Origin of the sequence: Microbacterium sp. VKM Ac-2870 (assembly GCF_015350795.1) — a bacterium.
Lineage (GTDB): Bacteria > Actinomycetota > Actinomycetes > Actinomycetales > Microbacteriaceae > Microbacterium.
Genome location: NZ_JADKSH010000004.1, coordinates 230687 through 287501, shown reverse-complemented (window position 1 = coordinate 287501; position 56815 = coordinate 230687). Strand labels below are relative to the sequence as shown.

The following is a 56815-nucleotide window of genomic DNA, read 5'->3' as shown; positions in this document are numbered from 1 at the left end:
GCTCCGTCTGTCCCCCACGCAACCCACCCGCCAACAGATCGCGCTCACTGATGCCACGGGTCAGTGTTGGCAGGTCTCGAAGGTGGGAGAGGCCTAGATGTATCCGGGGAATCGGGGATCCTGAATCGCCACATCTTCGCTTTCGTAACCAAGGAGACGGGAGAGCTCGGCGCTGGCGATCCCGCTGCCTGATCGAGTGACATTCGAAGCATCCTTTACTCCCGCTTTCGCGAGCTCTGGACCTCTCGCGAAGATGGAGGGCGGCTCAATGCCTTCTGGAAGGACGCGTACGTGGATCTGAGCGCAGCCATCTGAGGTCCAGAATGTCGATGCGCCCCAGGGATACCAGCGTTCGTTCGACGGTTCGGCCGAGTCCAGAAGAACTAGGAGTGAATCCTCCCGAGATGCGAGCCGCTGCTGGAGTAGCCCCCCTTGGACAAGCTCATCCTCAAGCCTCGACAGGGTCGCCATCTCCTGCCGAATGTCCTCCTCCAAGACGTTCGCGTCCAGACGTATTGGAACGCGCGGCAGATGCCGGTTGAACTTTCGGCCTTGTTCGATCAGGTTGTCGATCGTTTCGGTAGCAGCGCCGGTCTGGTTACGAGTTTCTGTGTGGATAGTCCAGCGCACGAGTCGCTCCTCCGCCGAGATCAGGCCCTGCGCGCGCAAGCGAAGCTCGATGAGGGGGTCATCTAGGAGGGACACTTCGGAAACCACCGCAGCGGTCACCGTCGGGGCCGCGCGGGCAGTCTCAATCTCGAAGACAGCGGCGCTTTTTGGCTCCCCCCGAATGTCCAGAATGAAACGGCGCCCTCGATCTAGTCCGAGTGCTGCCGCTTCGTAGTCGTCCAGCGACGATGCCAGCACTTCGGTTGCGACTGAGCGCTTGTATAAGAGGTCGGCTAGTTCGCTTTGGCTGTGGATCGGGACGGTCATTCGCTCGAGCTGGTGGTCCTCCATGAGTTGTTTGTAGCGGCCATACCGAACTCGGGACGCAGGTAGGTCGTCGATCCGTTCGAGCTGGAAGTGATTTCGTGCAGGCGAGGACTGGAAACCGTCCGTGAGTGAAGCGCGCGCAGCGATTCGATCTGCCGAGTCTTCAAACAGAGCAGTTACGGAGACGGGCTGGTCGTCGATTGTGAGCGTGATGCCTAGGCCGCAGACTGACCGACGTCGGTCGGCGGTCCCGTTCGTGGCGGTTTCATCTCGAAAGGTCGCGGAGTGATCCGCGAGCGTTCCTCTTTGGAGAGAGATCCTCGCGCGGTCGAACCGTCCGAGCAAAGGTTTGATGAACGCCTCAAACGATCGCAGCGCGCGGCCTGGGATCAGCTGTAGTCCGAAACGATGTTGAGCTTCACCGATCAGAGCGGCGTACGCAAAGTTGCTTGGGATCACCGGCGCGGCCACGGAGGCGTACCTATTCGAAGCGAGCGCGACCATACCGCGCTCTTCCAAAGCCTCGAGCGCGGCAATTGGGTCCCCAGAGAACGAGAATCTCCTTGAGGCGTAGGCGGCGATCTCGCGCGTGGATGCGGTCTGATTCTGTCCCGGTTCCATGAGTTCAATCATCGAAGCTAGAAGGGCCAGTTGATCGGTAGGAGTCTGGACGACTCGGGAAACGTCGGGGTCCAAGTCATTGACGTCAGCCTCTGCAAGGATCGCAGGTGAACTAACGGCGAGCCACGCTTCAATGACGGGCTTCTGCTCCAACCGCCGTCGAAATGATTCAAGGACCGCAGTCGCCACAGCCTGTCGATGCTTGGTAGTGAGCCTCGTGTTCCACAGATAGGCACGCCGCCGGTCATGGAACCAGTTGACGCCATCTGGTCGTCGAATGAAGACGCCCTCATCAAGGAGTTTTTGCTCAAATATCAACAGCTCGAACTCCGAAAGACCGAGGTATTCCGCCAGATAGTCATCCGGGGGCGGGTCCGCAAACGCTGCAATCTGACTGATGCGTGACTGCATGCCTGCATCTAAGCGGCGAAATGAATGCTCGAAAACGGACTGGAAGCTCGTGGGCGTTTCAATCGTCGAGAGCGAAAGGCCTGACTGCGCCAGACGGATCGCGTCGTTTACGAATAGTGGGTATCCGTCAGCGATGCGGATGATCTGAAACCACTGGTTTCTCGCGACTCCTTCGGCGAGCAACCAATCCTCGACATCGTGGTGAGACAGCGGGCCGAGCTCGTGAGGTTTCGAATTCCGGCCTTCGAGCAGTCGTTGGAGTTCCTGCCCTTCGGCCTGATGATTATTTGCGGTGACTATCAGGCGGACGTGAGGACCGAGTTCGGTGGAGAGCTCGACGAGCAGGTCGCGGTCATCCCTCCCCAGTCGTTCCGCGGCATCCATTGGAAACACCAGCGTCTGTTCGGTCGCCAGCGCCACATCTCGTACAAGCCGCCCTATCTCTGCTGCCGCGTCAGGGACGGTGAACGCTGTGAGTTGTTCCTCAAACCGGGCTCTTGGCGGGAGCAGGACTTCATCGACCACACCACGAATCAGCGTTGTAGCCTCTTTGCCGATCTTGGCCTCAACGACTTCGGTGGCTCGTGTAATGAGCATGCGGCCCAGTTCCTTCTGAGCAGCCGTAGCGGCACGAAGCACAGAACTCTTCACTCGCTCCCAGACGAGGCGCTGGCGCGTCTCGTCTTGCGCGCTCTGGAGCAGACAGTCCCCGAGAGCTGTCGCGATCGCGTTCCGCAAGGCGCCGTTCGTACTTCGGAGAACTTGCACGTCCGCAACCAGATCGCCCGACGACTGGGACGTGTTGAGGATTCCGAGGAAAGCCGTCTTACCAATTCCGGAGTCGCCTGTGACGAGAACAACCCCAGTCCGAGACGCCACAGCATCCCGATCTGACTGCCGGCCGTAAAGCTGAGCGGGGGTCATATTCAAGTCCTTTGCGAGAGTCTGCTGCAACTCAAGTTGCGGAATAGTGCCGATCTGCGGAGCGAGATCGTCCGCGGACCGCCCCTGGCAGCGTGCAAAGAGTGCGCGTGAGCCGGTAGCCGCCGCGCGCACTCGCGGTCCTGGTCAACGACCTGAGCCCCGCTGAGGGTGGATACGCGAGACGACAAGCCACCTGCCTATCCCACCCGAGTCGACGGCATATCGCCACCCTAGCGAGCAACTCAACCCGGAGCAGAGGTGGGCCCGTCTACGGTGGGCATTTCACCCACGTGAGATTCTGTGGGCAAACCGTGGGCACGGAGGATTTCGACGCACTCGACGACCCCTCTCGGCTCGGTTCGAAGCGGTTCGCTCAAGTCCGACTCGCCAAACCACGCGTCGAAGAACACCCCTGACCACGCCGTGCCCACAACCGAACCGCAACCAACAAAAACGAGCCCCGTCCCAGCTGATCGAAATCAGCCGAAACGGGGCTCAAAGTGGCGGTGACGGTGGGATTTGAACCCACGGTAGGGGGTTACCCTACACAACTTTTCGAGAGTTGCACCTTCGGCCGCTCGGACACGTCACCGCCGACTAGCTTACGACACTCCCCGAGCTGCCGCGAACCAGCACAGCAGCCGGCATGTGCGTGGCCCTGTCCACCCCCTTCACGGCGTCGGCGCCGGGCCTTAGCGTGAGCCCATGACCGAGCGGATGCCATGACAGACAAGATGACTCCGCAGCAGCGCCTCGTGCTGGTGATCGCGATCCTCGGAACGTTCGTCGCCTTCCTCGACGGCACGATCGTCAACGTCGCGCTGCCGGCCATCGCACGCGACCTCGGCGGCGGCCTGTCCACGCAGCAGTGGACCGTCGACGCCTACCTCGTCACCCTCGGCGCGCTCATCCTCGTGGCGGGGGCCGTCAGTGACGCCTTCGGGCGCGTACTCGTGCTGCGCATCGGTCTCATCGGCTTCGGCATCGCTTCGGTCGCCGTCGCCCTGTCGCCCAACCCGGAACTGCTCATCGCGGCCCGCGCGGTCCAGGGCGCAGCGGGCGCCTTCCTCGTGCCGAGCTCGCTCGCGCTCATCAGCGCCACCATGCGCGAGCCGCTGCGCTCGCGCGCGATCGGCATCTGGACGGCATCCACGACCGGCGCGATGATCATCGGTCCACTCATCGGCGGCCTGATCGTCGACCACTCGTCGTGGCGATGGGCGTTCGGCATCAACATCTTCCCGATCGCGATCGCCCTCTGGATGCTCACCCGGCTCGAGCACCGCGACGAGCGCCGCGAGGGGGCGCGCGTCGATGTGCTCGGCGCGGTCATGTGCACGTTCGGCCTCGGCGCGGCCGTGTTCGCCCTCATCGAGCAGCCCAACCTCGGCTGGTCGTCACCGGCGATCTGGATGCCGGGACTGGCGGGCCTGCTGCTGCTCGCCGGGTTCGTCTGGCGTCAACGACGCGTGAGCGACCCGATCCTGCCGCTCGACCTGTTCCGCAGCCGCAACTTCTCGGCCGGCAACCTGTCGACCCTCTTCATCTACGCCGCACTCTCACTCAACGGGTTCGTGCTCGCCGTCTACCTGCAGCAGGGCGCCGGGCTCAGCGCGACGTTGGCCGGTCTCGCGAGCCTGCCGACGACCCTGCTGATGATCTCGCTGAGCTCCCGCATCGGCACCCTCGCCGGGCGCTGGGGGCCACGGCTGTTCATGACTGCGGGACCTCTGATCATGGCGGCCGGCGCCCTCCTGCTGCTGCTCGTCGCCGACGACTTCGCCTACTGGTGGCAAGTGCTCCCCGGCATGATCGTGTTCGGGCTGGGTCTCGCCCTCACCGTCTCGCCTCTCACGTCGACGATCCTCGGCGCCGCCGACTCCGCGCGTTCGGGGATCGCGTCGGCGGTCAACAACGCGGTGGCCCGCGTCGCCGGGTTGATCCCGATCGCGGCGCTCGCGACCATCACGGGAGGCGCACTCGACCTGGCCGGCTTCCACCGCACCGCACTGACGACCGCCGCCCTCCTCATCGTCGGCGGTCTGGTCTCGCTGATCGGCATCCGCAATCCGGCGCGCAGCGCGGCTGCTCAGCCGGCCGCAGACCCGCCCGGTCCGTAAAAGGCTGCGCGACCTCTCCGGGCGCGGTGGCCTCGGCATCCCCCGCCTGTCAGACTGGGGCCCATGAGCGTGATCGAGAACTCGAAACTCACCGTCGTGGGCGCCGGCGCCGTCGGATCGTCCGTGGCCTATGCCGCCCTCATCCGCGGATCTGCGCGCCACGTCGCGCTCTACGACATCGCCGCGGAGAAGACCGAAGCCGAGGTGCTCGACCTTTCGCACGGCGCGCAGTTCACCGGCTCGAGCGACATCATCGGCGGCGCCGACATCTCGGTCGCCAAGGGATCGCACGTAGTCGTGATCACCGCGGGCGCCAAGCAGAAGCCCGGCCAGACCCGCATCGAGCTCGCCGGCGTCAACGCCGCCATCCTCAAGTCGATGATGCCGCAGCTGCTCGACGTCGCCCCCGACGCGACCTTCGTCATCGTCACGAACCCGTGCGACGTGCTCACCGTGCTCGCCCAGGAGACCACCGGCTTGCCCTACGAGCGCATCTTCGCGTCGGGCACGGTGCTCGACACGTCGCGACTGCGCGTGAAGATCGCGCAGCGCGCCGGCGTCTCCATCGCCAGCGTGCACGCCTACATCGTCGGCGAGCACGGCGACACCGAGTTCCCGCTGTGGTCGCACGCGACCATCGGCACGGTGCCGATCCTCGAATGGCAGCCCCTCGACGGGCAGCCGAAGTTCACCGTCGAAGAGCTCGACCAGATCGCCGTGGACGTCCGCGACGCGGCCTACAAAGTCATCCAGGGCAAGGGCGCGACCAACTACGCGATCGGACTGTCGAGCGCGCGGATCGTCGAGGCGATCCTCGACGACGAGCACGCCGTCATGCCCGTCTCGGCGGTGCTCGACGACTTCCACGGTGTCAGCGGCGTCGCCTTGTCGGTTCCCGCCGTCGTGTCGGCCGCGGGTGCGGTGCCGATTCGCGAGACGTCGTTCTCCGACCAGGAGCTCGGTCTGTTCCGCCGCTCCGCAGACGCCTTGCGCGAGGTCGCCGACTCGCTGCGCTGAGCCGCGCCTGCACTGTCGGATGCCGCGACTAGCCTGAACGCATGGCATCCAAACGCACGGCGACCACCAGCGCCTACCGCTGTGCCGAGTGCGGGTGGACGAGCGCGAAATGGGTCGGCCGCTGCGGTGAATGCCAGCAGTGGGGAACCGTCGTCGAGGCGGTGGCGACGACGCCGGTGCATGCCGTCGCTCCTCTCGCGCCGATCCGTTCCGCGCGTCCCATCACCTCGATCGACACCCGCGAGACGCCCCGACGCACGACCGGTGTCGGAGAGTTCGACCGGGTCCTCGGCGGGGGGCTCGTGCCGGGCGCGGCGATCCTGCTGTCGGGCGAGCCCGGTGTCGGCAAGTCGACGCTGCTGCTCGAAGTCGCGGCGCAGACGGCTCGTGCCGGGCGCCGTGTGCTCTACGTCAGCGCCGAGGAGTCGCTCGGTCAGGTGCGTCTGCGCGCCGAGCGCACCGGGGCGCTGCACGACGAGCTCTATCTGGCCAGCGAGACAGACCTCGCCACCGTCCTCGGGCACGTCGATGAAACCCGCCCCGATCTGCTCATCGTCGACTCCGTACAGACCGTCGCCTCGAGCCTCGTCGACGGCTCTCCCGGCCATCCCAGCCAGGTGCGCGAGGTGGCGTCGACCCTCATCCGCATCGCGAAAGAGCGCGACCTGCCGGTGATCATCGTCGGCCACGTCACGAAGGACGGACAGGTCGCGGGCCCGCGCGTGCTGGAGCATCTCGTCGACGTCGTGTGTCACTTCGAGGGCGATCGTCAGACCTCGCTGCGCTTCGTGCGTGCGCTGAAGAACCGCTTCGGCGCGACCGATGAGGTGGGATGCTTCGAGCAGACCAGTCAGGGCATCGCCGAGGTGCCCGATCCCAGCGCCCTGTTCCTCGGACACGGATCACGCGAGCCCGGCACCTGCGTCACGATCGCGATGGAGGGCCGTCGAGCCCTGCCCGTCGAGGTGCAAGCCCTCACACTGCCGGGGTCGGGCCCCAATCCCCGCCGGATCGTGAGCGGCGTCGACGCCGCCCGGGTGGCCATGGTGCTCGCCGTGCTCGAGAAGCGCGCGGGCCTCAAGGTGTCAGACCAAGACGTCTACGTGTCGACGGTCGGCGGGGTGCGCCTCGTCGAGCCCGCGGCCGATCTGGCCATCGCGCTGGCGGTGGCGAGCGCGGTGACCGGGAGAGCGACACCGCGGGGTCTCGCCGCGATCGGCGAACTGAGCCTCGCGGGCGAAGTCCGCGCCGTCACGGCTCACGAACAGCGGCGCAATGAAGCCAACCGCGTGGGCTACCGCTCGATCATCGATACCGCGTCGCGCGACCTGCGCGGGGCGCTGCGTGATCTCACTCAGCGCCACCCGGTCGAGTCGGGGGATCGACCCGACTTCTGAGCGCGGTTCCGCGTTTCGCGTCAGGCGTCGAGCGCGAGCGCCCCGAGCAGGTCGTCGGGTGCGGCCTGCATCGGATACGGTCCGGCGATGTCGAAGAAAACCGTCGTGATCTCGGCGCGGTGCGCCTCGAGAAACGCACGCAACCACGCCGGCGACTGCAGAGCCACCGCCGGTGGCAGTGCCTCGGGCTGGTTCTTCGCGTCACTGAACAGCAACAGCGCCACATCGCCCGTGTTCGGGTCGCGGTATGTCCACACCTCGCCGGCGTCGCGCGGATCGTCACGTTGCACCGGCCGCATCAGCGGCACCACCGTCGGCCCGTGCCGCAGCGCGAAGGCGAGCGCGGCCATGTCCTGGGTCTGCAACGCATCCGCCAGCTGAGTGTTGCGGAACTCCATCGGAGGCTTCGCGCGCTTCTTCCGAGCCATCCGTCCAGCATAGGAGCCGGCGCACGCCCGCACGCCGAAAAGAAAGGGCCCTCTCGATCCCCACAGTGGGGGCTGGGAGAATCGAGAGGGCCTGTACTCATCGGGCGTACTGCCGAAGCTGCCAGTCATTGGGGGTGACGTGGCAACCGTCGTGGGGGCGACGGTGGCTCGCACCGAGAGCTGCCCCCAGCGTAGACCCGACCGCCTGAACATAGGGAGTGAGGTCCGTGAGAAAACTCTCAGAATCGAAGTTACGAGAAAAACGAGGAATCGACCGGTGGCGTCAGCGTAGTTCGAACATCTTCGTGTCGGCCGCCTGGATGCCGCCGATCGACACCGAGAGGTGGTAAAAACCGGCCGACGCCTGGGGCCTCGAGGAGCTGCACGTGTCCACCGATGATCGCGTGCGATCCCACTGCAGGGGACTCACACTCGACACCGTCTGACCGCCCGCCAACTGCACGACCTGATCGCTCGACTCCGACTGGCAATCGGTCGAACGCCACCAGGTATCGCTTCCACTCGTGATGACGAATTGCTGGGTCGCCGTGCCGACGTTGATCAGGCACGGGCTCGTCGAGGTGTTCGAGAGGGTGATGGAGAGCTTGGGCATCTCACCGGCGGCGTAGACGTCCTGATCGGTGACGGCCTGCACGGTGATCACAGCCGTCGAGCACGCAGCGACCACCGGAGCCGTTCCCGATGCATCGGGAGTGGGCGCCGCGGCAGCCGGAGGAGCAGCGGTTTCGGCCGGGGTCGCCGGTGCGGCCGGCGCGGCAGCGACCGGCGATGTGAGAAGGCTGCTCGGGGTGGGCGCCGGCGATGCAGCCGGGACGGCGGCCCCACGCCACGGTTGCCACACCGCGAGCACGACTGCGGCGATGACCGCGAGCACGAGGAGCACGGCGACGAGCCTCCGCCGCCGATACACGGCAGGACTCGGGCGGCGCCGACGGCGCGTCGTGGTGCTCACCCCTCCAGGCTAGGCCGCGGCATCCTGGGGCACCGCCGTGGCGCGCGGGGCTCAGAGGTTCTTCAGCATGCGGGTGTTGCCGAGGGTGTTCGGCTTCACGTGGGCAAGATCGAGGAACTCCGCGACGCCCTCGTCGGGGCTGCGCAGCATCTGCGAGTACACGTCGGGGTCGACGACCTGCTCGCCGATCGGAGCGAATCCGCGGCGGGTGAAGAATTCGACCTCGAACGTGAGACAGAACAGACGAGTGAGCCCCAAGTCGCGGGCGCGCTCCTCCAACTGGCCGACGATGGCTCCGCCGACGCCGTGGTGCAGCCAGTTCTCGGCGACGATCAGGGTGCGGATCTCGCCCAGGTCCTCCCACATGACGTGCAGGGCGCCGCATCCGATGAGCTCGCCGTCGACCTCGGCGACGACGAACTCCTGCACCGACTCGAACAGCGTCACCATCTCTTTGCCGAGGAGGATGCGCTGCTGCACCCAGGGCTCGAGAAGGGCGAGGATGCCGCGGACATCCGACGTCCGCGCGGGCCGGACGACCGGGCGGGGCGCGCTGTCGGCGTCGGAGGGGGCGGGAAGGGTCACCGACCCACTGTATTGCCCCCTACGCTGGAGCCGGGAAGGGACTTCGGCGTGAGTGTGTTGCGTGACTATGCCGCGACGGTGTCGCAACCGACACTGCCCCTGTCGGCATCGCCGGAGACGGTGCGCTACGACGAGTTCGTGGATGCCGAGGGGGCGCTGCGCCCCGCCTGGAAAGCCCTGGCTGCCCACGCGCTGAGCCTCACCGGCGACGACCTGCAACGCGTCGACGGCGAGATCGTGCGGTTCCTCGCCGATGACGGCGTCTCGTACCTGCGGGGCGAGTCGGGGCCTCAGCCGTGGCAGCTCGACCCGGTGCCGTTCGTGTTCGATCCTGCGGGGTGGTCGCCGCTCGAAGTGGGACTCGCCCAGCGCGCCGAACTCCTCAACGCTGTGCTGGTCGACCTCTACGGCGATCAGACGCTGCTGCGCGAGCGCATCGTGCCCTCGGCGGTGGTGTTCGGCCACTCCGGGTTCCTCCGCCCGCTCGCCCGTCCCAGCGCCGTCGACCCGCATCCGCTTCTTCTTGCCGCCACCGATCTCGGGCGCGACGCCCACGGCGACTGGCACGTCCTGGCCGACCGCGTGCAGGCGCCGTCGGGGCTGGGCTTCGCGGCCGAGAATCGTCGGGTCATCTCCCAGGTGCTGCCGGGACTCTTCCAGGAAGAGAACCTGCACCGCATCGACCCCTACTTCTCGGCGCTGCGGGCGGCGTTGCTGTCGTCGGTGGGCGATGAGATCGATGACCCTCGCGTCGTGATCCTCTCGCCCGGAACCCTCAGCGAAACCGCTTTCGATCAGGCCTTCCTCGCCAGCGCGCTGGGCTTTCCGCTCGTGCAGGGAAGCGACCTCGTCGTGCGCGACGGCTTTGTGTGGATGAAACCGGCCGGCTGGCCGCGCACGCGTCCCACCGATCGCATCGACGTCATCATTCGACGGGTGGATGCCGCGTGGTGCGACCCCCTCGAACTGCGGGGCGACTCACGGCTCGGCGTGGCCGGGCTCACCGAGGCCGTCCGCCGCGGCCGGGTGCGCCTGGTCAACGGTCTGGGTGCAGGAGTGCTCGAGAACCCGGGCCTTCTCCCCTACCTTCCGGCGGCATGTGAGCACCTCCTCGGCGAGCAGTTGCGTATCCCGTCGGTCCCGACGCTCTGGTGCGGTGAGCCCGCGGCCCGCGATCAGGTGCTCGAACGCCTGCGTGCGGGCGACCGCGACCTGATCGTCCGCACGATCGACGAGCCGCGCAAGGCGTTCAGCGAGCTGTCCAGCGCCGAGCTCGGGGCCCGCGTGGCCGCCGCTCCGCACCGCTTCGTCGGGCAGGATCTGCTGCCGCTGTCGCAGACGCCGGTGTGGACAGCGGCGGACGACAGCCGGGGAGCCGGCGTCGACGCGCTGCCGCTCACGCTCCGGGCCTTCGCGCTGCGCTACGGCTCGGCCTACCGCCCCCTCGTCGGCGGTCTCGCGACGGTGCGCGAGAGCCCGGATGCCGCCCCGCGCACGAAGGACGTCTGGGTTCTCAAGGCCGCCGAAGACGATCCCGATCAGAATCTGACCGAGATCGCTCCGGGTCCGACGGCACGCAGCATCCCGCCGCTCGCTCCCCGCGCCCACGCCGACATGTTCTGGACCGGTCGCTACGCCGAGCGCACCGAAGACCTCCTGCGCCTGCTGCTGACCGCTCAGACCGAACTCGACCAGCCGGGCGCCTACACATCCGGCACGATCGCCGAGAGCCCGCGGGTGCTGCTCGACGTGCTGGGGCGCCTCGCCGGCATGCGCGCGCTCGACCCCGAAGCGGAATTCCGCTCGCTGCTACTCGATGCTCGCCGCCCCGGCTCGGCGGCCCACTCCATCGCCCATCTGCGTGAGGCCATGGAGGGCGTACGTGACCAGCTGTCGGGCGACACCTGGCGCGTGTTCGCGACGATCGACCGAGCCACACGAGCCCTTCGCGGCTCGGCACACCCCCACCGCACGGCGGAGTCGGGCGGGCGCATGCTGTCGGCGATGCTGTCTCTCTACGGCATCACGGCGAACATGATCCGCGACACCGGCTGGCACATGATCGAGGCCGGACGCTTCCTCGAGCGCGGACTGCAGCTGTCGGAGCTGCTGTCGACCGGGCTCGCCGACCGTCACGGCCCGCGCGCGGCGCGCAGCGTGCTCGAGGGCGTGCTGCTGGCCTCCGAGAGCGTCGTCACCCACCGTCGCCGCTATCGCGGGTCGATGCGCGCCGCCGATGTGCTCGATCTCCTGCTGCTCGACCACAGCAACCCCCGGTCACTCGCATTCGCTCTGGCTCGGCTGCGCGAACATCTGGCCGCCATGCCGGCATCCACCGGATCGACGCGCGCCGAACGCCTGCTCGACCACCTCGAGACCGAGCTTGCTGCCGCCGACGTCGCGACGCTCGGTGCGGTGGAGGGCGGTCGGCGCGAGGTGCTCGTCGAGTTCCTCGCGGGCGTCACGGCGCAGCTCGAACAGCTGTCGGATGCCGTCACACACCTGCATTTCGAGAGCGGACCGCCTGCCGTCGCGATGACCGACCTGTCGCTCGTCGAGCTGATGGAGGCCCGCGCATGATGCAGTACCGCGTGTGGCACCGCACGTCGTACACGTACGGCAAGCCGGTGCAGGACAGCGTCGGCCAGTTCCATCTCGCGCCCCGCGAGCTGCCCTGGCAGCACGTGTCTGCGGCGAGCGTTGACGTCGACCCGGCGCCCGGCGACATCTCCCCCGACACCGATTCCTTCGGCAACTCGGCGACGTACTTCCACCTCACCGACCCGCACGAGGCGCTGACCATCACCGCGTCGAGTGACGTGACCGTCGACGCGCCCGCCTACGACGCCGAAGCGCTCGCCCGGCCGTGGGAGGACGCCCGGCCGCTCGTGCACCCAGAGCTTCCCGAGGCCTGGCGTGCGGTCGAGTATGCCCTCGAATCGCCGCGCGTGCGGCACGAGCCCGATGCGGCGGCCTACGGTGCCGAGTCGCTCACGCCGGGCCGCCCGATCGGCGAAGCGGCGACCGACCTCATGCAGCGGATCTACCGCGACTTCGACTACGACAAGACGGCGACCACGGTCACGAGCACGGTCGGTGACGCCATGCGGGCCCGCGCCGGGGTCTGTCAAGACTTCGCGCACGTGGCCCTCGCGTGCCTGCGCTCGCACGGCGTCGCAGCCCGCTACGTCTCCGGCTACCTCGCCACGCAGCCGCCTCCCGGCAAGGAGCGCGTGTTCGGCGCCGACGCCTCGCACGCGTGGCTCGCGGTATGGCTGCCCGGCACCGACCAGTGGCTGGCGATCGACCCCACGAACGACCAGTGGGCGAACGACCGCTACGTGACGGTCGCATGGGGACGCGACTACGGCGACGTCTCACCCGTCCGGGGCATCATCTTCACGAAGGCGAAAGACTCCACACTGCGCGTCTCGGTCGATGTGGCACCGCTGTCGCTCGTGCCCGCGGCGGACGGCTCCTCGTGAGCGCCACGCGACCCGTCGTCGGGTTGACGACCTACCTCGAACGCGCACAGCAGGGCGTGTGGGATGTGCGCGCCCTGTTCCTGCCACACGTGTACGTCGACGCGGTCACCGCCAGCGGCGGCACCGCCGTGCTGCTTCCACCGCAGGTCGAGCCGGAGGCCGCCGCAGAAGCCGTGCTCGCCGGTCTCGACGCTCTGGTCCTCACCGGAGGCCTGGACGTCGATCCCGCTCGCTACGGCGCCGAGCCGCACCCCGAGACCGACGAGCCGCGCATCGACCGCGACGCGTGGGAGCTGGCGCTGCTCGCCGGCGCGCGCCGCCGCGGCATCCCGGTGTTCGGCATCTGTCGCGGTCTGCAGCTGGCCAACGTCGCCTTCGGGGGAACGCTGCACCAGCATCTGCCCGATGTCGTGGGGAGCAACCGCTATCAACTCGGCGGCGGCGTCTTCGCGACCAATACGGCGACGGTGCTGGCCCCGTCGCGGCTGGCAGAAATCGTCGGCGAGGGCGACCTGCCGGTGCGCAGCTACCACCACCAGGGCATCGACCGCGTCGGCGAGGGGCTGGTCGTCACGGCGCGCAGCGACGACGGCCTGCCCCAGGCGATCGAGACGACACACGGGCCCTGGTTCGTGGCCGTGCAGTGGCATCCCGAGGAGGATGCCGCCGACCGCCGCCTCTTCGCCGCACTGATCGACGAAGCGCGCCGCTTCCGCGCCTCGCGCGCCGCCTCCGGTCGTTGAGCGAGGCCAAAGGCCGAGTCGAGACGCCCCCCGCACACGCCGAAGGGGCGGATGCCGCAGCATCCGCCCCTTCGTGTGGTTCTCGAACCGGTCAGCTTCCCGCGACGATGTCGGGGGTGGCCTCGATGGCGCCGGCGGCGTTGACGCCGACCGCGACCTTCTCGCCCCGCGGACCGTGCTCGAAGACGAACTTCCCGTTCTCGGCATCCACCTTCACGTGGTCGCCGGGGTTGAGCTCGCCGTGCAGGATCCGCTCCGACAGCTGATCCTCGACCTCGCGCTGCATCGCACGACGCAGCGGGCGGGCGCCGAGCGTCGGGTCGAACCCGATCTCGATGAGCTTGTCCTTGGCGGCATCCGAGAGTTCGACGGTCATGTCGCGATCGAGCAGACGCTCGCTCAGACGCTTGGTGAACAGGCCGACGATCTGGCGCAGCTCGGGCTTGCTCAGCTGCGGGAAGACGATGACGTCATCGACGCGGTTGAGGAACTCGGGCTTGAAGTGACGCTTCAGCTCCTCGTCGACCTTGCCCTTCATCCGCTCGTAGGTGGTCTGCGCGTTGCCCTCGACCTGGAACCCGACCGGGCCGCCGGCGATGGCCGACGAACCGAGGTTGGTGGTCATGATGATGACCGTGTTCTTGAAGTCGACGACGCGTCCCTGACCGTCGGTCAGGCGACCCTCTTCGAGGATCTGCAGCAACGAGTTGAAGATGTCGGGGTGGGCCTTCTCGATCTCGTCGAACAGCACGACGGAGAACGGCTTGCGACGCACCTTCTCGGTGAGCTGTCCGCCCTCTTCGAAGCCGACGAATCCGGGAGGGGCACCGAACAGACGCGACACGGTGTGCTTCTCACCGAACTCGCTCATGTCGAGCGAGATCAGCGCACCCTCGTCGTCGAACAGGAACTCGGCGAGCGCCTTGGCAAGCTCGGTCTTTCCGACGCCCGTGGGACCGGCGAAGATGAACGAGCCGCTGGGACGCTTCGGGTCCTTGAGCCCGGCGCGCTGGCGACGGATCGTGCGGCTGAGCGCGGCGATCGCCTCCTCCTGGCCGATGACGCGCTGGTGCAGCGCCTTCTCCATGAAGACGAGACGGCTGGTCTCCTCCTCGGTGAGCTTGAAGACGGGGATGCCGGTGGCCTGCGCCAGCACCTCGGCGATGAGCCCCTCGTCGACGACGGCGTGGCTGGCCACGTCACCGCTGCGCCACTGCTTCTCGAGACGGAGACGCTCGGCGAGCAGGGACTTCTCCTCGTCGCGCAGCGACGCGGCCTTCTCGAAGTCCTGCTCCTCGCTGGCGGTCTCCTTGTCTTCGCGGACCTTGGCGATCTTCTCGTCGAATTCGCGCAGCTCCGGCGGGCTCGAGAGGATCGACAGGCGCAGGCGTGCGCCAGCCTCGTCGATCAGGTCGATGGCCTTGTCGGGCAGGAACCGGTCGCTGATGTAGCGGTCGGCGAGGTTCGCCGCGGCGACGATGGCGCCGTCGGTGATCTGCACCTTGTGGTGCGCCTCGTAGCGGTCGCGCAGCCCCTTCAGGATGTTGATCGCGTGGGGCAGGCTCGGCTCGGCGACCTGGATCGGCTGGAAGCGGCGCTCGAGTGCGGCATCCTTCTCGAAGTGCTTGCGGTACTCATCGAGCGTCGTCGCACCGATCGTCTGCAGCTCGCCGCGGGCGAGCAGCGGCTTCAGGATCGAGGCGGCGTCGATCGCACCCTCGGCGGCGCCAGCACCCACGAGGGTGTGGATCTCGTCGATGAAGACGATGATGTCGCCGCGCGTGCGGATCTCCTTGGTGACCTTCTTCAGGCGCTCCTCGAAGTCACCGCGGTAGCGGGAACCGGCGATGAGCGAGCCGAGGTCGAGCGAGTAGACCTGCTTGTCCTTCAGGGTCTCGGGCACGTCGTTCTTCACGATCGCCTGCGCAAGGCCCTCGACGACGGCGGTCTTGCCGACGCCGGGCTCACCGATCAGCACCGGGTTGTTCTTGGAGCGGCGCGAGAGGATCTGCATGACCCGCTCGATCTCCTTCTCGCGTCCGATCACCGGGTCGAGCTTGTTGTCGCGCGCGGCCTGGGTGAGGTTGCGGCCGAACTGGTCGAGCACCGCCGAGCCGCCCTGGGCGGCCTGCTGGCTCTGCTCGCCGGCGCCGGCAGCGACACCCGCGGTCTCCTTGCCCTGGTAGCCGCTGAGCAGCTGGATGACCTGCTGGCGCACCTTGTTGAGGTCGGCGCCCAGCTTGACGAGCACCTGAGCCGCGACGCCCTCGCCCTCGCGGATGAGCCCGAGCAGGATGTGCTCGGTGCCGATGTAGTTGTGGCCGAGCTGCAGCGCTTCGCGCAGGCTCAGCTCGAGTACCTTCTTCGCACGCGGCGTGAAGGGGATGTGGCCGGTGGGCTGCTGCTGACCCTGACCGATGATGTCCTGGACCTGCTCGCGGACGGCGTCCAGCGAGATACCCAGGCTTTCGAGCGCCTTGGCGGCGACGCCCTCGCCCTCATGGATGAGCCCGAGCAGGATGTGCTCGGTACCGATGTAGTTGTGGTTGAGCATCTTCGCCTCTTCTTGGGCGAGGACAACCACACGACGGGCACGGTCCGTGAATCTCTCGAACATTCGTCGACACTCCTCCGGCGCACAGTCTTCTGGTGCGCTTACGTCGAGGGTAACGACCGGCGAATGCCGGTATGCCCGTGTTCGCCGTCGGCGCACCGCCGCGGCATCCGCATGCCGCCCGCCTTACTGCAGGGCGGAGGTCAGGCGCGCGAGATTGTCGAGCACCGTCGAGCGCAGGGGCTGCTGCATCCACTCGTCGAGGGTGAGTTCACGGCTGAGCGCGCGGTACTCGTCTTCGACCGAGCGCAGCTGCGACACGAAGTCTTCTCCGCGCACGAGCAGCGAGATCTCGAGGTTGAGTCCGAAGCTGCGCATATCCATGTTGCTCGAGCCGATCACCGCGACCTCGTCGTCGATCGACATCGACTTGGAGTGCAGGATGAACGGCCGCTCGTACATCCAGATCTTCACGCCGCCCCGCAGCAGCGCCTCGTAGTAGCTGCGCTGGGCGTGGTAGACCATGGCCTGGTCGCCCTCTTCCGAGACGAAGAGCTCGACGTGCACCCCGCGCTGGCAGGCGGTCTGGATGGCGATCAGCAGTCCCTCGTCGGGAACGAAGTACGGCGAGACGATGATGATCTTCTCGCGCGCCGAGAACAGCAGCGTCATGAACAGCTTGAGGTTGTTCTGGAATTCGAACCCCGGCCCCGACGGAATGACCTGACAGTCGAGGTCGCCGCTTCCGGTGCGCACGTCGAACAGCTCGATGCCCTCGACGACCTCATCGGTCTCGCTGTACCAGTCGCTCAGGAAGACGGCGTTGACGGATGCCACGACGGGCCCGTCCAGGCGGGTCATCATGTCGACCCAGTGCAGCCCTCGCTTGATGTTCTTCTGCAGGTTGTACGTCGAGTCGGTGACGTTCTGCGACCCCATGAAGGCGACGTGCCCGTCGACGACGAGGAGCTTGCGGTGGTTGCGGAGATCGGGGCGCTGGTACTTGCCGCGCAGCGGCTGCACGGGAAGCATGAGCTTCCAGTCGGCGCCCATCGCGTCGAGCCGGCGACAGGTCTCCGCGTAGAACGGCTTGCCGCGGTTGGCCCAGTGATCCAGCAGCACGCGGACGACGACACCGCGCTTGACGGCATCCTCGAGGGCGTCGAAGAACCCGGCGGTGGTCTTGTCGCACTGCAGGATGTAGAACTCGGCGTGCACGTAGCTCTTCGCCTGCCGGATGGCCGCGGCCATCTCGTCGATGCTCTCCTGGTAGCCCGAGATGAGCGTCGCGTCGTTCTCACCCGAGAGCGGCATCGCGCCCAGATTGCGGTTGAGGCGCACGAGCTGCGCGAACCACAGGGGCGGGTCGGGGCGGAGCGTACCGAGATCGAGCCCGTGGCTGGTGGTGCGGATGTACTCGTTGATCTGCTGCTGTTTCTTGCGTCGCTTACGCGGCAGGCGCGGATTGCCGATCAGGAGGAACAGCAGCACCCCGATGATCGGGATGAAGTAGATCGCCAGCAACCACGCCATCGCCGCCGTCGGACGGCGATTGCGTGGAACGATGATGATCGCGAGGATGCGGACGGTGACGTCGGTGACGAAGACCAGGATCACCCAGGCGAGCGCCCATCCGGTCTGATCCACGTCGCTCTCCCCGCTGTCGGACTCCGCCCAGCGTAGCGACTATCTCCGACTCAGGTCGTTCGGGGGGCCTCGGCGCTCGTGGCCGCGTCGGCGAGCGGCGCACCGGCCTCGCCGACCGGGGGCAGACCGCGCTTGGCCCGCTCCTCGTTCTCGACCTTGGCGTACACGCGACGCTCGCTGCGATCCATCCGCAGGATCGCCCGCAGGACGAACACGAACAGACCCAGCACGACGACGGTCGGCAAGAGTGACCAGGCGACGGCGGTCCAGTACGGGTCCATGCGCTCCATGGTACGCGCGCCGGCGCCGTCTCCTCCCCAGTCGCGCATCGGACGGAGCTCTCCACCGGCAGCATCGCCGTCCGTCCACGCGCCGCCGACGCCCCGCAGACTCGCCGCATGTCCACGATCGTCCGAGCCGCCGACGCGGCACACTTCCTGTCCGTCCTCCCGCACCTGCTGGGATGCACGCCGCGGCAGAGCGTCGTGCTCGTGCCGATGGCGCAGGGACGCACGCTCGGCGCGATGCGCGTCGACCTCCCGCCCGACGCGGCAGCCTCGACGGCCGCGGCCAGCATCGTCGGCATGGTCTGTCGCGTGGTCGATGTCGAGGCGGTGATGGTCGTCGTCTACACGGATGCCGAGGCGGGGCACGACCTGCCGCACCGCGGCGTCGCGAGTGCGCTGTTGACCCGGGCGCGGGAGTGCGGACTCCCGGTGACGGATGCGCTGGCGGTCGCGGGAAACGGATGGGGGTCGTACCTCGATGATGCGGTGCCGTCCGGAGGCCACAGCCTCGAGAGCATCGCCGCCCGTGACGATCTACCGGTCGACGCGACACCGTGGGGTGCGGTGGCGAGCGACCAGTCTGCCGGGGCGCGGCTGCCCGTCCCCGCCGCTGCGCGACGGCGCGCCGTCGCGCAGGCGCTCCGGTCGCTGGAGGCGGCCCTCGAGGCGATCTGCGGCATCCCTCGCGTCGCCGGCGACGACGACCCGCGCGTCGATCCCGCGGCGCTGCAGGCGGCGTGCGAGCTCGACGACCTGCCGGAGCTGTTCGAGCGGGCGCTGGCCTGGGAGTCGGCGGCTCTCGCTCCGATGCAGGCTGCGATGATCGGGTGGTGCCTGGCCAGGCCCCCGCTGCGCGATGTCGCCCTGGTGCAGTGGGCGAGCGATGTCGCCGGGGGTGACGCCGCGATGGAAGCCCAACGGCGTTGGGAAGACGGCGCGGAGTATCCGAGTGACCTTGCCTCGGTGATGTGGGGCGAAGGCTCCCGGCCGGACGCCGCACGTCTGCAGGCCGCGCTCGACCTGGCCCGTCAGGTGGCGGCGGTCATGCCGAAGAGGCGCCGGGCCGGTGCACTGGCGGTGTGCGGATGGCTCGCGTGGGCTCTCGGTCGTTCGACCCACGCCGATCACTACGCCACGGAGGCGCTGCACTGCGAGCCCGCGCACGGGCTGGCAGAGATCGTGCGGTCGTTCGTCGCCGCCGCCCACCTGCCCGACTGGGCGTTCCGTGCGCGGTGATGCCCCTCGCGACCGAGGCGAACGACAGCGAGCCGCTCAGGCTGACGGGAGCTCGCCGAAACCGTCGGCGACGAGTTTCCTGACCGCCTCGACGGCCTGGTCAGCCTCGCGGCCGACCGCGGAGATCTCCAGGCGGTGGCCCTCTGCGGCGCCGAGCGCCAGGAGGCCGATCATGCTGGCCGCCGATGCCGGCGCCGACCCGGTCGTCGCGTTCGACACGGTGACGCGCGCATCGAACGGCGCGACCGCTTTCACGACGAGCGCGGCGGGGCGCGAGTGCAGTCCCATCGGGTTGCGGAGCGTCGCTTCGACGGTGGCGTCGGCATCCGGCGCTTCGCCGGGCGGCGAGGCGCCTGCTGAGGCGGCGGCGGCAGAGGTGGCTGCGGGCGGGGCGGGCATCGGGCCGCGCGCCTCGGAGGCGCGCGGCTGCTTCGCGGTCAGAGCCGCATCGGTCTCCGACACCACCTCATCGAGCGAGCCTCCGGTCGCGGCGCGCACGATCCCCGCCGTCAGGCCCTCGACGAAAGGACCGTCACTGATGCGCACCGGCACATCGCTCGCCCGCAGCTCGAGGGCGAGCTCCGCGCTGAGCACCGCCGAGCCGAGGTCGGTGACGATGACGATGCCCTCGGCGCCGCCTTCCGCGACCTCGTCGATCGCGTCGGCGATCGCGGCGGCATCCGTGCCGAACCCGCCGTCGGCGCCCGCGGCCAGCCGCACCGGCGGTCGATCACCGTGCACCATTTGCATCGCCAGCTCGACGGCGGCCTCGGCCAGCGCCGCACTGTGCGAAACGGCGACGACGCCGATCACGCGGCCGTCCCGGCGGCGACGTCGGCGAAGGTGCGGAGCAGGATGGCGGTCGATGCGGACCCCGGATCGACATGCCCCGCGCTGCGCTCACCGAGGTACGACGCCCGCCCCTTCCTTGCGATGAGCGGCTCGGTGTCGGCGCTTCCCCGCTCGGCGGCATCGGCTGCGGCCGCGGCCGCAGCCACCAGGCTCTCGCCGCCGTCGAGCGCTCGGCCGAGGGCGTCGAGGGCGGGGGTGAACGCGTCGATCATCGTCTTGTCGCCGGGCTCCGCGTGGCCGCGGCTGACGACACCGCTCACGCCGGCCGTGAGCACGTCGCGCCACTGCGCCGCCGTCAGTTCGGTCGGCTCGGCACAGGCACGCCCCATGTCGAGGAACAGGGTGCCGTACAGAGAACCGCTCGCGCCACCGACTTTGCTGACGAGAGTCATGCCGACCGTCTTGAAGAACTCGGGCAGCGACGCCGGCGGCGCGGTGTCGAGCTTGGAGACGATCGCCGTGAAGCCCCGACGCATGTTGGTGCCGTGGTCGGCGTCACCGATCGCCGAATCGAGCGCGGTCAGCTCATCGGCCGCAGCGTCGAGCCGGACGGCGCTTTCGCGTATCCACCGCTCCAGCAGGTCGAGGGTGACCGCGACGGCCATCTCAGTATCCCCATCGCAGAGCGCTGGTGTTGACGGGCGCGTCCCACAGGCGCAGCAGCTCCTCGTCGGCGCGCAGCAGCGTCAACGAACATCCGGCCATATCGAGGCTCGTCACGTAGTCGCCCACCAGGCTGCGCGCCACCGTGATGCCGCGCTCGGCGAGAGCATCGGCGATGTCGGCGTAGATCACGTAGAGCTCGATCAGAGGCGTGCCGCCGAGCCCGGTGAGCAGAGCGACCACCGGCGCGTCGGAGAAGTCGAGATCGGATGTGATGGCGTCGACCAACTCGCGCGCGATATCGCGCGCAGGAGCGAACGGCACGCGGGTGCGTCCGGGTTCGCCGTGGATGCCGACACCCATCTCCATCTCGTCGTCGGGCAGATCGAAGCTCGGGTGACCGACCGCAGGCACCGTGCAGCTGGTCAGCGCGACACCCATCGATCGACCGCTGTCGGCGACCCGCTGGGCGACAGCGGCAACCTCGGCCAGGCTCTTGCCTTCCGCTGCCGCCGCGCCGGCGATCTTCTCGACGAGCACCGTCGTGCCGACGCCACGGCGACCGGCGGTCCACGTCGAGTCCTTGACGGCGACGTCGTCGGCGACGATGACCGACTCCGACGCGATGCCTTCCTCGGAGGCGAGCTCTGCGGCCATCTCGAAGTTGAGGACGTCGCCCGTGTAGTTCTTGACGATGAAGAGCACGCCGGCGCCGGCGTTGACAGCCTGCGCGGCGGCGAGCATCTGGTCGGGCGTCGGCGAGGTGAACACCTCTCCGGCGCACGCGGCATCCAGCATCCCCGCCCCGACGAAGCCGCTGTGCAAGGGCTCATGACCCGAGCCGCCGCCCGAGATCAGAGCGACCCGACCCTCACGTGGAGCATTGCTGATCACGAGCCGATTCTCGTGATCGACAGTGAGCTCCGGGTGCGCGGCAGCGACGCCGCGAAGGGCGTCGGCGAGCACGGTCTCGGCGGAGTTGATGAGCTTCTTCATGCGCGGGTCTCCTCGTCAATGAGTGCCTATGGGCTCGACTTTAGGCGCGCTGAGCGGCGGCGTCCATCGACGGCGTGGATGCCGCGCTTCGACGGGTCGCTGCCCTCCGCACCAGCCCGGTCGTCAATCGAGCGCAGCGAGTCGAAACGCCCCAGCCCACCCCGTCCTGCGGGTTACTTCACCAGCGGGAAGAGGATCGTCTCGCGGATGCCGAGGCCCGTGATCGCCATGAGCAGACGGTCGATTCCCATGCCCATGCCACCGGTCGGCGGCATGCCGTGCTCGAGTGCACGCAGGAACTCCTCGTCCACGCGCATCGCCTCGTCGTCACCGCGGGCGGCGAGCTTCGCCTGCTCGACGAAACGCTCCCGCTGGATGACGGGGTCGACGAGCTCGGAGTATCCGGTGGCCAGCTCGAAGCCGCGCACGTACAGGTCCCACTTCTCCACGACCCCGCGGATGCTGCGATGCTCGCGCACGAGCGGCGAGGTGTCGAGCGGGAAGTCCATCACGAAGGTCGGCCGCTCGAGGCCACCCTTCACGAAGTGCTCCCACAGCTCCTCGACGTACTTGCCGTGGGTCGCGACCTTCTCGGGGACCTCGACGCCCGCCGACGCGGCGAGCGCCTTCAGCTCGTCGAGGGGTGTTTCGGGAGTGATGGGGGTGCCCACGGCATCCGAGAGAGAGTCGTACATCGAAATGCGATCCCACTGGCCGCCGAGGTCGAACGCGGTGCCGTCGGCCCACGTCACGGTGGTCGAGCCGGCCACGGCGATCGCGGCGTTCTGGATGAGCTGCTGGGTGAGATCGGCGATGCCGTTGTAGTCGCTGTACGACTGGTAGGCCTCGAGCATCGCGAACTCGGGGCTGTGGGTCGAGTCGGCACCCTCGTTGCGGAAGTTGCGATTGATCTCGAAGACGCGATCGATGCCGCCGACCACGGCGCGCTTGAGGAAGAGCTCCGGCGCGATGCGCAGGTACAGCTCGGCGTCGAACGCGTTGGAGTGGGTGACGAACGGACGGGCAGCCGCTCCACCGTGCTGCACCTGCAGCATGGGCGTCTCGACCTCGAGGAAGCCGTGATCCGTGAAGGTCTGACGCAGCGACGCGTTCACCTTGGCGCGGGCGATCACCGTCTCGCGGGCTTGGTCGCGGGCGATGAGGTCGAGGTAACGCGAACGCACCCGGCTCTCCTCGCTCAGCTCGCTGTACAGATTCGGCAGAGGCAGCAGCGCCTTCGCGGCGATGACCCAGTCGGTCACCATGATCGACAACTCGCCGCGGCGGCTGGAGATGACCTGGCCTGTCACCGAGACGTGGTCGCCCAGATCGACGAGGTCCTTCCACGCCTGCAGCGACTCCTCGCCCACTTCCGCGAGCGACACCATGGCCTGGATGCGGCTGCCGTCGCCCGACTGCAGCGAAGCGAAGCACAGCTTGCCGGTGTTGCGGCTGAACACGACGCGTCCGGCCACGGATGCCACGACACCCGTCTCGGCCCCGGCCTCGAGGTCGGCGTAACGCTCGCGCAGAGCGGCGATGCTGTCGGTCACCGGTACCGCCACCGGGTACGCGCCGCCGGCGGCGTCGGTGCGCTCGGAGAGCAGCCGCTCACGCTTGGCGAGGCGCACGGCCTTCTGCTCGTGCACGTCGACGAGGTCGGGCTCGTCCGCGACGGACGCGGCCGGGTCGGGCGTGGACGCAGCGTTCGGCGTCTGAGTCATGGTGCGGGGCTCCTCGAAGTAGACGTTCCAGTCTATCGAGGCGTCACCGCACGCCTTCCGGGTGTCGGATGCCGCGGCACACGCCGACCCGACCCTCAGGAGTCGATGATCGGGAAGTCCGCGGCCGGCGAATCGACCAGCGGCGATCCGTCCTGCAGAGCCCGGTCGACGGCGGAGTGCACCAGGGCAGACAGGTAGCGTCCGGGTTCGTCGATGCCCGCCGCGCGCAGCAGCGACGTCGACTGACGAACGATGGATGCCGAGAACTCCGTCGCCGTGGTGATTGCTTCGCCGTACGCGGCGCGGTCGGCTTCGGCCACGACCACCGGCTCGCAGCCGAGCTCGACAGCGAGCGCTTGCGCGATCGGCAGCACGGCCGCGGGGGCCGTGACGGCCGCGAACGCGTCGTGCAGCTGGCGGAGGTCCATCGAGGTGCCGGTGAAGGTCACCGCGGGGTGCACCGCAAGCGGGATCGCGCCGCGGCGGGCAGCCGGTGCGAGCACGTCGGTTCCCCAGGCGGGATCGGTGTGCAGCACGAGCTGACCGACCTGCCAGCGGTCGAGATCGGCAAGGCCCGAGACGAGCGCGGGCAGCTCATCGTGCGGCACCGCGATCACGACCAGCTCGCTGCGGCGGACGATCTCGTCGGCGTCGAGCACCGGAACGCCGGGCAGAATCGCCTCGACCCGATCGCGGTCGGATCCGGCGGTGATGCCGACGAGTGCGTGGCCAGCACCGGCGAGAGCCGCCCCGATGACGGGCCCGACCCGTCCCGCCCCGATGATGCCCACGCCGAGCCTGCTGGCGCCTGTCATACGCTCCTGATCCCTTCGTCCATGGTCGAGGTGCGCTCCGCGTCCCACCGGTGCGAGCGGTCGCTGGCGGCGGCGGTGATGGTCGCACCGGCGATCTGCTGCCACAGCGAGACGGCGTCGTCGCGGTCGAGAACGCCGATGCCGCCCGGCACCTGCCCCGCGACCGTGTGACCGGTGAGCGTCGCGACGCGGCACGCGCGATCGACCGGTCCCTGTGCGAGCGCCGTCGACTGCAAACGCGCGAGCGGGAGGATGATCAGCGAACGCCAGATCATGCCACGGCGCAGCAGCGCGGCATCCTCCGTGACGAGCACGCCGTTGCGCCGCCACGACAGCGGTCGCAGCCACCACGCGCGGCGCGGGGTCGTCACATAGGGATCCCCGTTGTCGTGAGGTCCGAGCAGGCCGTGCACGACCAGCTCCTGCCATTGTGCGGCCGAGATTCCCGGGAGAAACAGCCGCAGGACGCGCTCGACGTCATCGCGGGTGCCGACGGGAAGCACCTCCGCGAACTGCTGCGACTGGGCGTCGTTGGCCGAACGTCCCGACAGGCGGTTGACGCGGATGGACCACCAGCCCGACGCGCGCCACAGCAGCGGCTGGCGGATCTCGAACGCGTGCACACGCCCCGGCGGCAGCGTCTCGGTGATCGTCGTGAACAGGCCGAAAGTGATGCGCACCCCCGAGGGTGTCGGTGCGATCGAGTAGCGCAGCGCGCGCGTGATCGTACGGAACCAGTACGCCCCGAATCCGAGCACCGCCGGCACGAGCGTGAAGAGCACCCACGGCGTTCCGACGATCGATCCGATGATGATCGCGGCGCCGAGCGCCAGCAGCCAGATGGTCGAGCCCGACAGCAGCCGCGAGGCGATGAGGCGCCCGGGCGGGATGTGAACCACGGATGCCGGTTCGGCGACGGGCTGCTCGGCGCCGTCGATCAGCCCGGTCAGCCCGGCGCTGACGGCTGCGACGGCAGCGCGGCTGCGCGCGTGAGCGGAACCCGCGCCACCCGCCTCATCGCGGGCCGCTGCGCGTGCGAGCTGGCGGCCCGAGGCGAGGCGCAGGATGTCGGCCCGCACGGCCTCGGCGTTCGCGGTCGACAGGTACTCGAGCTTCACGTTCGCGTCGAGTCCCGCGCCGACGACCTCGAGCTTGGCCGCACCGAGCAGACGCGCGACCATCGGGCGGGTGAGGTTGACGCCCTGCACACGGTCGAGCGGTGCACGGCGGTGGGTGCGGAACAGGATGCCGCTGCGCACCTCGACGTCGTCGCCGGTGATGCGGAACGTGTGGAAGCGCCATGACAGCCAGAACCCGCCGAGCAGGAGCAGCAGTACACCCAGCACCGCGAGCAGGGCGAGAAGGATGAGGTTGTTGCTGACGACGTAGTCGACCGGGTCGGCCTGGTACTTCTCCCAGTCCGCCAGCCCGGGCACGAGCCAGCCGATGATGCGGTCGCGCAGGTTGGTGATGACGATGCCGACGACGACCACCAGGAACAGGCCACCCCGCAGCACCGGGGTCAGCGGGTGCAGGCGGTGCCAGTCGCCGTCGCTGAGCGGCGAACGCACCGCGGCGACGGTGGCAGGATCTGTCACAGCCCGGTCCGTCGCGTTTCGGCCACCGCGATGAGCGTGTCGCGCAGCCGCTCCGCCGCCGATTGGCTGAGCCCGGGGATGACGACGCCGGTCGAGGCCGCGGCGGTGACCAGCTTGAGCTGGGCGATGGTGAAGAGGCGGTCGAGCGGGCCGTGGGTGATGTCGACGAGTTGCATGCGCCCGTACGGCACCGACACGAGGCGCTGCCAGAGGATGCCGCGACGGAACACGAGGTCGTCGTCGCGCAGCTGATACCCGTAGGCGCGCGCCTGCCGCGGCAGGATGACGAGCGTCCAGACGGTCGCGACGACGACGACGCCCGCGGGGATCCACACCCAGCCCAGGTGCAGGACGAGCCCGCCGACGAGGGCCGCCGCGACGACCAGCGCGAGGAACGCGAGCGTGGAGATCAGCCGGACCCACACATAGTTGCGCGAGAGCTGGTGCCACGTGCCGTCGCCCAGCGGCAGACGGTTCTCGCTACGCGGTTCGAGGATGTGCGCATACGTCCCCGCGTCGAGCACCGCTTGCCCCGCCGCACCCTCAGTCGTGGTGGGAGAGGCCGAGGCCGGGCTCGGGAGGTCCGGGGTGTTCGTCATCGTCGTCCTTCCGGATGGTGCAGAGGTGCTCGGCGACGAGGCCGGCCGCGACCAGGACAAGGCCTCCGACGACCGATGCGATCACCGCTCCTGTCGAGCCTAACGAGGGTGCGACGGGGCGGGTGAGCACGAAGGCCAGCAAGCCGGCGGCGACACCGGCGACACCGGCGCCGACCAGGGTCGATGCCTTCGCCAGCATCGCGACGCGAACGGCACGGAACGGGTCGATGGGCGTCTGCGTCGGCCCGGCGATCGCCCGCCGGATCGGCAGGGCGAACGCGACGAGCGCAGCCCCGAGCAGCACGAGCAGGATCGGCAGCAGGAACGAGGGGGTGAAGGTCGGCCTCCCGGTCGCGGTCAGCACCTGGTCGATCGCGAATCCGAGCATCACGCCGATGGCCACAGCCGCGACGATGACGCCCGCACCGGTGCGCTTCACTCCGCACCTCCACGGGTCTCGTCGTCGCTGGCATCGGCGCCGGATGCCGCGGCATCCTCGAGCCGCGCGAGCACCTCGTCGACGCGACCCGCGCCGGGAAGCACCGCGTCGGGGTCGATCTGCAGCCACGGGGCGAGCACGAAGGTGCGCTCTGCGGCTCGCGGATGCGGGAGGGCGAGCGCAGGATCGTCGGACCGCACGTCGCCGTAGGCGATGAGGTCGAGGTCGAGGGTGCGGTCCTGCCAGCGGAGGTCGTCCACACGGCGAGGAGGGCGGCCGTGCGCCTCTTCGATCGCGTGCAGGTAGCCGAGCAGCACCGACGGAGCCAGGCGGGTCGTCACGAGGGCGACGGAGTTGAGGTAGGCGGGAGCCTCGGCATCCGGACCGTCGAGGGTCAGGGCAACCGTCTCGACGGGCGTCGCCGCGACGACACGGGTCGTCAGCGGAAGCCGCACGAGGTCTTCGAGAGCGGCGCGCAGGGTGGCCTCGCGGTCGCCGAGATTGGCTCCGATCGCGACCACCGCCACGGTTTCGGGGTGATCGCCTTGCGACGGCTCACCCGGGTAGCCCTGCGCGAGGCGGCGGTTCATGCGGGGGCTCCTTCACGGACGCGGCGGATGGTGACGCTCACGTCGTCGAACGGCACCGTGATCGGTGCCTGCGGCTTGTGGATCGTGACCGTGACGGCATCCACGCGGGTGTAGGCGAGCGCACGGTCGGCGATGCGCTGGGCGACCGTCTCGAGCAGATCGGCGGGATCGCCTGACAGCACGGCGGCGACGTGATCGGCGAGCTCGCCGTAATGCACGGTGTCGGCGACGTCGTCGGTGCGGGCGGCATCGGCGAGCGAGAGTTCGAGCACGACGTCGGCGATGAAGGTCTGCCCCTCCCGCCGTTCGTGCTCGTACACCCCGTGGTGGCCGGTGGCCCGGATGCCGGTGAGTGTGATGAGGTCGCTCATACGTGTTCTCCCTCGCCCTGCCAGTGCGTCCACACGGCGAGCGCGTCGCGCGTCGCCGCGGCGTCGTGCACCCGCACGGCCCACGCCCCGGCCTGCGCTGCCAGGACGCTGGTCAGGGCGGTGGCCGCATCACGGCGGGCCGTCGAGATCTCGTCGTCGGATGCCGCGGCAAGCGCCTCGGCGAGGAACCGTTTGCGACTCGTTCCCACGAGTACGCGCGGTCCGATCGCGACGACGCGATCAAGCCCGCGCAGCGCCTGCCAGTTCTGGGCGCCGCGCTTGCCGAACCCGATCCCCGGATCGAGGATCACCCGGTCGGGAGAGATGCCCGCCCGGGCGGCCGCCGCCAGCCGTGCCTCGAGTTCGGCGACGAGCTCGGGCACCAGGTCGTCGTAGACGGCGTGCGCGTACATGTCGGCGGAGTGTCCTCGCCAGTGCTGCAGCACGACGTCGGCCCCGGATGCGGCGACCACCCCGAGCATGTCGGGGTCGTTCAGCCCGCCCGAGACGTCATTGACGATGCGGGCGCCGAGCTCGACGGCGGCGTGGGCGGTAGCGGCGTTCATGGTGTCGATGCTGACCACGGCGCCGTCGGCGGCGAGAGCGGCGATCACGGGAAGCACGCGCGCCTGTTCCTCGGCGGGCTCGACGCGTGCCGCGCCGGGCCGGGTCGACTCCCCCCCGACGTCGAGGATGTGGGCTCCCGCGGCGCGCAGTTCACGGCCACGCGCGATCGCGTCGTCGGCCGACAGATAGCACCCGCCGTCGCTGAACGAGTCGGGCGTGACGTTGACGATCCCCATGATCGCGGTCATGTCGGTGTTCCCGTGACGAGCATCATGATCTCGGCCCGCGCCGCCGGCTCGGCCAGCTCGCCGCGGGCCGCGATGGTGATCGTCGCGGCATCCGGCTGCCGTCCGCCGCGCATCGTGACGCACTCGTGGTGGGCGGCGAGCACGACCAGCACCCCGCGCGCATCGAGCGAGGCGGCGATGGTGTCGGCGATCTGCTCGCCGAGCCGCTCTTGCACCTGGGGGCGCGCGGCCAGCACGTCGACGACCTTGGGCAGTGCGCCGAGACCGACGACCTGCTCGCCGGGAAGGTACGCGATGTGGGCGCGCCCGGCGAAGGGCAGCAGATGGTGCTCACAGACGGAGCGGAAGCGGATGTCGCGCAGCAGCACGGCACCCGAGGGCAGCGTGTCGGGGGCGGGGCCCCGCGAGACGCTGATCGTGTGGGCGAGCGGCTCCCCGGCATCCTCGCCGACCCCAGAGAAGAAGTCGGCGTACGCATCGGCGACGCGCTGGGGGGTCGCCTTCAGCCCCGGGCGGTCGGGGTTCTCCCCGATCGCGACGAGGATGTCGCGCACGGCGGCAGCGACGCGGTCTCGATCGACAGCCACGTCACGAGCCTAGGCGGTGGCGGGGCGCGCCTGCCCGCTCGGTCGGCGCTGCGCCGCGGTGTGCGCGGCCGGCGCGTCCTCGGCGACGGATGCCGCAGCCAGCCCTGCCTCGTCCTGACGGCGCGGAACGTCGACCGGCGGCAGCATCGACACGGGGCGTTCGTCGCTGGAGAGCCACTGCGGGCGCGGCGGGAGCTTCTTCACGTCGCTGAAGATGTCGGCGAGCTCGAGGTGGTCGAGCGTCTCCTTCTCCAGCAGCGCGAGCGCCAGCTTGTCGAGAATGTCGCGGTTGGCGTTGATCACCTCGTAGGCCTCGTTGTGGGCCTGCTCAATGAGCGCGCGCACCTGCTGGTCGACGCGCTCGGCGATGCGCTCGGAGAAGTCACGGCCATGGCCAATGTCGCGGCCCATGAAGACCTCGCCCGACGACCCGCCCAGCTTGACCGGGCCGACGTCGGTGGTCATGCCGTACTCGGTGACCATCTTGCGGGCGATGCCGGTGGCCTTCTCGATGTCGTTGCTCGCCCCGGTCGTGGGGTCGTGGAAGACGATCTCCTCGGCGACGCGGCCGCCCATGGCGTAGGCGAGCTGGTCCTGCAGCTCGTTGCGCGTGACGGAGTACTTGTCCTCCAGCGGCAGCACCATCGTGTAACCGAGAGCCTTGCCGCGCGGAAGAATCGTGACCTTCGTGACGGGGTCGGTGTTGTTCATCGCCGCCGCCGCGAGGGCGTGACCACCCTCGTGGTACGCGGTGATGAGCTTTTCCTTGTCCCTCATGATGCGCGTGCGACGCTGGGGGCCGGCGATGACGCGGTCGATGGCCTCGTCGAGCGCGCGCATGTCGATCAGCTGCGCGTTGGAGCGCGCCGTCAGCAGCGCGGCCTCGTTAAGCACGTTGGCGAGATCGGCACCCGTGAAGCCCGGGGTCTTGCGGGCGATGACAGCCAGGTCGACCGACGGCGACAGCGGCTTGCCCCGGCCGTGCACTTCGAGGATGCGCTGGCGGCCCTTGAGGTCGGGGGCGTCGACACCGATTTGGCGGTCGAAGCGTCCCGGACGCAGAAGCGCCGGGTCGAGGATGTCGGGACGGTTGGTCGCGGCGATGACCAGCACGGAGACCTTAGGGTCGAAGCCGTCCATCTCGACGAGCATCTGATTGAGCGTCTGCTCGCGCTCATCGTGACCGCCGCCCATGCCGGCGCCGCGGTGACGGCCGACGGCGTCGATCTCGTCGATGAAGATGATCGCCGGAGCGTTCTCCTTGGCCTGGTTGAACAGGTCGCGCACGCGGCTGGCACCGACGCCGACGAACATCTCGACGAAGTCGGAGCCCGAGATGGCGTAGAAGGGCACCCCGGCTTCGCCGGCGACGGCGCGGGCGAGCAGGGTCTTACCCGTTCCGGGAGGGCCGTACAACAGCACGCCCTTCGGGATGCGGGCGCCGACGGCCTGGAACTTGGCGGGGTCCTTCAGGAAGTCCTTGATCTCCTGCATCTCCTCGATGGCCTCGTCGGCACCGGCGACGTCGGCGAAGGTGACCGTGGGGGTCTCCTTCGTCACGAGTTTCGCGCGCGACTTGCCGAACTGCATCACCTTGCTGTTGCCGCCCTGGGCGGCCGAGAAGAAGAACCAGAAGAGCAGGCCCAGCAGCAGAATCGGGATCAGCAGCGACAGCAGGCTCTCGAAGAAGGTCGTGCGCGGAACGACATCGTTGTAGCCGTCCTTCGGGGTCGCGGCATCCACGGCCGAGACGACCTCGTTGGCGCGGGCACCCACGTAGTAGAACTGCACCTGGTTCGCGCCCTGGAAGGGAGCGGACAGGGTCATGTCGACACGCTGGTCGCCGTCGGTGTTCGTCACCTGCGTGACGGTGCCGCCCTTCAGGAGGGTGAGCCCCTCCTGCGTCGTGATCTGCTTGGCGCCGGTGAGAGTCGAGATCAGCGACATGCCGATCAGCAGGAGGGCGCCAATGAGCAACACGTAGACGAACGGGTTGCGGCTGAGCTTCTTGAAGTCCATGATCCGCTCAGGGTATCGCGCGCGGACTATGGGGCGTCTGTGCATTCGCCACAGGCGAACCCCGAGACTCAGCTGTAGACGTGCGGAGCCAGCACCGCGACATCGCGCAGGTTGCGGAAGCGCTCGTCGTAGTCGAGGCCGTAGCCGACCACGAAGTCGGTGGGGATGTCGAAGCCGACATAGCGGGAGTCGATCTCGACCTTGGCCGCTTCGGGCTTGCGCAGCAGCGCGAGGATCTCGATCGACGCGGCACCGCGCGACGCGAAGTTCTCCAGCAGCCAGCTGAGGGTCAGGCCCGAGTCGATGATGTCTTCGACGATCAGCACGTGTTTGCCGGTGAGGTCGGTGTCGAGGTCTTTGCGGATCTGCACGACACCGCTGGATTTCGTGCCGGCGCCGTACGACGACACGGCCATCCAGTCGATGACCACGTCACGGCGCAGCCGCCGCGAGAAGTCGGCCATCACCATCACCGCGCCCTTGAGCACGCCGACCAGCAGTAGTTCCTTGCCCTCGTAGTCGGCTTCGACCCGCAGGGCCAGCTCGCCGAGCTTCTCGTGGATCTGCTCCTCGGTGACCAGAACGGTGGACAACTGGTCAGCGATGTCGGCGGCGCGCATTCCTCGATTTTAGGCACGGATGCCGCGGCAGCTCAGTCGGCGGCCGTGAATACGAGCCGGGTGCCCTGGCGCTGGGCGCGGCATCCGGGGAGGTCGATCGGGCCCTGGCCGTGCCAGTCGGTGACGAGCCGCGCGACCTCCAGCGTGTGGACGCGGGTCAGGCTGACGCCGAACTCGCTCGCGACGACATGGCGGATGATGCGGTGGCGAAGCGCCGGAGGGTTCGCGGCGAGCGCGGCCACCGACACCGCGATGCCGGCCTCGGCGTGCTCGACGATATCTTCTATCGTCTCGTCGATCATTTCGGCGAAGGCGGCAGCATCCTCGCGGAGCTGGTCGCTCGTGCGGGCGAGCGCCTCGGCGACGCCCGGGCCGAGTTCGTCTTCGAGCACGGGCATGACGTCCTGCCGCACGCGCACGCGCAGGAACCGGCGGTCGAGGTTGTGCGGGTCTTCCCACGGCGGCAGGCCCGCCGCAGTGCAGGCCGCGCGGGTGGTCGCGCGCCGCACCTCGAGCAGCGGACGAAGGATGCGGATGCCGTCTTCGACGCGGTCGGGCGACATGCCTCCGAGGCTGGCCGCGCCCGACCCGCGGGCGAGGCCCACCAGCACGGTCTCGGCCTGGTCGTCGAGGGTGTGCGCGAGCATGACGGCTTCGGCGCCGGCATCCCGCGCCGCGGCGAGCAGTGCGAAGCGGCGGGCGTCGCGGGCGGCGGCTTCGGGGCCTCCATCGGTGCCGACCTCGACGCGGATGACGCGAGCGGGGAGCCCGCGGTCTTCGGCGACGGCGGCGGCGCGGGCGGCGACTCGATCGGAGCCCGGTTGCAGCCCGTGGTCGATGATCGCGGCCGATGCGGTGACGCCGGCTTTCGGTGCCTCGAAGGCGACCGCGTCGGCGAGGGCGAGCGAGTCGGCACCGCCGGAAAGACCCACCAGCACCGGTCCGCTCACGGTTGCCAGCGCCGCGCGCACCGCGCGACGGATCTCGGCGATGGCGGGGTCGAGGCTGGGGCGGTGGTCCACGACATCCACGCTAGCGACTGACCACGCGCACCACCCGCCCGACCCTGTTGCCACGCCCCACCGCGGCCGTGCGCGCGATCTGCCGTTCCGCATTCAGTCTCCGCGGCGCCGACACCGCGCGCCGGGCGCGAGATCCCGCGGCTGTTCGGCCGAGCCGCTCACACCAAGACTGAATACGGCACGCGCAACCCGCCGACTAGGCTGGATGCCGGCATCCACCAGACTCTTCGAAGGAGCACCAGCATGGGCGCATACGACGCCGTCATCGAGATTCCGCGCGGCAGCCGCGTGAAGTACGAGGTCGACCACGGCACCGGACGGGTGTTCCTCGACCGCGTGCTGTTCACGCCCATGGGCTACCCCGCCAACTACGGCTTCTTCGAGGACACCCTCGGCGAAGACGGCGACCCGCTCGACGTGCTGCTGCTGCTCGACCGCGACCTGTACCCGGGCGTCATGGCCAAGGTGCGCCCCGTCGCCGTGCTGAAGATGCTCGACGAGGCCGGCGGCGACGACAAGGTCGTGGCCGTGCTCGCGAAAGACCCGCGCTGGGCCCACATCAACGACGTCGACGACCTCGACGAGTGGACCAAGGGCGAGATCAACCACTTCTTCGAGCACTACAAGGACCTCGAGCCGGGCAAGTGGGTCAAGGTCGACCAGTGGGCCGGTGCCGACGAGGCCGAGCGTCTGGTCGCCGAAGCGTTCCAGCGTTTCCAGGACGAGGGCGCGCAGACCGCGACCCAGGGTGAGGGCCACGCCCCCAAGACCGTCTGAGGCTTTTCGCCTCGAAATGCAGAAGAGCGGATGCCGATCGGCATCCGCTCTTCTGCATTTCGGCGAGACGTCAGTAGACGTCGATGCCGTGGTCGTAGAGAACCGGCGCGGGGTCGATGCGCACACCCTGCCAGTAGACCTCGAAGTGGAGGTGGCATCCGGTGGAGGCGCCGGTGTTGCCGACGTAGGCGATGACATCGCCCGCGTTGACCCACTGACCGCGGTTGACGGCATAGCCGCCGTTGACGATGTGGGCGTAGCCGGTGACCACGCCGCCACCGTTGTCGATTTTGATGTAGTTTCCCCAGGCGTCGGTGTACTGCGCCCAGATGACCTGTCCGGATGCCGCGGCGAAGATCGGCGACCAGCATGCCGTCGCGAAGTCGATGCCGCGGTGGCCGGTGACGCAGCCGTCGGAGCCGCAGATGGTGCCGCGGTTGCCGAACCACGAGCTGATGTAGCCGGATGCCGGGCGCACCCAACCGTCGGTGCCGGGGGTGCCGCCACCGCCGCCACCGCCACCTCCCCCGCCTCCGCCACCGCCGCCACCGCCGTTGTTGGCGGCGGCTTCTTCGGCAGCCTTGCGGGCGGCTTCGGCAGCGGCCGCTTGGCGGGCTTCCTCGGCCTTGCGGGCGACTTCGACACCCGTCTGGTAGTCGGCGACCGTCTTGGCTGTGGTGTCTTGGAGGGCAGCGAGCTGCGCCTGGAGGGTGCCGAGGTACTTGTCCTGCTCGGCTAGCGCAGCCTGGGCGGCGATCGCGGCATCCTGCGCGGCCTGCATCTTCTGCTGCGCTTCCTGCTGCAGGCGGTCGCGCTCGTCGCGGGCGACCTTGGCCTTGTTGCTGAGGCTCTGCGCGTTGTTGCGGGCACTCACCGCGTCGGCGTAGACGCCGCGGTTGGCTTCGACGAGGCGGTCCATCGTGCCGAGCTTGGCGAGCAGGTCGTCGGCGCTGGCGGCAGAGCCGGAGAAGAAGAGCTCCATCGACGGGTCGTCGCCGCCGTTGCGGTACTGCTGCGCGGCGAGGCGGCCGAGCTTCTTGGCGGATTCGTCGGCGCGCGCCGACTCGGCATCCGCCTGGTTTTGCAGGGCGGTGGCCTGGTCGACGGCGACTTCGAAGGCTTCTTGCGCGGCGAGGTACTCACCGGCGAGACGGTCGGCGTCGGCCTGCTTGGCGGCGACGTCGGCCTGCAGGGCCGCGATGAGGCCCTGGATGCGGGTGACCTCGTCGGCTTTGGCGGCTTCGTTGTTCTTGGCGTTCTGGACGTCGTCCCACGACGGGTAGTCGGCGGCGAATGCCGGCGAGCTGAAGCGGAGTCCGAGGGCGCTCACCGCGCCGAGGCTGAGCATGCCGAGTCCGGCGAGTCCGAGGGCGGTGCGGCGGGTCAGCGGGCCCCGGAGGGTCGCCAATTCTTGGGCGGTCGGCGCGCAGCCGCAGTCCTCCGCCGAAGCGGCCTTATCGGTCTCCACTTCGAACCTCCGTCAATTCACGCGCGTCGACCCCCGCCATCCGACGATGGCAACACACGTCACACTAACAACATTCGTCACATTCGCCCAGAGGTTTTCTGGCGCGAAGGCGGGAGACGATCACCGCGTTCGCCTGGGGGTGAGACGGGCACGGCCAGCGCCATCCTCTCCCACCTCGAGCACTCCAGGCGGGACCCCACGCCCTCGATTTCCGATTTGCTGGGCGATCTCGTATGCTTGAGCGTCGGCAAGAACGAGCCTCCGGGTTCACCCGGCCCCATCGTTTAGTGGCCTAGGACGCCGCCCTTTCACGGCGGTAGCACGGGTTCGAATCCCGTTGGGGTCACTCTCCGACACACAACTGAATACGCATGGCCCTGTAGCGCAGTTGGTTAGCGTGCCGCCCTGTCACGGCGGAGGTCGCGGGTTCAAGTCCCGTCAGGGTCGCTCCGAGCGACGGGCCCTTTTCTTTCGAGATCGAGGGCCCTTCGTGTAGGACGCGGCAGGTTCATTACGCGCATGCCGCGCGGCTCTGTAGCTCAGTTGGTAGAGCGCACGACTGAAAATCGTGAGGTCACGGGATCGACGCCCGTCGGAGCCACTGGGACCCTCGTGAGGCTTCTACTCACGGGGGTTTCTTAATGTCTAACAGTCAGTCACCCCGCGAAAACCCCGCACATTCAGCGGAGTCGCTCGAGGTGCTCCTGCATGAGATCCGCCGCCCGCCGGCTCCCGCTCTGCTTCGACATGTAGACGTCCATCGTGAGGCTCGGGTTCTGGTGACCCAGGTACTCGGCGATGTCTCTCGCGCTCAGTCCGGCGGGATCGAGCGCCGTCGCCACGGTCTTCCGGAAGCTGTGTGTCGTGAGCTCTGGATAGCCGAGCACCTGGCGCCGCTCGCGAAGCTCACACTGAGCGTTTGACGGGTCCCGCCGGTGGAGGAGGACCGTCGGGAAGACGAGCGGAGTCAGCCCAACAAGCCGCTCCTTCCTGGCCTCCAGCATCCTGAGGGTGTCTGCCGGCAACGGCGTGGTCCTCGAGGCGGTGCTCGTCTTTCCGTAGGGCTGACGCACAACGCCCTGCTTCGGAACGCGCACGGCGATCGCTTCCATCCGCACGGTGCCCTTCTCGACGTCGACCGACTCCCATTCGAGCGCGCACACCTCCGCGATCCGCCAGCCCACGGACAGCATGAACGTGATCATGTCGACCATGTCGCGTTCGATCAGGACGTCGTCGGCGCGCACCTTCGCGAGGAACGCGGGCAGCTCGTCGAGCGGGATCGCTTCGGACCCCTTCTTGCCCGCCCTCGTGATGAGGTCGAGCTCCTTCACCGGGTTCCGTGCGATCGCACCGTTCCGAACCGCCATGCCGAGCATCCCCGACAGCACGGAGCGGCAGTTTTTCGCCGCCCCATGGCCGTGCTGCTTGTGCACGGAGCTGAGGAACGTCTGCAGCTGCGCCGGTGTCGCCTCCGCCGCCGACAGGTCGCCGATCTTCGGGATGATATGCATCTTCACCGCCGACCTATAGGTGGTGAGTGTGCCCGTCGATCGGCCGGCACCCTCCTTCTCCTCCAGGAACTGGTTCGCCAGCACCCTGAGGGGCGTCGTCGGCTTCAGTTCAGTCCCACGCCCGTTCTCGACGGTGTTCAGCGCCTCTCGCAGCTTCGCTTTGGCCTTCGCCTCCGACACGTCGAACCGCTCGACCTGCCGTGATTTGCCGTCCGAGAACCTGTAACGCGCCCGGGCGCGCCACTTGCCGCCGATCCGGGCGGTGTGGATCTCTCCGTAGCTTCCGATCGGAGTCCTAGGGCGCGCCATCGGTCAGCCGTTTTCCGCGGCAGCACCCGCGGCTGAGCCGTGCTTCACTCCGATCCAGCCTCGGCGCCTCGCCTCCGCAATCCAGCGGGTCGCTGTTCTTGCCGAGAGACCGACCGTGTCGCGCACCCCCTTGGCGGGGTTCGCACCTATTGCGGCGAACCAGACGTACACCCGAGCGAGCCAACGAAGAACGTCGTCGCTTAGCTCGCCCCCGCGCGCTTCCCGCGACGCGCGCTCTCGCCAAAGGTCCAAGTCGTTGGCGACGGCCAAGATCGCGTCTCGCTCCTCACGGAGGGTCGAGAGCTGAACAGCGAAGGGATCAGCGGAAGCGATCGCTTGAAGAATCGAAGGGAGCGAAACATCTCGGACCTGCGGCGCGGAAATTCCATCCGGAGACTCGATACCGAGGACGGTGACCCGATAGCTCTGCGACGGACCGTCTTTGCGGCTCCCGAAGGACGTGTCGCAACACATCGCGCGAAGATGGATACCTCGGGAGGCGATGCTGCCCACATCCCAGCGACAACTCAGGAAACGCGCACATCCGAGTCGCGCATCGCGACCGCGAGCGGGATCCTTAGGCTGTGGTTCCCCCCGCCGAGCTCCGCATTGAAGGCTCCGATCTCAACCTCCGCTGAGCACCCCGGCGGGACCGCAGCATCGAGAACGACTTCGTCCCCGTCGATGCTCCACGCCACCGCAGCACGGCCGTAGGGGGTCACCACCGAGGTGCGGGCACTGGTCGGCCCGAATCCAACTAGCAGTGCGATGCGTATGCGGCTGTACGCCGGACCCACCGGGGCGAGACCCGCCGTGGGCTCTCCGCCCCGCTGGAGGAGGTCGCTCGCGAGGCCGGCGTGAGCATCGGGACTCTCTACAACCGGGTCGGATCCCGGGAGGACCTCATCGACGCGGTAGTCCCCGCAGTCGCCGGCGAGAAACTCCTGGCGCTCAAGGAGCAGTCGCTGAGCCAGCCATCGCCCCGCGCACGGCTGGAGGCATTCATCGCAGGAATGATCGACCTGACGCTCAGCGATCCGGCGCTGAACGACGCCATGCTCCGTCGCTTCCCGAACGCCACCTCGCTCATCGAAGCATGCGATCGATCAACGGCCCTCGGTCAGGACCTGATCGACGATGCCCACGCCGCCGGCACCCTCTCCCGAGACTTCACGGCTGACGACCTCATGACCGTGCTGTGGATGGCCGGGACCGCAAGTCACGACCCCTCACCCCCAGCAGGCTGGCGACGAGTCGTCGACCGCAGCATCGCCGCCGCCTGGACCACCTGACCGCAGCACAATCGCTCGACGGTGGAGACGCCGGCATCGAAGGTGACTGTGCAGATGCAGCTCATGCTCAGCCGGTGATGACCTGCGGGATCGACACCGACTTGAGGCCCTCGACGCCGAACTCGAGCCCGTAGCCCGAGCCCTTCACCCCGCCGAACGGGGCCATCGGGTGGATGGTGCCGTGCTGGTTGATCCAGACGGTGCCCGACTCGATGCGCACGGCGACCTCGCGGGCCGCCGCGGGGTCGGCGGACCACACGGAGGCACCGAGGCCGGCCTCAAGGCGGTTCGCGCTGGCTATCGCATCCTCGACGTCCGTGTACTTGATGATCGGCAGGGCGGGGCCGAACTGCTCCTCGTCGACGAGCGGGTCGCCGTCTTTGAGGTCGGCCACGAGCGTGATCGGGTAGAACAGCTCGCCGAGCTCGGTGGCGGGCGAGCCGCCCGTCACTATGCGGCCACCACGCTTGCGGGCATCCTCGACGAGGTCTGAGACGATGTCGAACTGCTTCTTGTTCTGCAACGGGCCGAGCACGTTGTTCTCGTCGAGCCCGTTGCCCATCGGCATCTTCGCGGCGATGCCGGCGAGCTCTTCGATGACCTGCTCGTAGATCGAGTCGTGCACGTACAGACGCTTGAGCGCGGCGCAGGTCTGGCCGGTGTTGATGAAGGCACCCCAAAACAGGTTCTCCGCGATCGCCGCGGGGTCGGTGCCGGGCAGCACGATTCCCGCATCGTTGCCGCCGAGCTCGAGGGTGAGCCGCGCGAGGTTGTCTGCAGACGAGCGGATGATCGCCCGCCCCGTGGCCGTCGAGCCGGTGAACATGATCTTGTCGATGTCGGGGTGCGACGCCAGGCGTGCCCCGACCTCACGGTCGCCGGAGACCCCGACGAGCACGTCGGCGGGAAGCACCTCGTTCATGACCTCCAGCAGCGCGAGCACACTGAGCGGGGTGAACTCCGAGGGCTTGACCACAACGGTATTGCCCATGCGCAGCGAGGGCGCGATCTGCCAGATGGAGATCATGAGCGGCCAGTTCCAGGGGCCGATGGCGCCCACGACACCCAGGGCCTTATAGAAGAGCTGGGAGGGGTTGGCCTCGTCAGCGACAACGGTCTCGGTCTCGAGGACCGTGGCGGCGGTGGCACGCAGCCAGACCGAGCAGGCCCCGACTTCGAAGCGGGCGTTAGGCCCGTTGAGTGGCTTGCCCTGCTCGCGCGAGAGCAGTTGGGCGAGCTCTTCGGCGTTCGCGTCGATCTTGTCGGCGACGGCGTTCAGCAGTTCGATGCGCTTGGCGTGACCGAGAGCAGCCCACGCCGGCTGAGCAGCTCGCGCCGCGGCGACGGCGCTGTCGAGGTCGGCAACAGTGTGGACGGGTGCAAACCCGATCACGGCACCAGTGGCGGGGTCGTGGATCTCTCGCCCCACACCCTCCTGTGCACTCACGCGGGTAAGAAGGTCGGCCTGGTTCGACATGGGTTCTCCTCGTTGGGAACGGTCTGTCCCTCCAGCGTCCTGCATTCGCGGGGACTGCCGTTGACCGCCCGCGCACAGCAGGTGCCCGAGAGTGCACGGATTCCCGTCAGGAGGAGCGCGCCGACCGCCACGGCCGCAGCGCGTGCTGCACCAGCGACCACTGCCGCGCGGGGGCGCCGATCGAGCTGCGCACCACGTACTCGACCTGCTGGGCCGTGGCCAGCGAGAGCAACTCGTCGACGAGGTCGTCTTTGGGCACGCGCGCGACGAGCTCGTCGGCGGCCACCGCCTCGTCGATGAATCTGCCGAGCAACTCGCGCCAGGTCTCCTCGACCCGCGACTGGATCGCGCCGAGAGCGGGGAGCCCGGCCGCCCTCCCCCAGAACGTCACGACGACTGTGGCTTCGCGCTGGGTGAGTGGTGCCAGTGGAAGGATCTCGCGGAGCATCGCCTCGACGGCATCCAGGCCCGCCTCGTTGGCGGTGCGCTCCCGGATGCGCGTGGTCGTGTTCTCGAAGATGCGGCTGAAGGCGGCCAGCAGAACCGCATCGAAGTCGTCGAAGTAGTGCCAGAGACCGCCGGTCGCCACGCCGAGCTCGGCGGCGACGGCCCTGGACGTGGCCGCGGCTCCCCCGTCACGAGCGACGACGGAGAGGTAGGCATCGACTATGCGGTCACGCCTCTCGCTATGGTCGACGATCTTGGGCACCATCACATTCTGACGGGGTCTTGTTTATTGAGCAAGCGATCAATATTCTGTACCGCACGAAGGAGTGACACATGACGACAACGCACCCGCTCTCCCGCCTCAGCCCTGACGAGATCCTCCGTGCCCGGCTCATCGCCGCCGAGGCCGGAGAGGTGTCCACCTCGACAAGGTTCTCCTACGTCGCGCTCCGCGAGCCGGAGAAGTCGCTCGTGCTCGACGCGACGGCCTCCCCGCACCGCGAGGTGACGATGCTCCTCACCGATCTCGACACCCTGCGGCTGCGCACGGTGATCGTCGATCTCACCGAATCCACAGTCACCCAGGTCATCGAGATCGACCCCAGGGTCGAGGGCTTCGGCCCGACACTCGACGAGGACTTCGTCAACATCGACGACATCGTCAAGCGCGATCAGCGCTGGGTGGCGGCGATCGCCAAGCGCGGCGTCACCAACCTCGATACCGTGCGCACGGTTCCGCTGTCGGCTGGCGTCTTCGGCTACGCCGACGAGGTCGGGCGCCGGATGTACCGGGTGCTCGCCTTCCAGCAGAACTACCCGCTCGACTCGGCGTGGGCGCATCCCATCGACGGCGTTGTCGCGCACGTCGACATCGATGCCGGCGAGGTGCTGCGGGTCGTCGAGACGGCCATCGAGACCGTGCCCCAGGAGTCGGGCGACTACTTTGACCCGGCGGTCAGCGGCCCGATGCGCACGAGCCTCAAGCCCATAGTGATCACCCAGCCCGAGGGAGTGAGCTTCACCCTCGAAGACGACGTGCTGGAGTGGGAGAACTGGAGGGTCCGCATCGGCTTCAACGGGCGCGAGGGCCTGACCCTGCACCAGCTGTCGTTCCGGGACGGCGAGGAGGAGCGACCGATCGTCTACCGAGCCTCGGTCTCGGAGATGGTCGTCAACTACGGCGACCCGAGTCCCACCCACGCCTGGCAGAACTACTTCGATGTGAGCGAGTACCAGTTCGGCAGACTCGCCAACTCGCTCGAGCTCGGCTGCGACTGCCTCGGTGAGATCACCTACCTCGATGCCACAGTCGTCGATGATCTCGGCGCACCCTCGACGATCACCAACGCCATCTGCATCCACGAGGAGGACTACGGGATTCTCTGGAAGCACCGCGACGACTTCTCCGGCCTCTCGACAACCCGCCGCCAGCGCCGCCTCGTGATCTCGTTCTTCGTCACCGTCGGCAACTACGACTACGGCTTCTACTGGTATCTCTACCTCGACGGCACCATCGAGCTCGAGGCCAAGGCGACCGGCATCGTCTTCACGAGCGGCCACGACGACTCCGACTACGAGTACGCCACCCGACTCGCCCCCGGGCTCGGCGCTCCCGTGCATCAGCACATGTTCTGCGCCCGGCTCGACATGACCGTCGACGGGGTCGACAACTCCGTCGACGAGATCGACGTAGCCCGGGTCGCCACGAGCGAGTCGAACCCCTGGGGCAACGCCCTCACCCGCACCCGTACCCGCCTGCAGCGCGAGTCAGACGGCATCAGGGATGCGGCCAACCACCTCGGTCGGGTGTGGAGCATCAGCAGCGCCGAGCGCCGCAACCGCGTGGGCGAGCCGACGGCCTTCGTGCTCTACCCCGAGGGTCAGCCGGGCCTGCTGAGCGCCGACGACTCATCCTCGAGGGCGCGCGCCGGATTCGCGGCTCACGGCCTCTGGGTCACGCAGTACGAGCGCGACGAGCTCTGGGCCGCGGGCTACACGGTGAACCAGCATCCGGGCGGAAGCGGCCTGCCGCAGTACACGGCAGCCGACCGCGACATCGACGGCCGTGACATCGTGGTCTGGCACACCTTCGGCCTCACGCACTTCCCGCGCCTGGAAGACTGGCCGATCATGCCCGTCGACTACGCGGGGTTCCGGCTCAAGCCGCACGGCTTCTTCGACCGCAACCCCACCCTCGACGTGCCGGAGAACGTCTCGGCCCACGGCACCGGATGCTCGTGCGCGATGGAGTCCGGAAGCTGCAGCTGCGGGCCCGCCCACCACGGGCCCACAGGCCACGAGCACTGACGTGCTCGCTCTGCACGCCCTGGCCGCCGTCACGGCCGTGGCGTCGTGTTGCTGCCTCGGGCTCTCCCCGGGCAAGCGAGACCGCAGAGCGTGGGCACTCTCGGTGCTCATGGTCGCCGCCATGGCTGTCGGCCTGACCGGCGGCTCGATAGGCCTGATCGTGGGCGTCCTCGCGCTCGTCGCAGCGGCCCCGATCGCCGTCACCGGCGCGCGCGGCGAGCGGTCCCGCGGGCTGCACCGCGCCCTGGGCGCGCTCGCCATGGGCGCCCTCATGATCGCTGGAGCGGGCCACGGCATGATGACTGCAGGTCACTCGCACGGGTATGGAGCCGTCGTGGTCGCGGGAGTCGCCACCATGGGCGCGCTCGCAAACCTCTCGGTGCTCGTCCCGACCCGGAAGCAGGCCGCCACGCTTCCGATCGCTGGCGAAGCGCTCTTCATGGTGGCGGGAGTCGCGCTGATGGCCGCCGCCTGAATACTGTCCCGGCCGCGCCCGCATCGAGACCGGATTGCACCTCGGAGCACGGTGCTTGTCTGTCAACGAACGCCTCGACTCGCGGGGGTGCGGGGCGCACCGGCCCACGAACATACTGGCGTGCATGCTATCGAAGGCGATACCAGGGCTCATCGTGCGCAACGCGCGAATCACCACCATGGATCCGCTGCGTCCGAGCGCCACGGTACTGGTCATCCGCGGCGGGATCATTGCCGCCGTGGGCGACGACGATCTGATCGCCCGGCATTCCGACCTGGCAGTGCACGACCTGGGCGGTCGGGCGGTCCTCCCCGGCTTCATCGACGTGCACAACCACCACGCCGTTGCGGGGCGAGCCGACCTTTTCGAGCTCGTGCTGCCGGTGGACGCGACCTTCGACGAGATATTGGCCGCGGTGCGGGGATGGTCAGCGAACCTGCAGCCGGACGAGTGGGTGGTCGGCGGTAGCTGGAGCAGCACGCTCGGCACGCGCCTGAGCCATGCCGACGCCGCAGTGCTCCTCGACGAGGCGGCGGGCGGGCGCCCGGTCTCTCTCGGCGACGACAGTCACCACAACCGCTGGGCCAGCACGACTGCGCTGCGTCTCGCGGGCATCGGCGCCGCGACACCCGACCCGGCCGGCGGTCGCGTCGTCCGGGACGCTGAGACCGGTGCGCCCACGGGTTTGCTCTATGAATCTGCTGGCCTGCCGATCGAGGAGGCCCTCTCGGCGCCCCGCGCGCTGAGCTCCGATCAGCACGCGCGCAGTTCGGCGCGCGCCATCGAAATCCTGCACGGGTATGGCATCACGGGCTTTCAGGATGCTGGGGCCACCGCCGAGATCCTCGCCTCCCTTCACGACCTTGACCAGGCCGGACGATTGCAGGCGTGGGTGGTGACGAGCATGCTCATCAACGACGCGATATTCGGCGCCGACCCCGTGGGCGATGCGCTCATCGTGCAGGGAGAACGCTCCCGCAGCACGCACCACCGTCCCGACTTCGTCAAGATTTTCCTCGACGGCGTTCCCCCGACCCGCACAGGGGCCTTCCTTGAGCCCTACCTTCCCGACGACGTTCACGGAGCGCACCACCGCGGCCAGTTGGCCATGCCTGCGGACGAGCTTCTGCGCTGGTTGCTGAGCACGGCCGAGCGAGGGCTCTCGGCGAAGATCCACTGCACGGGCGACGCCGCGGTGCGGGCGGCACTCGACGCCATCGAGGCGGTGAGGGATGCTGGACACAGCGCGCCGCGCTATCAGATCGCCCACGGCCAGTTCGTCGCGGGCTCCGACATCCGCCGGTTCGCCGAGTTGGACGTCTCGGCAGACATCTCGCCCTTCCTCTGGACTCCGGGAGTGATTCCCGACGCGATCGCCGCGGTGCTGCCCGCCGAGGTTGCCGCTCACATGCATCCGAACAGGTCGCTGCTCGACGCTGGAGCTGTGGTGGCGGTCGGCTCCGATTGGCCGGTGAGCGAGAGCCCCGACCCCCTCGAGGCGATCCAGGGCCTCGTAACCCGGGCCGATCCCCACGGCGAGCACCCCGGAACCTTGTGGGCCGAACAGGCGATCACTCTGGATGAGGCGATCGCCTCGGTGACGATCTCCGCAGCGCAGGCCATGGGTGTCGACGACGTGACGGGTTCGCTCGAAGCGGGGAAGTCGGCAGACTTCATCGTTCTCGGGCGCGAACTGACGAGCATCCCGGTCTCAGAGATCGTCGACAACCGGGTGCAGGAGACCTGGTTCGCGGGCTCACGAGTGTACGAACAGCGATGAAGCAACCGATGAAGGAGACAAGCACATGACAGAGCAGTTTGATGCGATCGTGGTCGGAGCTGGATCGGCCGGCTCGGTCGTCGCACGCCGCCTCGTAGAGGCGGGCAAGCGCGTGCTCGTGCTCGAGGCCGGCGGGCAAGACGTGAATCCCGCCATCCACGACCCGGTGGGGATGGGATCCCTCTGGCACGGTCCCGAAGACTGGGACTACTACACAGTCCCCCAGGAGCACGCCGCGAACCGCCGCCTGCATCTGCCGAGAGGCAAGGTTCTCGGCGGGTCTCACGCCCTGAACGCGATGATCTGGGTGCGCTGCGCCCCCTCCGACTACGACGGCTGGGCCGCCCTTGGCAACGAAGGATGGTCGTGGGACGACGTGCTCCCCACATTCAAGGCCATCGAGAACTTCGACGGCGGGGCCTCGGAACTGCGAGGAGACGACGGACTCCTCGACGTGGTCGCGGACTACCCGCTCTCACCCATCCAGCAGTCGATCATCGATTCGGCCGTAGCCATCGGGCTCGAGCACAACCCCGACTACAACGGCGATCACCTCGACGGCGTCTCGCAGCAGCAGCTCACGATGCGCAACAACGCCCGCCTCAACACCTACATGGCGTACCTTGCCCCGATGGTGGGCGATCCGCGGCTCACGATCGAGACCGGCGCGTGGGTGCACCGGCTGCTGCTGGAGGGCACGACCGTGGTCGGTGTCGAGTACGAGCAGAACGGGGCGATCCTTCAGGCACGAGCTACCGATGTCGTACTCAGCGGAGGTGCCATCGATTCTCCGCGCGTGCTGCTGCGCTCGGGTATCGGCCCCGCCGACGAGCTCACCGCTCTTGGGATCGACGTCGTCGTCGACTCCCCCGGCGTGGGCCGCAACCTGCACGACCACCTGCTCTCGCCGGTGATCTTCGCCACGGATGCACGCGAGGTCGATCCCCCGCAGCCCGGTGTCTCCGTAACCCAGACCCATCTGTTCTGGCGCAGCCGTCCCGAGCTCGACGTGCCGGACACCCAGCCGATCAACTTCAGTGTGCCGATGTACGAAGACTGGATGCAGGGGCCCGACTCCGGTTTCTCGCTCATGGCGGGGCTCATCACGCCGTACAGCCGCGGCTCCCTCCGCCTCGCCGGGGCCGACCCTCACGACGGCCTCGACATCGACCTGGCCGCCCTCGCGGACGAGCGCGACCTCGTCGCTCTTGCCGCGTCGGTGCGCCAGTGCCGGCAGATCGGGGTGGCTGCTCCCCTCGGCGACGAATGGGGCTCGCGGGAGCTATACCCCGGTAGCGAGGTTGACGACGACGACGCATTGCGCGACTACGTGCGACGCACAGCGATCACCTATCACCACCAGGTCGGCACCTGCAAGATGGGCTCAGATGCGGAGGCGGTCGTGGATTCGCGGCTGCGAGTGCGCGGCGTGCAAGGACTGCGCGTGATCGATGCCTCAGTCATGCCCACGATCACCTCGGGGAATACGAACGCACCGACGGTCATGATCGGCGAGCGCGGCGCGCAATTCCTGCTGGCGGACTGACCTGACACACAGAGAAGGGCTCGCGCGGCGCGCGGGCCCTTCTCTCGCGCCCGGGGGGCGGTCAGGAGCCCAAGTACGCCGCGTGAAGCGTCTCGGGCGAGTCCCGCAGGACCGATGCTTCGCCGGCCCAGGTCACCGCCCCGCTAGACACCACGAGCGCGCGATCGGCGACCCCGAGAGCGAGATGGGTGAACTGCTCGACGAGGAGCACGGCAACACCCGACCGGGCAAAGGCCGTGACCACGGGCAGTAGCCGCGTGAACACGACGGGGGCGAGACCGAGCGACATCTCGTCGATGAGCAGCACTCGCGGCTTCGCGGCGAACGATCGCGCGAGCACGACCATCTGCTGCTCGCCGCCCGACAGCAGTGCCGCCGGGCTCTCCGCCCGCTTGGCGAGCTCGGGGAAGAGGTCCATGGCCTCGGCCGTGGCCGTCGCTGTACGAGCCGTCAGCCGGATGTTCTCGGCGACCGTGAGCGAGGGGAATACGGCCCTCCCCTGCTCCACGTGGATGAGACCCCGCCGGGATCGCGCCACCCGCGACATCTTCAGAATCGACCCGCCATCGAGAGTGATGTCTCCCGCCGACGGCGAGATCACACCCGAGATGGCCTCGAGCAGGCTCGTCTTGCCTGCGCCGTTGGGCCCCACGACCGCCACGATCTCGCCCGACGTCAGCTCGAGGTCGACGCCCCGGATGACCGGCCCGGCCCCTCGCGAAACAGTGACGCCCGTCAGCTTCAGAATCGTCACGACAATTCCGTCTCTCCCATGTATGCGGCGAGAACCGCCGGATCGGCCAGTACTGTGTCGCGTGGGCCATCGGCGAGGATGCGACCGAAGTCGAGCACGACGATGCGCGCGCACACGCGGCGCACGAGGTCGAGGTCGTGCTCGATCAGCACGACCGCCGAACCGAAGCGCTCGGGGATGCGCGCGATCCGCTCACCGAGGGCGATGTGCTCTTCGTGCGAGAGGCCCGCGGCTGGCTCGTCGAGCAACAGCACTCGCGGACGCGACGCCAACTGGGCGGCGACCTCCACGAGCCTACGGGTGCCCACATCGACCGCGGCAAGCGTCGTTCCCGCGGGCGGGCATCCGAAGAAGTCGAGGATCTCGGCGAGCTCGGCGGGCGCCACCCTTCGACGGGCGACGAAGCGCACATAGGCCCCCACGGTCAGGCTGGGCGGAACCCGATCCTGCTGGAAGGTGCGGCGCAGCCAGCGGCGAGCGCGGCTGGTGGGCGGCATGCCCTTCAGACCAACGCCACCGAGTGCAATACTCCCGGTGTGGCTCGGCAGGAACCCCGAGAGCGCGTCGATCATTGTCGACTTGCCCGCCCCGTTGGGGCCGATCAGCCCGATGACCTCGTTATCGCGCACCACCAGGTCGACATCGTCGAGGGCGACGACGCTGCCGAACCGCACGCCGAGCTTCTCTACCTTCAGCACAGTCTCACCGAGGGCGACCTCTGACGTAGGCGCCAGCTCCGGTAGTGCACCGATCTCGGCGGCTACCGCAGCCCGAGGCCGCCTTCCACGACGGAGCAGACCGCGCACTGTCTCTCCGAGGTTGGTCCGCGAGGTCAGAGCTTGGATGCCGAGGATAGGTGCCACTCACGATGGCGAGCACGTACAGCGCCAGGGACTGCAACGGGGTGAAGGTCGCCGGGGAAGCGAAGCCGACCTGCAGGGTCACTAGCCCACCGCTGACTCCCGCCAGAGTCGCGCTCACCGCGAAGGCCGTGAGCTTGCTGAAGCTCACGCTCGCCCCCGCGCTCGCGGTACCGCGCTCGGAGAATGCGACAGCGCGCCAACCGCTACCGACCCTGGACGCCTGCAGTGCCCACACCGCGAGCGCGAGAACGACGAGCACGATCACCGACAGGACGAAGAATGACCGGTCGGTGATGAACGGCTCTGGTTTGAGTACGCGGATGCCTGTGGTGGCGCCGGGAAACTGGATCGTCGTGATCGTCAGGTGCACCGCGGCGGCGAAGCCCAAGGTCACGACCGCGAGGTTGACTCCGCGCAGCCGGAGGGCCGGCAGGCCGACGAGCAGCCCGACGAGTCCCGCAACGACACCGCCGGTGATCATCCACAGCACACCGTTGCCGGGCGCATGGACGAAGTGCAACTGTGACACGACCCACGCGCCGATCACAGCGAATGAGAGCTGGCACAGGGCGATCATGCCGGCGCTGCCGGTGACGACGCCCAGGCCGAGCAGCGAGATCGCGGCCACCACTGCGCTCGACCCCAGGAAGACGTAGTAGCTGGGCAACAAGGCGCTCAGGGCGAATCCCCCAGCGACCGCCGCGACGGCGATGGCCACGGGAACGAGAATACGGCGCGGGGCGCCAGGCTCAGCGTGCGGCATCCCACACCTCCTTCCGCTGCGTCCACAGGAGCAAGACGACGATGGCGATGAACGGCACGAAGTACCGCACGATGGTGAGGTCGTCAGCTTGCGCGAGGGCACCGTCCACCATGCCGAGCACGAGACCGCCCACCACAGCCAGGTCGAGGCGGCGGAATCCACCGGCCAGCGCAGCCGCGGCACCGGGGATCACTGCGAGGGCGAGTGATGACGCGTCGTTCGATTGGCTTGGCGCCACGATCGAAACGACGAGAGTGGCAAGAGCACCAGTCGCGGCCCACACGCCGACGCTGAGTCGGGTGGAGCGGATGCCCACGAGCTCGGCGGTGATAGGCCGGTCGCTCAGCGCCCGAAGATGCATCCCGATCGCGGTGCGGGAAAGCAGCAGCTTGGCCAGCACCGCGATCAGCACGGCGATGATCACGAGCGCGACGGTGATCTGGCTGATGACAACGGTGCCCACGCGGAAAGCTGCGCCCGAGAGGATCGGGGTGAACGGAAGAGGCTTTGTCCCGAAAAGAATGAAGCTGAGCGCGACGAGCATGAGGAGTGCCGCCACCGAGACAGCCGACCGCACGGTGATCGACGCGTCGGCCAGCCACGTGGCAATGATGAGCCCGATGATCGCCGAGATCACGGAACCGACGACGATGCCCGCCACGGTGGAGACCACCATGGGCAGACCGAGCCCTGCGAGGGCCACCGCCGTGAACGCGCCGAACATGCCCACCGCGACCTGCGAGAAGTTCACCACTCGCACCAGGCGCGCCATGATCGTGAGGCAGACCGCGATGGTCGCGTAGAGGCCGCCGGCGGCGAGGCCAGCGAGTGCGCCCTGAATCATCGGGTTCCTTCCGAAAGAGGAGGAGGGGGCGACGGCAAGCCGCCCCCTCGGGCGAGTTAGTCGAGCAGGAACCAGTCGTCGGCTGCGGTCTCCCACTTGCCCGTGCCACTCAGGAGCTTGACCGGCCAGCCGGCGCGGTTTGAGTTGTGTGTGTCGTCCGGACCGAACACCCACGGCGTTCCCACCATGTCGTTGCTGATCGGGTCCATGCCCCGCAGCGCCTCTGAGACGGACTCGCGCGTGATATCGCCCTTGATGCCCTTGAGCACCTCGACGAAGTAGGTTGCTGCGAGGTATCCGCCCTGGCCGAAGGAGGTCAGCGGGATGTCGTTGGCCTCCATGAGCTCACGCCAGGCCGCCGTGCTCTCGCTCGACGCGTCAGTGTATGGCGCGAACTCCGCCGGTACGTACACGCCCGCGCCGGCCTCTTGCACAGCCGCAGCAAACTGCTCGCTGTAGACGGAGGTCAGGTAGAGGAAGGTCACGTCGTCCCAGCCCTGCGCGGCCGCTGCTTTGATCTGGCCGATACCGTCCGGCTCTACCGCGTTGCTGAAGACCGCGTTGCAGCCCGCCTCCTTCGCCTTGACGATGTAGGGGGTGTAGTCAGAGCCGCCGTAGGGAACTGTGTCATCGAGAAGCGTGAGCTTCTTGCCCGTATTCTTGCTCCACGCGTCGATGGCTGCCTTGTAGGCCGGCCCGCTCGATCCGACCACCTCGACGAGCGCGCAGATCTTGTCGAGACCCAGCACCTCCGAGCCGTAGGTCAGAGTCATGGTGGTGTCGCCATAGGGGCCGACGTTCACTGCTGAGACATTGGGCGACGAGAAGCAGACTTGGTCGACGCCGGTGCCCTGCACGCTCAGGATGCCCTGCTGCTCGTAATAGGCCGCGTTCACCTCGCAGTCGAGCAGGCTCGCCGAGCCCACGAGGGCCACCGCGTTCTGGCTCTCGACGATCTCACGAGCCGCGGCGGCGGCGGCGGCGGGATCGGCTTTGTCGTCGGAGATCGTGTACTCGATCTGACGGCCGTTGATACCACCGTCGGCGTTAACCTGGTCGAAAACGGCCTTCGCTGCCTGCGAGGCCTCGGGGAACTGTGCCGGGCCGCTCAGTGCGTTGACCGAGCCGACGACGATCGGTGCTGACGAGTCGCCGCCCCCGCCGCCAGCCGAACAACCGGTGAGCGCTAGTGCTGTCGCCGTGAGAATGACGACCGCTGTCTTCATCTTCATGTGCTTCCCTGCCTCGGGTAGCCATGCCCACTTCGTCGTGGCGATGCGATTGCACGGGCAGCGAATGCGCCCGTGTACTCACGCTAGGGCGGCAGGGGCGGCGGCTTTTGTCCAACCGAGCATGAACCTTGTCTACGCCTGCACTGCGGGCTCAGTGGTGTGCGAAACGGCCGCGGAGCTCGCTCGGCGACTCGCCGAAGGTCGACTTGAACAGCCGCGAGAAGTGCGCGGCGTCCACGAATCCCGATCGTGCGGCTATCGCGCCGATCGAGTAGCCCATCAGCATGGGATCGATGAGGTCACGACGAGCTCGTTCCAGCCGACGGGTGCGGATCCAGGTCGAGACCGTGGTGTCGCGTTCGCGGAAGATGCCGTGCAGGTGGCGGGTCGAGATGAAGTGGGCCGCCGCGATCTCGCTCGGCCCCAGGTCGCTCTCGCCCAGGTGCTCCTCTATGTAGCTGCGCACCCGCAACATGAGCACATCGTGCGTGGTGGGTGTCGCGGCGACACCGAGCTCGCTGGCGAACATCGTCGACACGAGGTCGACGGCGTTCAGAGCCAGTCGTGCACCGGTCGCACCCGAGAGCACGTCGAGGTTCTCGACCATGCGGGCGAGGAAGGGGGCGATCATGCCACCGATGCCCTCTCCCTCCGCGAACCGCACGGCAGTGAGTTGCCCGATGGCCTCGGGGGGCAGGTTGAGCAGAGTCTGCGGGAACATGACGACCATCATCCGGAAGTCGTCGTCGAAGACCATCGTGTAGGGCCGCTCGGTGTCGTAGACGGCAATGTCGCCGGGGCGCAGCATGGCCTCGCGGCGATCCTGGATGAGCAGGCCGGAGCCCGCGAGCTGCAGGCTCAGCTTGTAGTAGCTGCGGCTCCCGCGGGCGATGAGCTCGGGGGTCCGCTCGACCGTGTGGGACCGCGCAGTGATCTCGGAGACGTGGATCTCATCGAGGGAGCTCGCCCGGATGCGACCGGCGAAGCGTTCCGGATGATCGACAGTAAGCCGCAGCGGCACATAGAAGTCAGACGCCGCACTGCGAAACTCGGAGAACTCGTGCGCGACGATGCTCGTAACGGGGCTCACAGTTGTGGAGCGCTCTGCGTTCACGGTTCTCGACTTCCTCGTAGAGGTGACCAGTTGCACGTAACTCGATTGTCGGATGATAGCACCGCGGTCGCGGCCTGACCGGCGGCGAAAGGGCCCGACCGCCGTGGCCGGGCCCCTCGTATCGAGCGTGTTAGGACGAAAGACCGTCGAACTTCTCGAGGTCGGCGTCGAGACCCTCGAACACCTTCGGCTTGCGCGCCCTGAGGTAGGCGGCATACACGATCCCGCCGATCACGGTCAGTACGAGCAGCCACGGCAGAACCTGCACGTACAGGGCATCGGACCCGGCAACCAGGGTGAAGTTGAACAGCGCGCCGATGCTCAGCGCCAGCAGAGCGAGGAATCCCAGGCCCGGTGCGACGAAGGTGCTCCACCAGCGCCGGTCCTTCTGGCGGCGGAAGTGGACGACGATAGCCAAAGCCGCGATCGCCTGGACTATCAAGATCGCCAGCGTGGCGAACCCGACACCCACCGGCACGAGGGTGAGCACAGGAGGTAGCGCATTGCCGTCCGCGTCGGTCAAGGGCACGATGGCGAAGATCGCGGCGATGACGACCGAGAAGATGAGGTTCACTATGAGGGCGCGCTGCGGCGCTCCGTTCTTGTTCGTCACAGCGAGCCACGCGGGGAAGATTCGGGCACGACCGAGCGCGTACAGGTAGCGCGCCGCCGAGTTATGGAACGCGAGCTGCGCGGCGAACAGGCTGACCACCAGGAGCACGAGGGCGATGACGCCCAGCACCGGGCCGAGGTACGTGTTGATCAGCTTCAGGGTCATGTCGCCTGAGGCGAGGCTCTCGAGCGAGAGCGCCTGCGCGTCCTTCACACCGAGAGCGCTGACGAGGGCCCAGCCGACCACCGCGTGCAGAAGCCCGATGACGATGATCGAGGCGAACGTGGCACGGGGGATGGTCTTGCGCGGCTCCTTGGCCTCTTCGCTGAAGAGAGCCGTCGCCTCGAACCCGAGGAAGCAGGTGGCGACCAGGAGGAACCCGATCCAGATCGACCCTCCAACCAGGATCTCCGGGCTGAACGCGAGGGTGAACGCTGTGATGTCGAATCCGGTCTGCACGAAGACCGATCCGGCGAAGGCGAGCAGGATCACCGTCTCCAGGACGAGCGAGACCCCCAGCACGACAGCGCTGACGTGGATGCCCGCTCGGGCGAAGAGGAAGGCGACGACGGCGAGCACCGTGCCGATGAGGAACCAGTGCACCTGGAACCCGAACAGCGCCGGAATGACTACTGCCCCGGTGAAGAAGCCGAGAGTGCCCAGACCCCCCGCGACGAAGGCGTTGTAGCCCAGCGTGGCGATGAGACCCGTGACGAGACCGGCAGTGCGCCCGAGGCCCCTCACCGCGATGGCGTAGAACCCGCCCGCGTTGACCAGTTCCTTCGACATCTGCGCGTAACCGGTGGCGAACAGCAGCAGGGTTATCGCGACCACGATCACGGCGACGGGGATGCCGCCGCCGTTGCCGAAGCCGATGGCGAGCGGGAGCACGACGATCGCCGCCGTCAGGGGCGCGACGGCGGCCAGCACGAGGAAGACTATGGAGGGGGCGCCGAGCTGGTTCCGTTTGAGCTCGCGGGGTGCTGGGTCTGTCATTCGAGATCTCCTTCGTGGGCTGACAGGTGGGTTGTACTGACAATGGCCGCGCACCGCGGAGCGCGGTTGTCGCCGAGTGCCCAAGACTTGGACGGCAGTGCACCATCCGCCGCCGCTTCTCGCCCCATTCGGGTCCCACACATAGCCTGTCGTGAATGTCAGACCTCACCGATCTCGAGCAGGCCGCCGCGCGCCTGGCTCTCGACGCCTTCGGCGTGCCGGCCGATGCTGAGCTGATCTTCGTCAAGCAGCGGGAGAACCACGTGTACCGCGTGCGCGGCGACGGGTTCGACCGCTCGCTGCGCATGCACCGCGTCGGCTACCGGACCGACGACGAGCTGGCCTCGGAGACCGCATCGATCGAGGCCTTCCGCCTGGGCGGCATCGCCGTCCCCACGCCCGTGCCTCTGCCGACGGGAGGATTCGTCGCCGTCATCACCGACGCTCGCGGCGTGCGGCGGCAGGCGACAATGCAGAACTGGATCGACGGCGGTCGCGAGTTCGCCGACTCTGGGGCTGTCTTCCAAGGGCTCGCTCGCCCTGACGCCGCCCAGCTGCGCGCTCTCGGAACGCTGATCGCCCGGATGCACGACATCGCTGAGAAGGGTGCTCCGGCCGGGTACCGTCGGGCCGCGTGGAACACCGCCGGTCTCGTGGGCGAGAAGGCCCTCTGGGGCCGTCCCGCCCGGCTCCGGTCACTGAGCGCTCCCGAGCGGGATCTTCTCGACCTGGCGGAATCTCGCCTGGCAGAGGAACTCGGGCGGCTCGACGTGGGCACAGGCCGCTACGGCGTGATCCACGCCGACTTCACCTTCGAGAACATCCTCGTCGCGCCCGACGGACTTGTCGCACTCGACTTCGACGACTCGGGCGAGGGATGGTTCCTCTTCGACCTGGCGACCTCCGCGTTCTGGTGCGCCGAGCACCCTGATGCCGAGTCTCTGATCGCCGCCCTCCTCGACGGCTATCGAGAGGTCCGCACCCTCGACGAAGCCGACGAGCGGGCCTGGCACGCACTCCTGCTCGCCCGCGCCCTCAGCTACCTGGGGTGGGCGGCCGACAGGCCCGGGGATGCGGCGAGCGACTTCCACGAGGACGTCATCGGGCCGCGCGTGGTCGCAGCCGCGCGACAGTACCTCGACGACGGCAGCACAGGCTGGCCGTCCCTGAGCGCGACCCATCTATCTTCACCGGAGGACGCACGATGACCACCCTGTCCCGACGTCAGTCCACCATCGGCCCCTACTCGCCGCTGTTCTACGACGAGCCGCTCGAGTTCGCCAGCGCGAGCGGCGTCTGGCTCACCGACATCCACGGCGTGCGGTATCTCGACGGGTACAACAACGTCCCCCAGGTCGGCCACGCCCATCCCCGCGTCGTTGAGGCGCTCTCGGAGCAGGCCTCCCGACTCAACATCCACACCCGCTACCTCAACGATCGCGTGGTGGAGTACGCCGAGCGGCTGCTGGCGCTCTTCGACTCCCCCCTCGACCGCGTCATGTTCACCAACAGCGGCTCGGAGTCCAACGACCTCGCCCTCCGGATCGCTACGCAGCACAGCGGGGCCCGGGGCATCCTGATCTCCGACTTCAGCTACCACGGACACACCGCGGCCCTGGCGGCGCTCACCACCGGGCTGGCCGCAAGGGAAGGGCTCGGCGCGCACGTCAGGACCATTCGGATCCCCGATCTCGATGGGGCCGACCACGGCCGCGACCCCGGCACTGTCCTCGCGGAGTCGCTGGCCGAGGTGGATGCCGCCATCGCCTCCCTGAACGAGGAGGGGCACGGCGTCGCGGCGTGGCTCTTCGACTCCCTGTTCTCCACGGAGGGCCTGAACAGGCTTCCCGAGGGCTACGTCGCCGCGGTCGGAGCTCGCGTCCGCGCGGCGGGCGGGCTCCTCATCGCCGATGAGGTGCAGGCCGGCTTCGGCCGAACCGGGGCGCACTACTGGGGCTACCAGTTGCACGGTCTCGTCCCCGACCTCGTCACCATGGGCAAGCCGATGGGCAACGGGCATCCGCTCGGCGGCGTTGTGCTGCCCGCGGCGCTGCTCGACGAATTCGGCCCGCGCAACATGTACTTCAACACCTTCGGCGGCAACCCGGTCTCATCGGCCGTCGGCCTCGCGGTGCTCGACGTGCTGCGCGACGAGGACCTCCTGGCCCGCGCGGAGTCCACCGGCACGGCGGTTCGCGAGCAACTGGCGCTGCTCGGCGAGCGGTTCGACTTCATCGGCCCCCCGAAGGGCGCCGGCATGTTCTCGGGCTTCGCGGTCTCCGATGGCGCCGGTGCGCCGGATGCCGCGCGCACCAAGCGGCTCGTGGAATCGGTGAAGGCAGACCGCATCCTGATCAGCCGGATCGGGCGACACGACAACGTGCTCAAGATGCGGCCCCCGCTGCCTTTCGGGCCGGACGAGGCCGAGCTGCTGATCGCCGCCCTCGACCGGGCGCTGAGCGCATCCTCGTGACCACCGCGATCATCACCGGTGGCGGCACCGGCATCGGTCGGGCGATCGCCGCCCGGCTGGTTGCGGACGGTGGCAACGTCGTGCTCGTCGGCCGGTCATCCGGGCCCATCGAGAAGACGGCAGAGGAGCTCGGCTCGCGGGCCCTCGCCCTGGTCGCCGACGCCGGCGAGCGCGACGCGATGGACCGGGTAGTCGAGATCGCTCGAGAACGCTTCGGCGCCGTGGACCAGCTCGTGGCCAACGCCGGCGGCCACGGGTTCTCCGCCGTGGCCGACACCGACGACGCGGAGTGGGCGGCGAGCCTTCATGCCAACCTCACTACCGCGTTCGTCACTGTGCGCGCTTGCCTGCCTGCCCTCGTGGAGTCCCGCGGCTCGATAGTGATCGTGTCGTCGATAGCCGGAATCGCCGCAGGCCCCGACACCGCCGGCTACACGACGGCGAAGCACGCGCTGCTCGGCCTCACCCGGTCCATCGCACGCGACTACGGTCCGGCGGGAGTGCGGGCGAACGCGCTCTGCCCCGGCTGGACCGTGACACCCATGGCCGATTCGGAGATGCGGCATTTCGCTGAAGCGGCAGGCATCGCGACCATCGACGAGGCGTACGCGGAGGTCACCCGGAACGTCCCTCTTCGCCGGCCCGCTCGGGCCGAGGAGATCGCGAGCATCGCACGCTTCTTACTGTCGGAGGAGGCAGCCTATGTGACCGGCGCGGTCATCGTCGCCGACGGCGGGGCTGGCGCCGTGGATCTGCC

50 protein-coding genes, 4 tRNA genes and 1 pseudogene (1 of these 55 only partly in view) are annotated in these 56815 nt (G+C 68.4%); 20 read left to right on the top strand and 35 right to left on the bottom strand.

Annotated features, from left to right (window positions below; translation table 11 throughout):
* Positions 1 to 93: 93 nt before the first annotated feature.
* Positions 94 to 2892, bottom strand: coding sequence for an ATP-binding protein (locus ITJ43_RS12010; RefSeq protein ID WP_194584082.1), 2799 nt, complete (start codon positions 2890 to 2892; stop codon positions 94 to 96).
* Between the two features lie 501 nt (positions 2893 to 3393).
* Positions 3394 to 3484: transfer RNA gene (locus tag ITJ43_RS12005), tRNA-Ser, on the bottom strand.
* 130 nt (positions 3485 to 3614) lie between these two features.
* Between ITJ43_RS12005 and ITJ43_RS12000 the strand changes: the two genes are divergently transcribed.
* From ITJ43_RS12000 to radA, 3 genes are all read left to right on the top strand, one after another.
* Positions 3615 to 5012 carry an MFS transporter gene (locus tag ITJ43_RS12000; RefSeq protein WP_194584081.1) on the top strand — a complete coding sequence of 466 codons (1398 nt, stop codon included), beginning with the start codon at positions 3615 to 3617 and terminating at the stop codon, positions 5010 to 5012.
* Positions 5013 to 5075: 63 nt separating this feature from the next.
* Positions 5076 to 6029 (top strand): L-lactate dehydrogenase, encoded by a 954-nt coding sequence (locus ITJ43_RS11995; protein WP_194584080.1) that lies wholly within the window; start codon positions 5076 to 5078, stop codon positions 6027 to 6029.
* Between the two features lie 41 nt (positions 6030 to 6070).
* Positions 6071 to 7426, top strand: coding sequence for a DNA repair protein RadA (gene radA / locus ITJ43_RS11990; protein WP_194584079.1), 1356 nt, complete (start codon positions 6071 to 6073; stop codon positions 7424 to 7426).
* A gap of 20 nt (positions 7427 to 7446) precedes the next feature.
* Here the strand turns inward: radA and ITJ43_RS11985 are convergent, their stop codons facing one another.
* The 3 genes from ITJ43_RS11985 to ITJ43_RS11975 form a co-directional block, all read right to left on the bottom strand.
* Positions 7447 to 7854: a dehydrogenase gene (locus ITJ43_RS11985; RefSeq protein ID WP_194584078.1), complete on the bottom strand. Its 408-nt coding sequence runs from the start codon at positions 7852 to 7854 to the stop codon at positions 7447 to 7449.
* A gap of 283 nt (positions 7855 to 8137) precedes the next feature.
* Positions 8138 to 8827 carry a hypothetical protein gene (locus tag ITJ43_RS11980; protein WP_228495804.1) on the bottom strand — a complete coding sequence of 230 codons (690 nt, stop codon included), beginning with the start codon at positions 8825 to 8827 and terminating at the stop codon, positions 8138 to 8140.
* Between the two features lie 51 nt (positions 8828 to 8878).
* Positions 8879 to 9412, bottom strand: coding sequence for an amino-acid N-acetyltransferase (locus ITJ43_RS11975; protein WP_194584077.1), 534 nt, complete (start codon positions 9410 to 9412; stop codon positions 8879 to 8881).
* A gap of 48 nt (positions 9413 to 9460) precedes the next feature.
* Between ITJ43_RS11975 and ITJ43_RS11970 the strand changes: the two genes are divergently transcribed.
* The 3 genes from ITJ43_RS11970 to ITJ43_RS11960 are packed head-to-tail and all read left to right on the top strand — an operon-like array spanning position 9461 to position 13640.
* The gene (locus tag ITJ43_RS11970) at positions 9461 to 11992 is read left to right on the top strand and encodes a circularly permuted type 2 ATP-grasp protein (RefSeq protein WP_194584076.1); all 2532 of its coding nucleotides are present in this window, start codon (positions 9461 to 9463) and stop codon (positions 11990 to 11992) included.
* The gene (locus ITJ43_RS11965) at positions 11989 to 12897 is read left to right on the top strand and encodes a transglutaminase family protein (RefSeq protein ID WP_228495803.1); all 909 of its coding nucleotides are present in this window, start codon (positions 11989 to 11991) and stop codon (positions 12895 to 12897) included. Before ITJ43_RS11970 ends, ITJ43_RS11965 begins: the two co-directional genes overlap by 4 nt.
* Entirely contained in the window at positions 12894 to 13640 is a 747-nt protein-coding gene (locus ITJ43_RS11960; protein ID WP_323741218.1) for a gamma-glutamyl-gamma-aminobutyrate hydrolase family protein, read from the top strand. Before ITJ43_RS11965 ends, ITJ43_RS11960 begins: the two co-directional genes overlap by 4 nt.
* A 91-nt stretch (positions 13641 to 13731) precedes the next feature.
* Here the strand turns inward: ITJ43_RS11960 and ITJ43_RS11955 are convergent, their stop codons facing one another.
* From ITJ43_RS11955 to ITJ43_RS11945, 3 genes are all read right to left on the bottom strand, one after another.
* Positions 13732 to 16257, bottom strand: a complete 2526-nt coding sequence (locus ITJ43_RS11955) for an ATP-dependent Clp protease ATP-binding subunit (protein WP_194584074.1) — start codon at positions 16255 to 16257, stop codon at positions 13732 to 13734.
* Positions 16258 to 16380: 123 nt separating this feature from the next.
* Positions 16381 to 17841, bottom strand: coding sequence for a cardiolipin synthase (gene cls / locus ITJ43_RS11950; protein ID WP_194584073.1), 1461 nt, complete (start codon positions 17839 to 17841; stop codon positions 16381 to 16383).
* Between the two features lie 50 nt (positions 17842 to 17891).
* On the bottom strand, positions 17892 to 18122 hold the full coding sequence (locus ITJ43_RS11945; RefSeq protein ID WP_194584072.1) for a hypothetical protein: 231 nt from the start codon (positions 18120 to 18122) through the stop codon (positions 17892 to 17894).
* Between the two features lie 117 nt (positions 18123 to 18239).
* On the opposite strand from ITJ43_RS11945, the gene ITJ43_RS11940 reads away from it, so the two are divergent.
* Entirely contained in the window at positions 18240 to 19364 is a 1125-nt protein-coding gene (locus ITJ43_RS11940) for a DUF4192 family protein (RefSeq protein ID WP_194584071.1), read from the top strand.
* 36 nt (positions 19365 to 19400) lie between these two features.
* On the opposite strand, the gene ITJ43_RS15355 is transcribed toward ITJ43_RS11940, so the two are convergent.
* From ITJ43_RS15355 to tilS, 15 genes are all read right to left on the bottom strand, one after another.
* A complete protein-coding gene (locus ITJ43_RS15355; RefSeq protein WP_194584070.1) occupies positions 19401 to 20177 on the bottom strand; it encodes an HPr family phosphocarrier protein in 777 nt (258 codons plus the stop codon).
* Positions 20174 to 20821 carry a dihydroxyacetone kinase subunit DhaL gene (gene dhaL, locus ITJ43_RS11930; protein WP_194584069.1) on the bottom strand — a complete coding sequence of 216 codons (648 nt, stop codon included), beginning with the start codon at positions 20819 to 20821 and terminating at the stop codon, positions 20174 to 20176. Before dhaL ends, ITJ43_RS15355 begins: the two co-directional genes overlap by 4 nt.
* A gap of 1 nt (position 20822) precedes the next feature.
* Positions 20823 to 21815, bottom strand: a complete 993-nt coding sequence (gene dhaK, locus ITJ43_RS11925; RefSeq protein WP_194584068.1) for a dihydroxyacetone kinase subunit DhaK — start codon at positions 21813 to 21815, stop codon at positions 20823 to 20825.
* Positions 21816 to 21988: 173 nt separating this feature from the next.
* Positions 21989 to 23539 carry a lysine--tRNA ligase gene (gene lysS, locus ITJ43_RS11920; protein WP_194584067.1) on the bottom strand — a complete coding sequence of 517 codons (1551 nt, stop codon included), beginning with the start codon at positions 23537 to 23539 and terminating at the stop codon, positions 21989 to 21991.
* Positions 23540 to 23634: 95 nt separating this feature from the next.
* Positions 23635 to 24354, bottom strand: coding sequence for a DUF2520 domain-containing protein (locus ITJ43_RS11915; protein WP_194584066.1), 720 nt, complete (start codon positions 24352 to 24354; stop codon positions 23635 to 23637).
* On the bottom strand, positions 24351 to 25952 hold the full coding sequence (locus ITJ43_RS11910; RefSeq protein WP_194584065.1) for a PH domain-containing protein: 1602 nt from the start codon (positions 25950 to 25952) through the stop codon (positions 24351 to 24353). The genes ITJ43_RS11915 and ITJ43_RS11910 overlap by 4 nt, the downstream gene beginning before the upstream one ends.
* The gene (locus ITJ43_RS11905; protein WP_194584064.1) at positions 25949 to 26551 is read right to left on the bottom strand and encodes a PH domain-containing protein; all 603 of its coding nucleotides are present in this window, start codon (positions 26549 to 26551) and stop codon (positions 25949 to 25951) included. Before ITJ43_RS11905 ends, ITJ43_RS11910 begins: the two co-directional genes overlap by 4 nt.
* Entirely contained in the window at positions 26496 to 26990 is a 495-nt protein-coding gene (locus ITJ43_RS11900) for a DUF3180 domain-containing protein (RefSeq protein WP_194584063.1), read from the bottom strand. The genes ITJ43_RS11905 and ITJ43_RS11900 overlap by 56 nt, the downstream gene beginning before the upstream one ends.
* The gene (gene folK, locus ITJ43_RS11895; protein ID WP_194584062.1) at positions 26987 to 27580 is read right to left on the bottom strand and encodes a 2-amino-4-hydroxy-6-hydroxymethyldihydropteridine diphosphokinase; all 594 of its coding nucleotides are present in this window, start codon (positions 27578 to 27580) and stop codon (positions 26987 to 26989) included. Before folK ends, ITJ43_RS11900 begins: the two co-directional genes overlap by 4 nt.
* A complete protein-coding gene (gene folB, locus ITJ43_RS11890; RefSeq protein WP_194584061.1) occupies positions 27577 to 27951 on the bottom strand; it encodes a dihydroneopterin aldolase in 375 nt (124 codons plus the stop codon). Before folB ends, folK begins: the two co-directional genes overlap by 4 nt.
* The gene (gene folP / locus ITJ43_RS11885; RefSeq protein ID WP_194584060.1) at positions 27948 to 28766 is read right to left on the bottom strand and encodes a dihydropteroate synthase; all 819 of its coding nucleotides are present in this window, start codon (positions 28764 to 28766) and stop codon (positions 27948 to 27950) included. Before folP ends, folB begins: the two co-directional genes overlap by 4 nt.
* A complete protein-coding gene (folE, locus tag ITJ43_RS11880; protein ID WP_194584059.1) occupies positions 28763 to 29353 on the bottom strand; it encodes a GTP cyclohydrolase I in 591 nt (196 codons plus the stop codon). Before folE ends, folP begins: the two co-directional genes overlap by 4 nt.
* A 9-nt stretch (positions 29354 to 29362) precedes the next feature.
* A complete protein-coding gene (ftsH, locus tag ITJ43_RS11875; RefSeq protein ID WP_194584058.1) occupies positions 29363 to 31372 on the bottom strand; it encodes an ATP-dependent zinc metalloprotease FtsH in 2010 nt (669 codons plus the stop codon).
* Positions 31373 to 31440: 68 nt separating this feature from the next.
* A complete protein-coding gene (gene hpt, locus ITJ43_RS11870; protein WP_194584057.1) occupies positions 31441 to 31992 on the bottom strand; it encodes a hypoxanthine phosphoribosyltransferase in 552 nt (183 codons plus the stop codon).
* A gap of 32 nt (positions 31993 to 32024) precedes the next feature.
* Positions 32025 to 33023, bottom strand: coding sequence for a tRNA lysidine(34) synthetase TilS (tilS, locus tag ITJ43_RS11865; RefSeq protein WP_194584056.1), 999 nt, complete (start codon positions 33021 to 33023; stop codon positions 32025 to 32027).
* Between the two features lie 234 nt (positions 33024 to 33257).
* On the opposite strand from tilS, the gene ITJ43_RS11860 reads away from it, so the two are divergent.
* Positions 33258 to 33791: an inorganic diphosphatase gene (locus tag ITJ43_RS11860; protein WP_194584055.1), complete on the top strand. Its 534-nt coding sequence runs from the start codon at positions 33258 to 33260 to the stop codon at positions 33789 to 33791.
* Between the two features lie 70 nt (positions 33792 to 33861).
* Here the strand turns inward: ITJ43_RS11860 and ITJ43_RS11855 are convergent, their stop codons facing one another.
* Positions 33862 to 35259 (bottom strand): peptidoglycan DD-metalloendopeptidase family protein, encoded by a 1398-nt coding sequence (locus tag ITJ43_RS11855; protein WP_194584054.1) that lies wholly within the window; start codon positions 35257 to 35259, stop codon positions 33862 to 33864.
* A gap of 273 nt (positions 35260 to 35532) precedes the next feature.
* On the opposite strand from ITJ43_RS11855, the gene ITJ43_RS11850 reads away from it, so the two are divergent.
* From ITJ43_RS11850 to ITJ43_RS11840, 3 genes are all read left to right on the top strand, one after another.
* A tRNA-Glu gene (locus ITJ43_RS11850) sits at positions 35533 to 35605 on the top strand.
* Between the two features lie 27 nt (positions 35606 to 35632).
* Positions 35633 to 35706 (top strand) — tRNA-Asp (locus tag ITJ43_RS11845).
* Positions 35707 to 35787: 81 nt separating this feature from the next.
* Positions 35788 to 35860, top strand: a tRNA-Phe gene (locus ITJ43_RS11840).
* A gap of 79 nt (positions 35861 to 35939) precedes the next feature.
* Here ITJ43_RS11840 and ITJ43_RS11835 read toward each other — a convergent pair.
* Together ITJ43_RS11835 and ITJ43_RS15425 are read right to left on the bottom strand one after the other, a co-directional pair.
* Positions 35940 to 37082 carry a tyrosine-type recombinase/integrase gene (locus ITJ43_RS11835; protein WP_194584053.1) on the bottom strand — a complete coding sequence of 381 codons (1143 nt, stop codon included), beginning with the start codon at positions 37080 to 37082 and terminating at the stop codon, positions 35940 to 35942.
* Positions 37083 to 37609: 527 nt separating this feature from the next.
* Positions 37610 to 37879, bottom strand: a complete 270-nt coding sequence (locus tag ITJ43_RS15425; protein ID WP_194584052.1) for an alpha-L-rhamnosidase C-terminal domain-containing protein — start codon at positions 37877 to 37879, stop codon at positions 37610 to 37612.
* A gap of 27 nt (positions 37880 to 37906) precedes the next feature.
* Here ITJ43_RS15425 and ITJ43_RS15350 point away from each other — a divergent pair.
* Positions 37907 to 37987: pseudogene (locus tag ITJ43_RS15350) on the top strand (TetR family transcriptional regulator); the annotation flags it as partial.
* On the top strand, positions 37988 to 38374 hold the full coding sequence (locus tag ITJ43_RS11825; RefSeq protein ID WP_323741220.1) for a hypothetical protein: 387 nt from the start codon (positions 37988 to 37990) through the stop codon (positions 38372 to 38374). It abuts the pseudogene before it with no gap.
* Between the two features lie 67 nt (positions 38375 to 38441).
* Here ITJ43_RS11825 and ITJ43_RS11820 read toward each other — a convergent pair whose 3' ends face one another.
* Together ITJ43_RS11820 and ITJ43_RS11815 are read right to left on the bottom strand one after the other, a co-directional pair.
* On the bottom strand, positions 38442 to 39851 hold the full coding sequence (locus tag ITJ43_RS11820; protein WP_194584051.1) for an aldehyde dehydrogenase family protein: 1410 nt from the start codon (positions 39849 to 39851) through the stop codon (positions 38442 to 38444).
* Positions 39852 to 39957: 106 nt separating this feature from the next.
* Complete coding sequence (locus ITJ43_RS11815) at positions 39958 to 40560, bottom strand: TetR/AcrR family transcriptional regulator (RefSeq protein WP_194584050.1); 603 nt, start codon at positions 40558 to 40560, stop codon at positions 39958 to 39960.
* Positions 40561 to 40631: 71 nt separating this feature from the next.
* Between ITJ43_RS11815 and ITJ43_RS11810 the strand changes: the two genes are divergently transcribed.
* The 4 genes from ITJ43_RS11810 (at position 40632) to ITJ43_RS11795 (ending at position 46406) form a co-directional block, all read left to right on the top strand.
* Positions 40632 to 42605 carry a primary-amine oxidase gene (locus tag ITJ43_RS11810; RefSeq protein ID WP_194584049.1) on the top strand — a complete coding sequence of 658 codons (1974 nt, stop codon included), beginning with the start codon at positions 40632 to 40634 and terminating at the stop codon, positions 42603 to 42605.
* A gap of 1 nt (position 42606) precedes the next feature.
* Positions 42607 to 43080 carry a hypothetical protein gene (locus ITJ43_RS11805; protein ID WP_194584048.1) on the top strand — a complete coding sequence of 158 codons (474 nt, stop codon included), beginning with the start codon at positions 42607 to 42609 and terminating at the stop codon, positions 43078 to 43080.
* Positions 43081 to 43204: 124 nt separating this feature from the next.
* Positions 43205 to 44860 carry an amidohydrolase gene (locus tag ITJ43_RS11800; protein ID WP_194584047.1) on the top strand — a complete coding sequence of 552 codons (1656 nt, stop codon included), beginning with the start codon at positions 43205 to 43207 and terminating at the stop codon, positions 44858 to 44860.
* A gap of 25 nt (positions 44861 to 44885) precedes the next feature.
* A complete protein-coding gene (locus ITJ43_RS11795; RefSeq protein ID WP_194584046.1) occupies positions 44886 to 46406 on the top strand; it encodes a GMC family oxidoreductase in 1521 nt (506 codons plus the stop codon).
* 61 nt (positions 46407 to 46467) lie between these two features.
* Here ITJ43_RS11795 and ITJ43_RS11790 read toward each other — a convergent pair whose 3' ends face one another.
* From ITJ43_RS11790 to ITJ43_RS11765, 7 genes are all read right to left on the bottom strand, one after another.
* The gene (locus ITJ43_RS11790; protein WP_194584045.1) at positions 46468 to 47160 is read right to left on the bottom strand and encodes an ABC transporter ATP-binding protein; all 693 of its coding nucleotides are present in this window, start codon (positions 47158 to 47160) and stop codon (positions 46468 to 46470) included.
* Positions 47157 to 47834: an ABC transporter ATP-binding protein gene (locus ITJ43_RS15135; RefSeq protein ID WP_323741216.1), complete on the bottom strand. Its 678-nt coding sequence runs from the start codon at positions 47832 to 47834 to the stop codon at positions 47157 to 47159. The genes ITJ43_RS11790 and ITJ43_RS15135 overlap by 4 nt, the downstream gene beginning before the upstream one ends.
* Before the next feature lie 28 nt (positions 47835 to 47862).
* Positions 47863 to 48741, bottom strand: a complete 879-nt coding sequence (locus tag ITJ43_RS15130; RefSeq protein WP_323741215.1) for a branched-chain amino acid ABC transporter permease — start codon at positions 48739 to 48741, stop codon at positions 47863 to 47865.
* Between the two features lie 31 nt (positions 48742 to 48772).
* Entirely contained in the window at positions 48773 to 49630 is an 858-nt protein-coding gene (locus tag ITJ43_RS11780; protein WP_194584044.1) for a branched-chain amino acid ABC transporter permease, read from the bottom strand.
* Positions 49631 to 49686: 56 nt separating this feature from the next.
* The gene (locus ITJ43_RS11775) at positions 49687 to 50862 is read right to left on the bottom strand and encodes an ABC transporter substrate-binding protein (protein WP_194584043.1); all 1176 of its coding nucleotides are present in this window, start codon (positions 50860 to 50862) and stop codon (positions 49687 to 49689) included.
* A 151-nt stretch (positions 50863 to 51013) separates the two neighbouring features.
* Complete coding sequence (locus tag ITJ43_RS11770) at positions 51014 to 51976, bottom strand: helix-turn-helix domain-containing protein (RefSeq protein WP_323741214.1); 963 nt, start codon at positions 51974 to 51976, stop codon at positions 51014 to 51016.
* A gap of 130 nt (positions 51977 to 52106) precedes the next feature.
* The gene (locus tag ITJ43_RS11765) at positions 52107 to 53585 is read right to left on the bottom strand and encodes an APC family permease (protein WP_194584041.1); all 1479 of its coding nucleotides are present in this window, start codon (positions 53583 to 53585) and stop codon (positions 52107 to 52109) included.
* Positions 53586 to 53740: 155 nt separating this feature from the next.
* Here ITJ43_RS11765 and ITJ43_RS11760 point away from each other — a divergent pair, with 155 nt between their 5' ends.
* The 3 genes in view from ITJ43_RS11760 to ITJ43_RS11750 are tightly spaced (each overlapping or abutting the next) and all read left to right on the top strand, a layout consistent with a single transcriptional unit that may run on beyond the window.
* On the top strand, positions 53741 to 54793 hold the full coding sequence (locus ITJ43_RS11760; protein WP_194584040.1) for a phosphotransferase enzyme family protein: 1053 nt from the start codon (positions 53741 to 53743) through the stop codon (positions 54791 to 54793).
* A complete protein-coding gene (locus ITJ43_RS11755; RefSeq protein ID WP_194584039.1) occupies positions 54790 to 56058 on the top strand; it encodes an aspartate aminotransferase family protein in 1269 nt (422 codons plus the stop codon). The genes ITJ43_RS11760 and ITJ43_RS11755 overlap by 4 nt, the downstream gene beginning before the upstream one ends.
* A protein-coding gene (locus ITJ43_RS11750; RefSeq protein WP_194584038.1) for an SDR family NAD(P)-dependent oxidoreductase crosses the window boundary here: on the top strand, positions 56055 to 56815 show its 5' portion. The gene runs 31 nt beyond the window's last position; 761 of the gene's 792 nt are visible here — the first part of the coding sequence; its start codon is at positions 56055 to 56057; the stop codon falls past the right edge of the window. The genes ITJ43_RS11755 and ITJ43_RS11750 overlap by 4 nt, the downstream gene beginning before the upstream one ends.

What these genes read in the sequence shown, in the direction of transcription:
- ITJ43_RS12010 (WP_194584082.1), bottom strand. Translation starts at nt 2,892, where the DNA reads ATGACCCCCGCTCAGCTTTACGGCCGGCAGTCAGATCGGGATGCTGTG.
- ITJ43_RS12000 (WP_194584081.1), top strand. Translation starts at nt 3,615, where the DNA reads ATGACAGACAAGATGACTCCGCAGCAGCGCCTCGTGCTGGTGATCGCG.
- ITJ43_RS11995 (WP_194584080.1), top strand. Translation starts at nt 5,076, where the DNA reads ATGAGCGTGATCGAGAACTCGAAACTCACCGTCGTGGGCGCCGGCGCC.
- radA (WP_194584079.1), top strand. Translation starts at nt 6,071, where the DNA reads ATGGCATCCAAACGCACGGCGACCACCAGCGCCTACCGCTGTGCCGAG.
- ITJ43_RS11985 (WP_194584078.1), bottom strand. Translation starts at nt 7,854, where the DNA reads ATGGCTCGGAAGAAGCGCGCGAAGCCTCCGATGGAGTTCCGCAACACT.
- ITJ43_RS11965 (WP_228495803.1), top strand. Translation starts at nt 11,989, where the DNA reads ATGATGCAGTACCGCGTGTGGCACCGCACGTCGTACACGTACGGCAAG.
- ITJ43_RS11955 (WP_194584074.1), bottom strand. Translation starts at nt 16,257, where the DNA reads ATGTTCGAGAGATTCACGGACCGTGCCCGTCGTGTGGTTGTCCTCGCC.
- ITJ43_RS11945 (WP_194584072.1), bottom strand. Translation starts at nt 18,122, where the DNA reads ATGGACCCGTACTGGACCGCCGTCGCCTGGTCACTCTTGCCGACCGTC.
- ITJ43_RS11940 (WP_194584071.1), top strand. Translation starts at nt 18,240, where the DNA reads ATGTCCACGATCGTCCGAGCCGCCGACGCGGCACACTTCCTGTCCGTC.
- dhaL (WP_194584069.1), bottom strand. Translation starts at nt 20,821, where the DNA reads ATGGCCGTCGCGGTCACCCTCGACCTGCTGGAGCGGTGGATACGCGAA.
- dhaK (WP_194584068.1), bottom strand. Translation starts at nt 21,815, where the DNA reads ATGAAGAAGCTCATCAACTCCGCCGAGACCGTGCTCGCCGACGCCCTT.
- lysS (WP_194584067.1), bottom strand. Translation starts at nt 23,539, where the DNA reads ATGACTCAGACGCCGAACGCTGCGTCCACGCCCGACCCGGCCGCGTCC.
- ITJ43_RS11915 (WP_194584066.1), bottom strand. Translation starts at nt 24,354, where the DNA reads ATGACAGGCGCCAGCAGGCTCGGCGTGGGCATCATCGGGGCGGGACGG.
- ITJ43_RS11905 (WP_194584064.1), bottom strand. Translation starts at nt 26,551, where the DNA reads ATGACGAACACCCCGGACCTCCCGAGCCCGGCCTCGGCCTCTCCCACC.
- folK (WP_194584062.1), bottom strand. Translation starts at nt 27,580, where the DNA reads ATGAACCGCCGCCTCGCGCAGGGCTACCCGGGTGAGCCGTCGCAAGGC.
- folB (WP_194584061.1), bottom strand. Translation starts at nt 27,951, where the DNA reads ATGAGCGACCTCATCACACTCACCGGCATCCGGGCCACCGGCCACCAC.
- folP (WP_194584060.1), bottom strand. Translation starts at nt 28,766, where the DNA reads ATGACCGCGATCATGGGGATCGTCAACGTCACGCCCGACTCGTTCAGC.
- ftsH (WP_194584058.1), bottom strand. Translation starts at nt 31,372, where the DNA reads ATGGACTTCAAGAAGCTCAGCCGCAACCCGTTCGTCTACGTGTTGCTC.
- hpt (WP_194584057.1), bottom strand. Translation starts at nt 31,992, where the DNA reads ATGCGCGCCGCCGACATCGCTGACCAGTTGTCCACCGTTCTGGTCACC.
- ITJ43_RS11860 (WP_194584055.1), top strand. Translation starts at nt 33,258, where the DNA reads ATGGGCGCATACGACGCCGTCATCGAGATTCCGCGCGGCAGCCGCGTG.
- ITJ43_RS11835 (WP_194584053.1), bottom strand. Translation starts at nt 37,082, where the DNA reads ATGGCGCGCCCTAGGACTCCGATCGGAAGCTACGGAGAGATCCACACC.
- ITJ43_RS11820 (WP_194584051.1), bottom strand. Translation starts at nt 39,851, where the DNA reads ATGTCGAACCAGGCCGACCTTCTTACCCGCGTGAGTGCACAGGAGGGT.
- ITJ43_RS11810 (WP_194584049.1), top strand. Translation starts at nt 40,632, where the DNA reads ATGACGACAACGCACCCGCTCTCCCGCCTCAGCCCTGACGAGATCCTC.
- ITJ43_RS11800 (WP_194584047.1), top strand. Translation starts at nt 43,205, where the DNA reads ATGCTATCGAAGGCGATACCAGGGCTCATCGTGCGCAACGCGCGAATC.
- ITJ43_RS11795 (WP_194584046.1), top strand. Translation starts at nt 44,886, where the DNA reads ATGACAGAGCAGTTTGATGCGATCGTGGTCGGAGCTGGATCGGCCGGC.
- ITJ43_RS11780 (WP_194584044.1), bottom strand. Translation starts at nt 49,630, where the DNA reads ATGATTCAGGGCGCACTCGCTGGCCTCGCCGCCGGCGGCCTCTACGCG.
- ITJ43_RS11775 (WP_194584043.1), bottom strand. Translation starts at nt 50,862, where the DNA reads ATGAAGATGAAGACAGCGGTCGTCATTCTCACGGCGACAGCACTAGCG.
- ITJ43_RS11765 (WP_194584041.1), bottom strand. Translation starts at nt 53,585, where the DNA reads ATGACAGACCCAGCACCCCGCGAGCTCAAACGGAACCAGCTCGGCGCC.
- ITJ43_RS11760 (WP_194584040.1), top strand. Translation starts at nt 53,741, where the DNA reads ATGTCAGACCTCACCGATCTCGAGCAGGCCGCCGCGCGCCTGGCTCTC.
- ITJ43_RS11755 (WP_194584039.1), top strand. Translation starts at nt 54,790, where the DNA reads ATGACCACCCTGTCCCGACGTCAGTCCACCATCGGCCCCTACTCGCCG.